61 protein-coding genes (2 of these 61 running past the window's edge) are annotated in these 54,125 nt (G+C 60.3%); 30 read left to right on the forward strand and 31 right to left on the reverse strand.

Going from position 1 to position 54,125, the window contains the following annotated elements; all coding sequences use genetic code 11:
* The 3 genes from serS to RBB32_RS08815 form a co-directional block, all read right to left on the reverse strand.
* Positions 1-465, reverse strand: the 5' end (the start) of a protein-coding gene (gene serS / locus RBB32_RS08805; RefSeq protein WP_306152329.1) for a serine--tRNA ligase. Its footprint begins 828 nt before the window's first position; the window shows 465 of its 1,293 coding nt (coding positions 1-465); its start codon is at positions 463-465; its stop codon lies off the left edge, out of view.
* Positions 466-583: 118 nt separating this feature from the next.
* The gene (locus tag RBB32_RS08810; RefSeq protein ID WP_306152330.1) at positions 584-1,360 is read right to left on the reverse strand and encodes a pentapeptide repeat-containing protein; all 777 of its coding nucleotides are present in this window, start codon (positions 1,358-1,360) and stop codon (positions 584-586) included.
* 1 nt (position 1,361) lies between these two features.
* Entirely contained in the window at positions 1,362-2,063 is a 702-nt protein-coding gene (locus RBB32_RS08815) for a hypothetical protein (protein WP_306152331.1), read from the reverse strand.
* A 211-nt stretch (positions 2,064-2,274) separates the two neighbouring features.
* On the opposite strand from RBB32_RS08815, the gene yajC reads away from it, so the two are divergent.
* From yajC to RBB32_RS08860, 9 genes are all read left to right on the forward strand, one after another.
* On the forward strand, positions 2,275-2,556 hold the full coding sequence (gene yajC, locus RBB32_RS08820) for a preprotein translocase subunit YajC (RefSeq protein WP_306152332.1): 282 nt from the start codon (positions 2,275-2,277) through the stop codon (positions 2,554-2,556).
* A 41-nt stretch (positions 2,557-2,597) separates the two neighbouring features.
* On the forward strand, positions 2,598-5,231 hold the full coding sequence (gene secD / locus RBB32_RS08825) for a protein translocase subunit SecD (RefSeq protein ID WP_306152333.1): 2,634 nt from the start codon (positions 2,598-2,600) through the stop codon (positions 5,229-5,231).
* Positions 5,224-5,976 carry a sulfite exporter TauE/SafE family protein gene (locus RBB32_RS08830; RefSeq protein ID WP_306152334.1) on the forward strand — a complete coding sequence of 251 codons (753 nt, stop codon included), beginning with the start codon at positions 5,224-5,226 and terminating at the stop codon, positions 5,974-5,976. The genes secD and RBB32_RS08830 overlap by 8 nt, the downstream gene beginning before the upstream one ends.
* Before the next feature lie 13 nt (positions 5,977-5,989).
* Complete coding sequence (locus tag RBB32_RS08835) at positions 5,990-6,343, forward strand: Mth938-like domain-containing protein (protein WP_306152335.1); 354 nt, start codon at positions 5,990-5,992, stop codon at positions 6,341-6,343.
* A 66-nt stretch (positions 6,344-6,409) separates the two neighbouring features.
* Entirely contained in the window at positions 6,410-7,027 is a 618-nt protein-coding gene (gene ccmA, locus RBB32_RS08840; protein WP_306152336.1) for a heme ABC exporter ATP-binding protein CcmA, read from the forward strand.
* Positions 7,024-7,680: a heme exporter protein CcmB gene (gene ccmB / locus RBB32_RS08845; protein WP_306152337.1), complete on the forward strand. Its 657-nt coding sequence runs from the start codon at positions 7,024-7,026 to the stop codon at positions 7,678-7,680. Before ccmA ends, ccmB begins: the two co-directional genes overlap by 4 nt.
* Before the next feature lie 15 nt (positions 7,681-7,695).
* A complete protein-coding gene (locus tag RBB32_RS08850) occupies positions 7,696-8,433 on the forward strand; it encodes a heme ABC transporter permease (protein ID WP_306152338.1) in 738 nt (245 codons plus the stop codon).
* A gap of 5 nt (positions 8,434-8,438) precedes the next feature.
* On the forward strand, positions 8,439-8,597 hold the full coding sequence (ccmD, locus tag RBB32_RS08855; RefSeq protein ID WP_306152339.1) for a heme exporter protein CcmD: 159 nt from the start codon (positions 8,439-8,441) through the stop codon (positions 8,595-8,597).
* Positions 8,590-9,132, forward strand: coding sequence for a DsbE family thiol:disulfide interchange protein (locus tag RBB32_RS08860; protein WP_306152340.1), 543 nt, complete (start codon positions 8,590-8,592; stop codon positions 9,130-9,132). Before ccmD ends, RBB32_RS08860 begins: the two co-directional genes overlap by 8 nt.
* 1 nt (position 9,133) lies before the next feature.
* Here RBB32_RS08860 and RBB32_RS08865 read toward each other — a convergent pair whose 3' ends face one another.
* The 4 genes from RBB32_RS08865 to acnA all read right to left on the reverse strand — a co-directional run bounded on the left by RBB32_RS08865 (position 9,134) and on the right by acnA (position 14,682).
* The gene (locus RBB32_RS08865) at positions 9,134-9,268 is read right to left on the reverse strand and encodes a hypothetical protein (RefSeq protein WP_306152341.1); all 135 of its coding nucleotides are present in this window, start codon (positions 9,266-9,268) and stop codon (positions 9,134-9,136) included.
* A 112-nt stretch (positions 9,269-9,380) separates the two neighbouring features.
* On the reverse strand, positions 9,381-10,799 hold the full coding sequence (locus tag RBB32_RS08870; RefSeq protein ID WP_306152342.1) for an FAD-binding oxidoreductase: 1,419 nt from the start codon (positions 10,797-10,799) through the stop codon (positions 9,381-9,383).
* Positions 10,800-11,038: 239 nt separating this feature from the next.
* Entirely contained in the window at positions 11,039-11,668 is a 630-nt protein-coding gene (locus tag RBB32_RS08875) for a LysE family translocator (RefSeq protein WP_306152343.1), read from the reverse strand.
* A gap of 260 nt (positions 11,669-11,928) precedes the next feature.
* The gene (gene acnA / locus RBB32_RS08880) at positions 11,929-14,682 is read right to left on the reverse strand and encodes an aconitate hydratase AcnA (RefSeq protein WP_306152344.1); all 2,754 of its coding nucleotides are present in this window, start codon (positions 14,680-14,682) and stop codon (positions 11,929-11,931) included.
* A 242-nt stretch (positions 14,683-14,924) separates the two neighbouring features.
* On the opposite strand from acnA, the gene RBB32_RS08885 reads away from it, so the two are divergent.
* Positions 14,925-15,623 (forward strand): thioredoxin family protein, encoded by a 699-nt coding sequence (locus tag RBB32_RS08885; RefSeq protein WP_306152345.1) that lies wholly within the window; start codon positions 14,925-14,927, stop codon positions 15,621-15,623.
* A gap of 280 nt (positions 15,624-15,903) precedes the next feature.
* Here the strand turns inward: RBB32_RS08885 and RBB32_RS08890 are convergent, their stop codons facing one another.
* The 4 genes from RBB32_RS08890 to RBB32_RS08905 all read right to left on the reverse strand — a co-directional run bounded on the left by RBB32_RS08890 (position 15,904) and on the right by RBB32_RS08905 (position 18,726).
* Positions 15,904-16,572 carry a MarC family protein gene (locus RBB32_RS08890; protein ID WP_306152346.1) on the reverse strand — a complete coding sequence of 223 codons (669 nt, stop codon included), beginning with the start codon at positions 16,570-16,572 and terminating at the stop codon, positions 15,904-15,906.
* Between the two features lie 177 nt (positions 16,573-16,749).
* Positions 16,750-17,154: a hypothetical protein gene (locus tag RBB32_RS08895; protein ID WP_306152347.1), complete on the reverse strand. Its 405-nt coding sequence runs from the start codon at positions 17,152-17,154 to the stop codon at positions 16,750-16,752.
* Between the two features lie 4 nt (positions 17,155-17,158).
* On the reverse strand, positions 17,159-17,527 hold the full coding sequence (locus RBB32_RS08900; protein WP_306152348.1) for a bleomycin resistance protein: 369 nt from the start codon (positions 17,525-17,527) through the stop codon (positions 17,159-17,161).
* A complete protein-coding gene (locus tag RBB32_RS08905; protein WP_306152349.1) occupies positions 17,524-18,726 on the reverse strand; it encodes a pyridoxal phosphate-dependent aminotransferase in 1,203 nt (400 codons plus the stop codon). Before RBB32_RS08905 ends, RBB32_RS08900 begins: the two co-directional genes overlap by 4 nt.
* A gap of 93 nt (positions 18,727-18,819) precedes the next feature.
* On the opposite strand from RBB32_RS08905, the gene RBB32_RS08910 reads away from it, so the two are divergent.
* The 3 genes from RBB32_RS08910 (at position 18,820) to RBB32_RS08920 (ending at position 20,137) form a co-directional block, all read left to right on the forward strand.
* On the forward strand, positions 18,820-19,224 hold the full coding sequence (locus RBB32_RS08910; protein WP_306152350.1) for a helix-turn-helix transcriptional regulator: 405 nt from the start codon (positions 18,820-18,822) through the stop codon (positions 19,222-19,224).
* A 34-nt stretch (positions 19,225-19,258) separates the two neighbouring features.
* Entirely contained in the window at positions 19,259-19,489 is a 231-nt protein-coding gene (locus RBB32_RS08915) for a succinate dehydrogenase assembly factor 2 (RefSeq protein WP_306152398.1), read from the forward strand.
* 147 nt (positions 19,490-19,636) lie between these two features.
* Positions 19,637-20,137 (forward strand): MarR family winged helix-turn-helix transcriptional regulator, encoded by a 501-nt coding sequence (locus tag RBB32_RS08920; RefSeq protein WP_306152351.1) that lies wholly within the window; start codon positions 19,637-19,639, stop codon positions 20,135-20,137.
* Positions 20,138-20,290: 153 nt separating this feature from the next.
* Here RBB32_RS08920 and RBB32_RS08925 read toward each other — a convergent pair whose 3' ends face one another.
* From RBB32_RS08925 to RBB32_RS08940, 4 genes are all read right to left on the reverse strand, one after another.
* A complete protein-coding gene (locus RBB32_RS08925) occupies positions 20,291-20,971 on the reverse strand; it encodes a DUF1194 domain-containing protein (protein ID WP_306152352.1) in 681 nt (226 codons plus the stop codon).
* A 14-nt stretch (positions 20,972-20,985) separates the two neighbouring features.
* Positions 20,986-21,414 carry a VOC family protein gene (locus RBB32_RS08930; protein WP_306152353.1) on the reverse strand — a complete coding sequence of 143 codons (429 nt, stop codon included), beginning with the start codon at positions 21,412-21,414 and terminating at the stop codon, positions 20,986-20,988.
* An 80-nt stretch (positions 21,415-21,494) separates the two neighbouring features.
* Entirely contained in the window at positions 21,495-22,799 is a 1,305-nt protein-coding gene (locus RBB32_RS08935) for a lipopolysaccharide assembly protein LapB (protein WP_306152354.1), read from the reverse strand.
* A 161-nt stretch (positions 22,800-22,960) separates the two neighbouring features.
* The gene (locus tag RBB32_RS08940) at positions 22,961-24,127 is read right to left on the reverse strand and encodes a hypothetical protein (protein ID WP_306152355.1); all 1,167 of its coding nucleotides are present in this window, start codon (positions 24,125-24,127) and stop codon (positions 22,961-22,963) included.
* Between the two features lie 210 nt (positions 24,128-24,337).
* Here RBB32_RS08940 and thyX point away from each other — a divergent pair, with 210 nt between their 5' ends.
* The 3 genes from thyX to RBB32_RS08955 all read left to right on the forward strand — a co-directional run bounded on the left by thyX (position 24,338) and on the right by RBB32_RS08955 (position 27,281).
* Positions 24,338-25,243: an FAD-dependent thymidylate synthase gene (thyX, locus tag RBB32_RS08945; protein WP_306152356.1), complete on the forward strand. Its 906-nt coding sequence runs from the start codon at positions 24,338-24,340 to the stop codon at positions 25,241-25,243.
* Positions 25,244-25,248: 5 nt separating this feature from the next.
* Complete coding sequence (locus tag RBB32_RS08950) at positions 25,249-26,424, forward strand: DUF4062 domain-containing protein (protein WP_306152357.1); 1,176 nt, start codon at positions 25,249-25,251, stop codon at positions 26,422-26,424.
* A gap of 584 nt (positions 26,425-27,008) precedes the next feature.
* Positions 27,009-27,281 carry a hypothetical protein gene (locus RBB32_RS08955; RefSeq protein WP_306152358.1) on the forward strand — a complete coding sequence of 91 codons (273 nt, stop codon included), beginning with the start codon at positions 27,009-27,011 and terminating at the stop codon, positions 27,279-27,281.
* A 26-nt stretch (positions 27,282-27,307) separates the two neighbouring features.
* On the opposite strand, the gene RBB32_RS08960 is transcribed toward RBB32_RS08955, so the two are convergent.
* Complete coding sequence (locus RBB32_RS08960; protein WP_306152359.1) at positions 27,308-27,514, reverse strand: cold-shock protein; 207 nt, start codon at positions 27,512-27,514, stop codon at positions 27,308-27,310.
* 173 nt (positions 27,515-27,687) lie between these two features.
* Between RBB32_RS08960 and RBB32_RS08965 the strand changes: the two genes are divergently transcribed.
* Together RBB32_RS08965 and RBB32_RS08970 are read left to right on the forward strand one after the other, a co-directional pair.
* A complete protein-coding gene (locus RBB32_RS08965) occupies positions 27,688-28,002 on the forward strand; it encodes an arsenate reductase family protein (RefSeq protein ID WP_306152360.1) in 315 nt (104 codons plus the stop codon).
* 44 nt (positions 28,003-28,046) lie between these two features.
* Positions 28,047-28,415 (forward strand): hypothetical protein, encoded by a 369-nt coding sequence (locus tag RBB32_RS08970; protein ID WP_306152361.1) that lies wholly within the window; start codon positions 28,047-28,049, stop codon positions 28,413-28,415.
* Here RBB32_RS08970 and RBB32_RS08975 read toward each other — a convergent pair.
* The 6 genes from RBB32_RS08975 to RBB32_RS09000 form a co-directional block, all read right to left on the reverse strand.
* Positions 28,348-28,941: a DoxX family protein gene (locus RBB32_RS08975; protein WP_306152362.1), complete on the reverse strand. Its 594-nt coding sequence runs from the start codon at positions 28,939-28,941 to the stop codon at positions 28,348-28,350. The two genes, RBB32_RS08970 and RBB32_RS08975, sit on opposite strands and share 68 nt — an antisense overlap.
* A 3-nt stretch (positions 28,942-28,944) precedes the next feature.
* Positions 28,945-29,700 carry a DNA-binding domain-containing protein gene (locus tag RBB32_RS08980; RefSeq protein WP_306152363.1) on the reverse strand — a complete coding sequence of 252 codons (756 nt, stop codon included), beginning with the start codon at positions 29,698-29,700 and terminating at the stop codon, positions 28,945-28,947.
* Entirely contained in the window at positions 29,697-30,554 is an 858-nt protein-coding gene (locus RBB32_RS08985; protein WP_306152364.1) for a DUF692 domain-containing protein, read from the reverse strand. Before RBB32_RS08985 ends, RBB32_RS08980 begins: the two co-directional genes overlap by 4 nt.
* A gap of 60 nt (positions 30,555-30,614) precedes the next feature.
* Complete coding sequence (locus RBB32_RS08990; protein ID WP_306152365.1) at positions 30,615-30,902, reverse strand: DUF2282 domain-containing protein; 288 nt, start codon at positions 30,900-30,902, stop codon at positions 30,615-30,617.
* A gap of 241 nt (positions 30,903-31,143) precedes the next feature.
* A complete protein-coding gene (thrS, locus tag RBB32_RS08995) occupies positions 31,144-33,123 on the reverse strand; it encodes a threonine--tRNA ligase (RefSeq protein WP_306152366.1) in 1,980 nt (659 codons plus the stop codon).
* Positions 33,124-33,332: 209 nt separating this feature from the next.
* Positions 33,333-34,244 carry a dihydrodipicolinate synthase family protein gene (locus RBB32_RS09000; protein WP_306152367.1) on the reverse strand — a complete coding sequence of 304 codons (912 nt, stop codon included), beginning with the start codon at positions 34,242-34,244 and terminating at the stop codon, positions 33,333-33,335.
* Between the two features lie 306 nt (positions 34,245-34,550).
* Between RBB32_RS09000 and RBB32_RS09005 the strand changes: the two genes are divergently transcribed.
* From RBB32_RS09005 to RBB32_RS09025, 5 genes are all read left to right on the forward strand, one after another.
* Positions 34,551-34,775, forward strand: a complete 225-nt coding sequence (locus tag RBB32_RS09005; protein WP_306152368.1) for a hypothetical protein — start codon at positions 34,551-34,553, stop codon at positions 34,773-34,775.
* Between the two features lie 211 nt (positions 34,776-34,986).
* The gene (locus RBB32_RS09010; protein ID WP_306152369.1) at positions 34,987-35,163 is read left to right on the forward strand and encodes a hypothetical protein; all 177 of its coding nucleotides are present in this window, start codon (positions 34,987-34,989) and stop codon (positions 35,161-35,163) included.
* A 75-nt stretch (positions 35,164-35,238) separates the two neighbouring features.
* Positions 35,239-35,997: an alpha/beta fold hydrolase gene (locus RBB32_RS09015; RefSeq protein ID WP_306152370.1), complete on the forward strand. Its 759-nt coding sequence runs from the start codon at positions 35,239-35,241 to the stop codon at positions 35,995-35,997.
* Positions 35,998-36,137: 140 nt separating this feature from the next.
* A complete protein-coding gene (locus RBB32_RS09020) occupies positions 36,138-36,863 on the forward strand; it encodes an alpha/beta fold hydrolase (protein WP_306152371.1) in 726 nt (241 codons plus the stop codon).
* Between the two features lie 453 nt (positions 36,864-37,316).
* Entirely contained in the window at positions 37,317-37,535 is a 219-nt protein-coding gene (locus RBB32_RS09025) for a hypothetical protein (protein ID WP_306152372.1), read from the forward strand.
* 115 nt (positions 37,536-37,650) lie between these two features.
* On the opposite strand, the gene phaZ is transcribed toward RBB32_RS09025, so the two are convergent.
* Complete coding sequence (gene phaZ, locus RBB32_RS09030) at positions 37,651-38,958, reverse strand: polyhydroxyalkanoate depolymerase (protein ID WP_306152373.1); 1,308 nt, start codon at positions 38,956-38,958, stop codon at positions 37,651-37,653.
* Positions 38,959-39,062: 104 nt separating this feature from the next.
* On the opposite strand from phaZ, the gene RBB32_RS09035 reads away from it, so the two are divergent.
* The 4 genes from RBB32_RS09035 to RBB32_RS09050 all read left to right on the forward strand — a co-directional run bounded on the left by RBB32_RS09035 (position 39,063) and on the right by RBB32_RS09050 (position 43,126).
* Positions 39,063-40,868, forward strand: a complete 1,806-nt coding sequence (locus RBB32_RS09035; protein WP_306152374.1) for an alpha/beta hydrolase — start codon at positions 39,063-39,065, stop codon at positions 40,866-40,868.
* A gap of 142 nt (positions 40,869-41,010) precedes the next feature.
* A complete protein-coding gene (locus RBB32_RS09040; RefSeq protein ID WP_306152375.1) occupies positions 41,011-41,457 on the forward strand; it encodes a phasin family protein in 447 nt (148 codons plus the stop codon).
* A gap of 140 nt (positions 41,458-41,597) precedes the next feature.
* Positions 41,598-42,155, forward strand: coding sequence for a polyhydroxyalkanoate synthesis repressor PhaR (gene phaR, locus RBB32_RS09045; RefSeq protein WP_306152376.1), 558 nt, complete (start codon positions 41,598-41,600; stop codon positions 42,153-42,155).
* A gap of 5 nt (positions 42,156-42,160) precedes the next feature.
* The gene (locus RBB32_RS09050; protein ID WP_306152377.1) at positions 42,161-43,126 is read left to right on the forward strand and encodes a LysR family transcriptional regulator; all 966 of its coding nucleotides are present in this window, start codon (positions 42,161-42,163) and stop codon (positions 43,124-43,126) included.
* Between the two features lie 84 nt (positions 43,127-43,210).
* Here RBB32_RS09050 and RBB32_RS09055 read toward each other — a convergent pair whose 3' ends face one another.
* From RBB32_RS09055 to pgk, 7 genes are all read right to left on the reverse strand, one after another.
* The gene (locus RBB32_RS09055) at positions 43,211-44,422 is read right to left on the reverse strand and encodes a DegT/DnrJ/EryC1/StrS aminotransferase family protein (RefSeq protein WP_306152378.1); all 1,212 of its coding nucleotides are present in this window, start codon (positions 44,420-44,422) and stop codon (positions 43,211-43,213) included.
* Between the two features lie 102 nt (positions 44,423-44,524).
* A complete protein-coding gene (locus tag RBB32_RS09060; protein WP_306152379.1) occupies positions 44,525-45,826 on the reverse strand; it encodes an FAD-binding oxidoreductase in 1,302 nt (433 codons plus the stop codon).
* 105 nt (positions 45,827-45,931) lie between these two features.
* Entirely contained in the window at positions 45,932-47,290 is a 1,359-nt protein-coding gene (locus RBB32_RS09065; RefSeq protein ID WP_306152380.1) for a glutamine synthetase family protein, read from the reverse strand.
* A gap of 2 nt (positions 47,291-47,292) precedes the next feature.
* Positions 47,293-47,970, reverse strand: a complete 678-nt coding sequence (locus RBB32_RS09070; RefSeq protein WP_306152381.1) for a type 1 glutamine amidotransferase — start codon at positions 47,968-47,970, stop codon at positions 47,293-47,295.
* A gap of 63 nt (positions 47,971-48,033) precedes the next feature.
* The gene (locus RBB32_RS09075; protein WP_306152382.1) at positions 48,034-49,350 is read right to left on the reverse strand and encodes a glutamine synthetase family protein; all 1,317 of its coding nucleotides are present in this window, start codon (positions 49,348-49,350) and stop codon (positions 48,034-48,036) included.
* Positions 49,351-49,602: 252 nt separating this feature from the next.
* The gene (locus tag RBB32_RS09080) at positions 49,603-50,496 is read right to left on the reverse strand and encodes a fructose bisphosphate aldolase (protein WP_306152383.1); all 894 of its coding nucleotides are present in this window, start codon (positions 50,494-50,496) and stop codon (positions 49,603-49,605) included.
* Between the two features lie 318 nt (positions 50,497-50,814).
* Complete coding sequence (gene pgk, locus RBB32_RS09085; protein WP_306152384.1) at positions 50,815-51,999, reverse strand: phosphoglycerate kinase; 1,185 nt, start codon at positions 51,997-51,999, stop codon at positions 50,815-50,817.
* A gap of 132 nt (positions 52,000-52,131) precedes the next feature.
* On the opposite strand from pgk, the gene RBB32_RS09090 reads away from it, so the two are divergent.
* From RBB32_RS09090 to RBB32_RS09100, 3 genes are read left to right on the forward strand one after another with little or no spacing between them, the layout of a single operon-like run.
* A complete protein-coding gene (locus RBB32_RS09090; RefSeq protein WP_306152385.1) occupies positions 52,132-52,638 on the forward strand; it encodes a peptidylprolyl isomerase in 507 nt (168 codons plus the stop codon).
* Complete coding sequence (locus tag RBB32_RS09095; RefSeq protein ID WP_306152386.1) at positions 52,631-53,179, forward strand: peptidylprolyl isomerase; 549 nt, start codon at positions 52,631-52,633, stop codon at positions 53,177-53,179. The genes RBB32_RS09090 and RBB32_RS09095 overlap by 8 nt, the downstream gene beginning before the upstream one ends.
* 4 nt (positions 53,180-53,183) lie before the next feature.
* A complete protein-coding gene (locus RBB32_RS09100; protein WP_306152387.1) occupies positions 53,184-53,984 on the forward strand; it encodes a DUF4336 domain-containing protein in 801 nt (266 codons plus the stop codon).
* A 6-nt stretch (positions 53,985-53,990) separates the two neighbouring features.
* On the opposite strand, the gene RBB32_RS09105 is transcribed toward RBB32_RS09100, so the two are convergent.
* Positions 53,991-54,125 carry the end of a DUF1294 domain-containing protein gene (locus tag RBB32_RS09105; protein WP_306152388.1) on the reverse strand. 141 nt of this gene lie beyond the right edge of the window, so 135 of the gene's 276 nt are visible here — the last part of the coding sequence; its start codon lies off the right edge, out of view; it ends in the stop codon at positions 53,991-53,993.

Raw genomic sequence — 54,125 nt, forward strand, 5'->3', positions numbered from 1 at the left:
CAGTTCGAAATCCATCCCCGGCACCACGCCGGACAGTTCAAAATGCTCCTTGGGGGCGAAATCGAACACCTTGGGCGTGCCCCAGCGGTGAATTTCCAGGTTGTCGTCCTCATCCTCGCCATCGGGGATATCGTCCATCGGCAGGTTGGGCAGGCCCATCAGCATATCGGTCAGCTTCCGGTCCAATTCCTTGGCCTCGGCCTGCATCGTCGCGACCTCGGCCTTTTTCTCCCCGACCAGCGCACGCAGCCGCTCAAATTCCGCCTCGTCGCCCTTGGCCTTGGCGGCACCCACCGCCTTGGAGGCCTTGTTTTGCTCGGCCTGCGCGGTTTCGGCGGCCAGAATTTTGGCCCGCCGCGCCTCATCCAGCTCAAGAATGGGGCGTGATGCCCCCTCGACCCCACGGCGCGCCATGGCGGCGTCAAACTGGGCGGGGTTTTCACGGATCGCGCGGATATCGTGCATGGGTCTTGTCCTCGAACCTCTGAGTCGTCGCCCGCCTTATGCCCCAATTTTCGGGGGAGGTGTAGGGTGTGTGGTGGGACGATAGGGCAGAGGGGTTAGGGTTTGGTGAATGGGGGTTTTAGGCGTCGGGTTTGGGCGGATCGGGGGGCGTGTAATGGTCGGGATCGGCCTGCCACTTGCGCCATTCGGTTTGGAACTGGTCGTCGTCGAGTATGCTTTTGGGCCAATGCGCAGGCCAGCTTTCATCATTCGGCCCTTGGCCGCTGGGCAAAGTTACCGAAGCATCGCCGAACATGTCTTGAACATGATTAAGCAACTGTTCGATCTCTGTGCAATCAAAATACCTTAACGCAGCACCACGTAGATCAGCCCATTTAAGTCTTGTGAGATTGTCCAACTCCGGATGAGTCAGATTCGCGCCCCGTAAGTTCGCCGCCACTAAATCGGTTCGTTGTAATTCGGCACCGCTCAAATCTGCTTCTTGCAAATTAGCTTGCCTTAGATTGGCATCTTGGAGCTTAGCAAACTCTAGGTTCGCTTTTTTCAAGTCTGCTCTCCTAAGGTCTGCCGCATTTAATTCTGCTAACCTTAGGTCGGCTTCATTGAGCGCCGCCGTGAAAAGCCGCGCGCCAACCATTTTTGCGCCCCGTAGCTTCGCCCCCCGTAGCTTCGCCCCCGCGAGGTTCGCCCCCTGTAGCGCAGCAAACTGAAGGTTGGCATGCTCGTAGTTGAGGCCTGATAAGTCAAAGCCTTGCAGGTTTGCCAGTCTCAAATCGATGCTGTCTTTGTGTCCACGTTTTGTGGTTTGTATACGACCTAGGCTTTGGACTGCGCTTTCCAAGTCGGGGCGAACCGGTTTTAACTCATCGGCCCAAACCCTGATTTTATTAGTCATTTTAAGACCCTTTTTCTGGCATCTCCTCTGGCGGGTAATCACGGCTTAACTCTCTGACATAAAGGGCCAAAGTCCGCATGATGCGTTCGGCTTCCGCCTCTCTCTCTTCGGCTAGTCCTTCCAGCCGGTCGATAGCTGCGGCCCGAACGAGAATATCGTCCTCCCATTCGGTCAAAACCTGTAGGTCTGGCTCTTCGCCAATGATCGTGGTCACTTGTCGCCGGGCAGCAAGGTCGGTTGTGGCGCTGTTTATCTTTTCATTGAATAAAGTCTCTTCAGCAGTATCCGTCTGCCGACGTGTCAGGATCAGTCGGTTGATCGTAATAGGCAGCGCAATCACCGCCCCTAGGACAGTCGTCAGCGCCGCCAATTGCGCCAAGGCAAAGCGCCATGTCCAAACCTCTTCTTTGCCCTCAGGCGGCTTGTGGAAGATGATGTCCCACAAAAGCATGTAAAGACCGACGAACAGGGTGACGGCGACGATCCCCCATGTCAGGGCCAAGATCAGGAACAGCACCGGATGCAATCGCCCCATGCCAAGGCCTTCGGCAAACTCTTGGATGCGTTTATCGGGGGTGGTGGGGCTGTCTATCTCAAGGCTCACCAACCACTGCACCACAAAGAACAGCGCCGTGAGGCCCAGAAAGATCCAGAGCATCGGATGGGTCACCACCCAAAGGTACGTTTCCGTCGCCTCACTCATCGCCAAATCCCTCGTCACACCGTGGCCCGATTCCGCAACCTAACCACGAAAACCGCCCCGCGCCCACCCTCGCAACCGCACCGACGCAATGCCGACGTTTTACCGACGTCAAACCGACGCGGTTTTCGCACCTTGCAAATGCCCCCTTCGCCCCATAGGTTTCGCCGCAACTCGGCGGCCCTGCCGCGCCCCCATCTTAAGGACACGACCCATGGAAGCCATTGGCCAGTTTATCCCCCTCATCCTGATTTTCGCGATCATGTATTTCCTGCTGATCCGCCCGCAACAAAAGAAGCTCAAGGAGCATAAAGCGATGGTCGAGGCGCTGCGCCGGGGCGATCAGGTGATCACCCAAGGTGGGCTCATCGGCAAGGTCTCCAAGGTCAAGGACGAGGACGAGATCGAGGTTGACCTGGCCGAGGGTGTGCGCGTTCGCGTGGTCAAATCCACCATCGCCCAAGTGCTGTCGAAGACCGAGCCGGCGGAGGGGTAAAAGCCCTTCAACCTCTGACATCCTATTGAAAAGGCAGGATAATGCTGCAAATCGACCTGTGGAAACGTGTGGTGATCTGGGGCCTCGTGGCCCTTGGTTTGCTGCTGGCCCTGCCCAATGCCTTCTACCCCCGGGTAGAAAGTTACAACGACGCCACGGCGGCGATCGAGGCCGGGGTTGAAGACCCGCAGGTTGTCGAGGAGGCGGGCCGCTGGCCCGATTTCCTGCCCTCCGGTCTGGTCAACCTGGGGCTGGATTTGCGCGGCGGCGCGCATCTGCTGGCCGAGGTGCAGGTTGAGGATGTCTATGCCTCGCGGATCGAATCCATGTGGCCCGAGGTGCGTGACCTGCTGCGCGAAGAACGTGACCGCATCGGCCCGATCCGCTTGCAACCCACTGAAAACGCGGAACTTCGTGTGCGTCTGGTGGACGGCCCCGATGAGGTCTCCCATGCCGCGTCGCTGGTCCGTGGTCTTGCCCGCCCGGTGACCAGCATCACCGGGGCGGGGGCTTCGGATATCGATGTCACCACCCAAGGCGCCGATATCATCGTGCGCCTGTCCGAGGCCGAACAACGCGCCACCGACGAACGCACCGTCCGCCAAGCCCTTGAAATCATTCGCCGCCGGATCGACGAGGTCGGCACGCGCGAGCCGACGATTCAACGCCAGGGGGCCGACCGCATCCTGATCCAGGTGCCCGGTATAGGCAGTGCGGCAGAGCTTAAGGAAATCATCGGCACCACCGCGCAACTGACCTTCCAACCGGTGGTCAGCCGCACCCAGAACCAAGATGAACACCCCGGCGCGGGCAATGAGATTTTGCCCTCTTTGGATCAAGAAGGGCTTTATTATATCCTTGAAAAGGCCCCCGTGGTCACGGGCGAGGAACTGACCGATGCACAGCCCGATTTCGATCAGAACGGGCGCCCCGCCGTATCGTTCCGCTTCAACCCGGGCGGCGCGCGCAAGTTCGGCGATTACACGGCGGAAAACATCGGCAATCCCTTTGCGATCGTGCTGGACGGCGAGGTGGTTAGCGCCCCGGTGATCCAAAGCCATATTCCCGGCGGCTCGGGCATCATCACCGGCAATTTCACGGTCGAGGAAAGCACCAACCTTGCCGTGCTGCTGCGGGCCGGGGCCTTGCCTGCGGGGCTTGAATTCCTCGAGGAACGCACCATCGGCCCGGAACTGGGCGCCGACAGCATCGAGGCCGGGCAAATCGCCTGTATCGTGGCCTTCGTTCTGGTGCTGGCCTTCATGTTCGCCAGCTACGGCACCTTCGGGATCTTTGCCAATATCGCGCTGATCATCAACGTCGGGCTGATCTTTGGCCTGCTCAGCATGATCGGTGCCACGCTGACCCTGCCGGGCATCGCCGGGATCGTTTTGACCATCGGGATGGCGGTGGATGCCAACGTGCTGGTGTTCGAGCGGATCCGCGAAGAGTTGAAATCCGCCAAAGGTCCGGCGCGGGCGATTGAACTGGGCTATGAAAAGGCGCTCAGCGCCATTGTCGATGCCAATATCACCACGCTGATCACCGCTGTGATCCTGCTTGTCATGGGCTCGGGCCCGGTGCAGGGCTTTGCCTGGACGCTGATGATCGGGATTTTCACCTCCGTCTTCACGGCGCTTTTCGTTACCCGCCTGATGATCGTGATGTGGTTTGAACGCAAGCGCCCGAAAACCTTGATGGCGGGCCGCGCCCTGCGGCTTGTCCCGAAAAACACAAGCTGGGATTTCTTCCGCCGCTGGAAGGTCTCGCTTGGTGTCTCGGCCGTTCTGATCGTCATCGCGGCAGGCTCCTTCATGCTGCAGGGGCTGAACTTCGGGATCGACTTCCGGGGCGGCACCACGGTGCGCACCGAAAGCGCGCAACCGATTGATATCGGTGAATACCGCGATGCGATCCAGCCCCTGGAACTGGGCGACATTTCCATCACCGAGGTGTTCGACCCCACCTTCGGCCCCGAGCAGAATGTCTCGATGATCCGTATCCAGGCGCAAGACGGCCAGGAAAGCGTCAGCGCCGAGGTGGTGGCCAGCGTCGAGGAGGCGTTGCAACAGGCCGTGCCGGATATCGAGTTCACGAGCGTCGAATCCGTCGGCCCCAAGGTCTCGGGAGAGCTGATCGACGCCGCCATCATCGCGGTCTCTCTCGCCATCGGCGCCGTGCTTGTCTACATCTGGCTCAGGTTCGAATGGCAATTCGCGGTGGGGGCCGTGGCCGCGCTTGTGCATGACGTGGTGCTGACCATCGGCATCTTCTCGGAACTGCAAATTCAGTTCGACCTTGCCATCATCGCCGCCCTTCTCACCATCGTGGGCTATTCGCTCAACGATACCGTGGTGGTCTTCGACCGGGTGCGCGAGAACCTGCGCAAGTACAAGAAAAAGCCGCTGTCCGAGGTGCTGAACATGTCGATCAACGAAACCCTCAGCCGGACGGTGATGACCTCGGTCACCACGCTTCTGGCGCTTCTGGCGCTTTATGTTCTGGGTGGTGACGTGATCCGCGGCTTTGTCTTCGCGATGATCTGGGGCGTGGTCGTGGGCACCTATTCCTCGGTCTTCGTGGCCAGTACCATCCTGCTTTGGCTGGGGGTCAAGCGCGATTGGTCCAAGCCCGATGCCAATGTCGGCAACCAGTTTGCCAATGTAGATGCCTGAGGGATTGATCACGGCCGGGGCTACCCCCGGCCTGTTTTTCCTGATGCTGGCAATTGCCATTGCGGGCATCGTGCGGGGGTTTACCGGGTTCGGCACGGCGCTGATCTTCGTGCCGGTGGCGGGGATATTCCTGCCGCCCGCCACCGTTATCGGCGTGATGGTCATCACCGGGGTATTCAGCACCGGCGCGCTTATTCCCCGCGCATGGGGGCAGGCCAGCCGCGCCGAGGTGGGGCTTTTGGCCTTGGCCGCACTGATCACCGTACCCTTGGGCATATGGCTTCTGGAACGCCTCGACGGGATGACCATCCGCTGGATCGTGGCCATCGTGGCGGCGCTGACCCTTGCCGCGCTGGTTTCGGGCTGGCGGTTTTCGGGGCGCGTCTCGCGCCCCGGCCTTGCGGGCATCGGCGGGGCCGCGGGGGTCGTCGGCGGGCTGACGGGCCTGACCGGACCGGTGGTGATCCTGTTTTACCTTGCCGGTCAATCGGCGGCACAAACCGTGCGGGCCAATACCATCCTGTTCCTGGGCGCCCTCGACGTGGTCATTGCCATCAACCTTTTCCTGCGCGGGGCCATCGCGTGGGAAACGGTTTACCTCGCCCTGATCCTTGCCGTACCCTATTTCACCACCACGATGATCGGCCAATCGTTGTTTGACCCGCACCAAGAGCGCCTGTACCGATGGGCCGCCTACGGCGTCATCGGCCTTGCGGTGGTGACCGGCCTGCCGATCTGGGACTGAAAGAGGGGCTGCCATGCAAATCAATGAAATCACCTTTGACAATGCCATGCCCATCGACGGCTACGGCCCGGGGTTCTTCCGCGTCGGCGGCGGGGTGATCGAAGGCGCGGCCCTTGTCACCGTGCACGGCGCGCGGGGCTGGGGCGGCTATGACGACACCGCGCCGCTTCTGGACCTGGCCGAGGAGTTGGACGTGATCTTTATCGGCACCGGGGCCGAAACCGCCCATGTCCCGCCCGCCTTTCGCGAGGCCCTGGAAGAGGCCGGACTTGGGGTTGAGGCGATGAACTCCCCCGCCGCCTGCCGCACCTACAACGTGCTCTTGTCCGAAGGCCGCCGGGTGGCGGCGGCGGTGCTGCCGGTCTGAGATTATTCGTCTCAGCTTGATCCAGGTCACTTTCCGCCGCGCCACCTTTGGGGTAGGGACATCTGCATGGGATTGAATGTATCCAACCTCACCATCGCGCGCGGCGGGATCAAGGTGCTTGAAGGCCTCAACCTGTCGCTTGAGGCGGGTCAGGCGCTTGTCCTGCGCGGGCCCAATGGCGTGGGCAAGACAACCCTTCTGCGCACCATCGCGGGGCTCCAGCCCCCAATTGAAGGCACGATCAAGGCCGACCCCGAAACCATGGTCTACGCGGGCCATGCCGATGGTCTGAAACCCACCCTGACGGTTGAAGAAAACCTGACCTTCTGGGCCAGTGTCTTTGCCACCTCGGATATTGACGCGGCAATCGACGCCTTCCACCTCGATGCCCTGCGCACCCGTCCTGCAGGGGCACTTTCTGCCGGGCAAAAGCGCCGCCTTGGCCTAGCGCGGCTGCTGGTCACCGGGCGGCCTATCTGGATACTCGACGAACCCACCGTGTCGCTGGATGTGGATGCGGTCAGAATGTTCGCCGACACCGTCCGCCACCATCTGGGGCAGGGCGGTTCGGCCCTGATCGCCACCCATATCGACCTTGGCCTGCCCGATGCCGGCATCCTTGATGTCGGCCCCTACCGCGCCCGCGCCATGAACCCCGACGACTTTGACGAGGCCTTCCTGTGATCGCGCTGCTGACCCGTGACCTGAAGCTCGCAATGCGCGCCGGGGGCGGCTTTGGCCTCGGCCTTGCGTTTTTCCTGATCGTGGTCACGCTGGTGCCCTTCGGTGTCGGCCCTCAATCCGACCTTTTGTCGAAGATCGCGCCGGGCATCCTCTGGCTCGGTGCGCTGCTGGCCTGCCTTCTGTCTCTGGATCGTGTCTTTGCCCTCGATTGGGAAGACGGAAGCCTTGATCTGCTGGCCACCTCGCCCTTGCCGATGGAGGGGATCGTCACGATAAAGGCGCTGGCCCATTGGCTGACCACCGGCCTGCCGCTGGTGCTGGCCGCGCCGCTTTTCGGCCTGCTGCTTAGCCTGCCCACGCCGGGTTACGCCCCGCTTGTCCTGTCGCTCCTGCTGGGCACCCCGGCGCTTAGCGTGATCGGCACCTTCGGGGCGGCGCTTACCGTTGGCCTGAAACGCGGCGGGCTGCTGCTGTCGCTTCTTGTCTTGCCGCTCTATGTCCCCACATTGATCTTCGGGGCCGAGATGGCCCGCCGGGGCGTCGAGGGGCTGGACACCACAACGCCGCTTCTGATGCTGGCGGGCATCACCTGCGGCACCATCGCACTTTTGCCTTTCGCCTCCGCTGCGGTATTGAAGGTCAACCTGCGCTAGCCAACGGGAATGCCGATGAACCTGAATGCACTCTGGCAATACGCCAACCCCAAGAAGTTCATACAGACCACGGAAAAGGTGCTGCCGCTCTTTTCCGTGCTGGCGGTGGTCTGTCTGGTGGTGGGGCTGATCTGGGGCTTTTTCTTCACGCCCGAAGATTACCGTCAAGGCTCGACCGTCAAGATCATCTACCTGCATGTGCCCGCGGCCTTGATGGCGATCAACGTCTGGCTGATGATGCTGGTCACCTCGCTCATTTGGATCGTGCGCCGCCACCACGTCAGCGCGCTGGCCGCCCGTGCCGCCGCCCCCATCGGCGCGGTGATGACAGTGATCGCACTGGCCACCGGCGCGATCTGGGGGCAGCCCATGTGGGGCACGTGGTGGGCCTGGGATCCGCGCCTGACCTCCTTTTTGATCCTCTTCCTGTTCTACTTGGGCTACATCGCCCTTTGGGAGGCGATCGAGAACGACGATACCGCCGCCGACCTTACCTCGATCCTCTGCCTCGTGGGGTCGGTCTTTGCGCTGCTATCGCGCTACGCGGTGAATTTCTGGAACCAGGGGTTGCACCAAGGCGCCTCGCTCAGCCTCGATAAAGAGGAAAACGTGGCCGATGTCTTCTGGTACCCGCTGCTGGTCTGCATCGCGGGCTTCGTGCTGTTTTTCATCGCGCTGGTGCTTTTGCGTACCCGTACCGAAATCCGCGCGCGCCGAATGCGCGCGCTTCTGGCCCGTGAACGGATGGGGTGAACGAAATGATGCCTGATCTTGGAAAATACGCCGAGGCCGTGCTGTCCTCCTACGCGGTGTCTCTCGCACTTTTGATCGTGCTGGTCTGGCTTAGCCTGCGCCGCTCGGCCAAGGTGGCCAAGCAGCTTGAGGATATCGAACAGAAGGCCCGAAAGAATGGCTAAAATTTCCCCGCTCATGATCGCGCCCCCGGCCATATTCGCCGGGCTGGCCGCGCTTTTCTTCTTCGGAATGCAGCGCGAAAACCCCGATGAACTGCCCTCGACAATGACGGGCAAACCAGCCCCCGTGGTGCAGGTCACACCACTGGGCGACAAGACCCCCTTCACCGATGCCGATCTGCGTTCGGGCGGCGTGAAGCTTCTGAACTATTGGGCCAGTTGGTGCGCGCCTTGCCGGGTGGAACACCCTGTTCTTGAGGATCTGGCCAGTCAGGGCATCACCATCTACGGCGTGAACTACAAGGACAAGCCGGGCAATGCCCTGGGGTTCCTCAATGAACTGGGCGATCCCTACGCCGCGATCGGTGCCGATGAAAACGGGCGCATGGCGCTCGATTGGGGCGTCTATGGCGTGCCGGAAACCTATGTGATCGACGGCAAGGGCAACATCGTGCTGCGTTTCGCCGGCCCGATCACCGAGCGCGTTCTGGAAAGTCAGATCATGCCGGCGATCGAAAAGGCCAAGGGCACACGGTAAATCACTGCTGACAATGCTGGTCCGCCTGCGCCGAGGGCAGGGGGCAGCTCTGGTCCTGCCCGCTGTCGCCCATGGCCCCCACCACGGCCAGAATACTTAAGACAGCAGCTTGTAATATGATCATAGTCGCGCGCATGGGCCTGCCCCTTTTTTTGTGTTGTGACACTTATCTGGGCAGGGCGCGCCGGAATTTTTAGGGGGAAGGTCGGACGATATGGATCACGGATGCGCGATGGGCGGAAATCCGGTCACCCGTCGCGCAAGACCGCCCCGGGGTTCATGATGCCCATGGGATCAAGCGCCGCCTTGATCGCCCGCATCGCCGACAAATGCGCGCCATCCCCATAGCGTTCCAGATCCTCCACCTTCAGCCTGCCAATGCCATGCTCGGCACTGACCGAGCCTTCCATGGCATGCACAAGGTCATGTACCACGCGTTTCACCTCATCCCGCAGGTGCAGATACTCCGCGCGGCGTTCCCCCGGCGCGGGGAAGACATTGTAATGCAGGTTGCCATCGCCCAGATGCCCGAAACAATTGATCCTGAAGTCCCCCAGCTTCGCGATATGCTGGGGCGCGGTGGTGATGAACTCCGGGATGGCCCCCATCGGCAGGGATATATCGTGCGAACTGATCGATCCGACCAGGCGGTTCGCCTCGGGGATCTGTTCGCGCACCTCCCAGAATTCGTGCCGCTGTGCCTCGCTCTGGGCGATCACCCCGTCGCTCACCAGACCGGCCTCCAGCGCCTCGCCGAACAGGGTTTCCAGGGTCTCCGCCGGGTCCAGCCCACGCGCCAGCCCGACGTCGATCAGCACGAACCACTCGGGCAACTCCGCGAAGGGCTGGCGGATATCGGGCAGGGTCTCGGCCAGAAACTCCAGACCCGCGCGATGAATGAGTTCAAAGGCGCTCACGCCCTCGCCCATGTGATCCCGCGCCAAGGACAACAGCGATAGCGCCGCCTCCGGGCTTTCGACGACCATCAGGGCGGTGCCTTCCCCCGCCGGGCGCGGGGCCAGCCGCAGGGTGGCCGCCGTGATCACCCCAAGCGTCCCTTCGCCGCCGATCAAAAGGTCTTTCAGGTCATAGCCCGCGTTATCCTTTCGCAGCCGTTTCAGCCCGTGATAGATCTGCCCATCCGGCAAAACCGCCTCGATCCCAAGGCACAGCTCGCGCGCATTGCCATAGCGCAGGACATTCACACCGCCCGCATTGGTCGCGAGCAACCCACCGATGCGCGCGCTGCCCTTGGCGGCAATCGACAGCGGGTAAAGCCTGTCTGCCCCAAGCGCGGCCTCATGCACATCGGTCAGGATCGCGCCCGCCTCGACGACCATGGCGTTTTCTTCTGGATAAAGGCCCCGAATGGCGCGCATCCGCTCAAGGCTCAGGACAATAGGGGCAGGGCCATCGCTGACGATCTGCCCGCCGACAAGCCCCGTGCCCCCGCCATAGGGGATAACCGGCATGGCGGCGGTATGGGCCAGGCGGATGACCTCTGCCACCTCCTCGGTGTTGCCCGGGGCAACCACGACCCCGGCGTGCCCCGCCCACCTTCCGCGCGGCTCCTCAAGATAGTTAGGGGTGACCTCGCGGATTGCGCCCTCGGACAGGGCGGCGCGCAGGGTGTCGACAAAGGCGGGGGTGACAGGATTCAGGCTCATACCCGATACCTATCATGTTGGACGCGATGGTCTAGCGCCAAGCCCGTTCGAACGGGCTTCCATGCGCGAGGCATCCGCCCGCGCATCCAAACGCCGTCGAAGGCGCGTGCCCCAAGGCCTTTCGAAAGGCCTTGGCCCGCCCATGACCCGGCGGCGCCCCTCGAAAGGGCAAATGTCCGGTTCGAGGCCAGAGTTCGGATGCCGCGCAAAGTATGAACGCCGAGTATGCGGCCCTGCGGTTACCGTTGAGGCTGAAAATCTTTACTCGCCAGTAGCATTGCCGCGCCGATCATAAGCGCCCCGCAGACTTTGTTCACAAGACCGAAGGAAAACCGCTTTAGTGCTGTGGCCGCGCGCACCCCAAGCCATCCCCAGGCCAGTAGGATCACTCCATCGACCGCTAAATAAGTTACCCCCAAGATCAAAAGCTGCGGAAGCACCGGGGTCGTAGGGTCGATAAACTGAGGAAAGAGCGCACCAAAAAAAACGACGGCAAATGGGTTCGCCATTGAGGTCACAAAGCCTTGACGGAACAGTCGGAACGATTGACCGGACGTGTTGGCCGTAACGTCACCCGATTGGTCTTTCGAGAGGAATAGCTGAAGGCCAGTCCAAACCAGGTAGGCCACTCCGAGCCATTTGATCCAAATGAATGCACTTGCAGAGGTCGCAATGATTGCAGCAAGACCGAAAGCCGCACCTGCCATTTGCAAGCTGTTTGCGGTCAAGTCTCCGGCAATGGTGTATGCGCTGCGCTTTACCCCATGCCTTACGCTATTCGATATGATAAGAAGTTGGCTGGTATCAGGCGGTGTCGCGAAAAACACGGCGACCGCAGCCAAATAGATCACATAGGTTTCCAAGGGCATCGCGGGGTTCCTTCGGCTTTACTATATCAAGCTAGGGCTTCGAAAGCAGTCTGGTCAACCTCTCATTGCTACCTTTCACGCCCCATTCCCGGTTTCCGGAAAAGTCCCGCATGACGCGCATTTAGAACGCTGAGCCCGCCTCCCGGTTTGCTACAAGGGAATTGGTCCCTCAAGACCCGAGGCCCATTGCGCGATGCGTCAACACATAAGCAAAAGGGCGGCCCCGAAAGGCCGCCCCTCTATCCTGTCTGGTCCGAAGATCAGGCTGCCGATTTGGCCAAGTTGCGCAGCACGTAGTGCAGCACGCCACCGTTCTCGACGTATTCCTTTTCCACCGCCGTATCGATGCGCGACTTCAGGGTGATCTCCTTGGTCGTGCCATCGGCATAGGTGATGGTACAGGGGATCTCGGCCTGCGGTTTCATATCGCCTTCCAGCCCGGTGATGTCGAAACTCTCATCGCCGGTCAGGTTCAGGGTTGTGCGGGTGTCGCCGCCGGTGAACTCGAAGGGGATAACCCCCATACCCACCAGGTTCGAGCGGTGAATACGCTCGAAGTTCTCTGCGATCACGGCCTTGACGCCCAGAAGGCTGGTGCCCTTCGCGGCCCAGTCCCGGCTGGAGCCCGCGCCATATTGCTCACCGCCCACCACGATCAGGGGCGTGCCCTGCTCCTGATAGGCCATCGCGGCGTCAAAGATCGAGGTCTCATTGCCATCGGGGCCCTTGGTATAGCCGCCTTCGACACCGTCCAGCATCTCGTTACGGATGCGGATGTTGGCGAAGGTGCCGCGCATCATCACCTCGTGGTTCCCCCGGCGGGAGCCATAGGAGTTGAATTCGCGCACCGGCACCTGGCGCTCGGTCAGGTACTGACCGGCGGGGGTGGAAGGTTTGAAGCTGCCTGCCGGGCTGATGTGGTCGGTGGTGACCATGTCGCCCAGAAGGGCCAGCATCTTGGCGCCCTTGATGTCGGAAATCGTGCCCGGTTCTTTCGCCATGCCCTGGAAATACGGCGGGTTCTGAACATAGGTCGATTGCGGCGGCCAGTCATAGGTTTCCCCTTCCGAGGTCTCCACTTCCTGCCACTTCTCGTCGCCCTTGAAGACATCGGCATATTTCGACTGGAAGGCCTCGCGCGTCACGGTCTTCTCGACCAGGTCGGCGATTTCCTTCTGGCTCGGCCAGATGTCTTTCAGGTAGACCGGGTTGCCGTCCTTGTCCTCGCCCAGCGGCTCGCTGGAAAGGTCAAGGTTCATGTCCCCGGCCAGCGCATAGGCCACCACCAGCGGCGGCGAGGCGAGGTAGTTGGCGCGCACGTCCGGGCTGATCCGGCCTTCGAAGTTGCGGTTGCCCGACAGCACGCTGGTCGCGATCAGGTCGTTGTCGTTGATGGCCTTCGAGATTTCATCTTGCAGCGGGCCGGAGTTGCCGATGCAGGTGGTGCAGCCATAGCCGACAAGGTTGAAGCCGATCGCATCCAGATCGTCCTGCAGGCCCGCGGCTTCAAGGTAATGCGACACCACCTGGCTGCCAGGCGCAAGCGAGGTTTTCACCCAAGGCTTGCTATCAAGGCCAAGCTCGCGTGCCTTGCGCGCCACAAGGCCCGCACCGATCATCACGTAGGGGTTCGAGGTGTTGGTGCACGACGTGATCGAGGCGATCACGACCGACCCGTCGCGCAGCTCGTAATCCTCGCCCTCGACCTTCGCGCTCTTGCGCGGGTCGATCAGGGCATCGGGCGCGGGGCCTTCCGCGGCCATATCGGTGGCGGCACTGGTTTCATCCTCGCCGCGATATTCCGACACCACGTCGAAGAACGCCGGCGCGGCCTTGTCCAGTGTCACGTAGTCCTGCGGGCGTTTCGGCCCGGAAATGGCCGGAACGATCGTGCCCATATCAAGGCTCAGGCTGTCGGTGTACACCGGCGCATAGCTCGCATCGCGCCAGAAACCGTTCTCCTTGGCATAGTGCTCGACCAGCGCAACGCTGTCTTCGTCGCGGCCCGTGTTGCGCAGGTAGCGCAGGGTTTCGTCGTCGATCGGGAAGAAACCGCAGGTCGCGCCGTATTCGGGGGCCATGTTGGCAATCGTCGCCCGGTCGGCCAGCGGCAGCTTGTCCAGGCCGTTGCCGTAGAATTCCACGAACTTGCCGACAACGCCCTTTTCGCGCAGCATCTCCACGACCTTCAGAACAAGGTCGGTGCCGGTGGTGCCTTCGATCATCTCGCCGGTCAGTTCGAAACCGACCACTTCGGGGATCAGCATCGAAATCGGCTGGCCCAGCATCGCGGCCTCGGCCTCGATGCCGCCCACGCCCCAACCCAGAACCGCCAGGCCGTTGACCATGGTGGTGTGGCTGTCGGTGCCGACAAGCGTATCGGGATAGGCCACTTCGACACCGTCTTGGTCCACGTCGCTCCAGACGGCCTTGGCCAGGTACTCAAGGTTCACCTGGTGGCAGATACCCGTGCCCGGCGGCACGACGCGGAAGTTGTCGAAGGCGCCCTGACCCCACTTGAGGAACTGGTAACGCTCCATGTTGCGCTCATACTCGCGGTCCACGTTCATCTGGAAGGCGCGCGGGTTGCCGAATTCGTCGATCATGACCGAGTGGTCGATCACAAGGTCAACAGGGTTCAGCGGGTTGATCTGCTCGGCCTTGCCGCCAAGCGCCACGATCCCGTCGCGCATCGCCGCTAGGTCCACGACGGCGGGAACGCCGGTGAAATCCTGCATTAAGACCCGCGCGGGGCGATAGGCGATCTCGCGGGGGTTCTTGCCGCCTTGCTTGGCCCAGTCGGAAAAGGCCTTGATGTCGTCGACCGAAACGGTCTTGCCATCCTCGAACCGAAGCATGTTTTCCAGAACCACGCGCAGCGCGGCGGGCAGCTTGGAAAAATCGCCAAGGCCCGCCTCTTCGGCGGCTTTGATCGAATAATAGGCAAATGTCTTGCCGTTGACGCTCAATTCCTTGCGCGTCTTTGTGGTGTCATGTCCGACGGTGATAGGCATTGTTGGCCTTCCTTTCACGTTCAAGGCAGGAATAGGAATTCGCTGACTTGCTTCTGACCGATTTAAAATGTTCGATCAAGAGGAGTCCGCCGAAATTGTATACTATTGCACACAATTTGCCGCGGAATCGCGCCAGAATCAAGCGGTCACCGGGCGCTGACGAAACCTTGATTGGCTGTTTCAGCCATGAGTACATAGAACAGGAAGGGTATTCAGGATTGTCACGACCACAGGACACCACCATGCGAAACTTCCGCCATTGGACCGCCGCCTTGCTGATGCTGGCCAGCCCTGCAGTGGCCGAAGACCCGGGGCCCGTCGTCGTAGAGCTTTACACCTCGCAGGGCTGTTCCTCCTGTCCGCCCGCCGATGCCTACTTTCTTGAACTGGCCAGGCAAGAAGGGATCGTGGCCTTGGCCATGCACGTGGATTATTGGGATTATATCGGCTGGAAAGACAGTTTCGCGGACCCCGATTATACCGCCCGGCAAAAATCCTATGCCGCGGCTCAAGGCAAGCAAATGGTCTATACCCCGCAGATGATCGTCGATGGCACCTATGATGTCGCGGGCACCAAGCCCGATGCCGTCGCCACCGCCATCGCCAAGCACCGGGCCGAACCCAACCCGGTGGCGCTCAAGCTGCGCCGCGAGGGCGGCAGCCTGCATATCACGGCCACCCCGCGCGGGGCCGTGCCGGGGCGCATGGATGTCACCCTGCTGCGCTATCAACCCAAGGCCACCGTGGCGATCAAATCCGGCGAAAACGCGGGCCGCACGCTCAGCTACGCCAATATCGTCACCTCGATGGAAGCCCTGGGCACATGGACGGGCGAAACCCCCCTGCGCCTGACACAACCGATCAAGGGCGACAGCCCCGTCACCGTCTTGATCCAGCAATCCGGCCACGGCCCAATCACGGCGGCCGCCAAGCTGGAATGAGGGTCGCAAGCCAAGGCAAGCGCGCCAGCTTGTCGGCTAAGTCTATGGCGGCTTTGCGGGGCCGAAAGTGCCTTTCAAGGCGGTGATTTGAAGACGCTCCGCCTCTCTCTCTCGCCCCCGCTGGTATCGGCATTCGGTCGCTATGCCAAAAGGCCCATTGCGGTCTTTAAAGCGTTCCGCCTTTCACCTGAGGCATCAGCGAAAGGCGGAACGCGTGCAACGATTGAGCGGAGCACTGCGTTTCGCGAAAATCTGTGTTTCAGGTTTTTCGCGAAACGCTTTAGCCCAAAGGACTCGGGTTTTCCGCCGGCGCGACCTCGAATACCCCAAGCATATTAAACCCACCGAGAATGGCATCGACCGCAATCGTGGCGAGAATAATTCCCATGACCCGCGATATGACCGAGGCACCTGTATCCCCGATGAAACGATGCACGAAGCTGGCAGCGAGCAACAGCAACAGTGTCAGCATAAGCACCAGCACCAAAAGCACCGCGGTGGTCGCCTGCTCTGCCACCGTGTTCGAACTGTTTTCAGTCAATATAACTATGGCCAGCATCGCGCCGGGCGACGCAATCGAGGGCATGGCCAAGGGAAAAACAGCGCCGGACAGATGATTGCGTTCCGCCTCGGCGATTTCGCTCTGTGCCTTGGACTCACCGAAAATCATCGAGAGCGCGAACAGGAAAAGAATGATGCCGCCAGCAATCTGAAAAGACCCAAGACGAAGGCCAAGCGTTTCGATCATGACCTGTCCGCCGACAAGAAACGCCAGCAAAACCAGAGTTGCGATCAAGACAGCACGAAGCGCAAATCTTCGGTGCAGTGCCCTTGGCACATTCGACACGGCAAAAAGATAGACCGGGATCGTACCCACCGGGTCGATGACGACGATTAGCGTGATGAACTCGCGTATGATCGGCACCCAGTCTATAGAAAGCAATGTCATCAAAGTCCCTTTGTCCATTTTCAGCCCTGCGTATATTGCGCGCGCCTACGCCAAGCCAAGAAAAGTTAAGGCGATTGCTTGCCTGGAACCGGCGCTCGCCCAAGTCATAGCTAAGGTTGGCCTGAACCCGCAGCGGTCAGTTTAGGCCGGGCTTCAAATTGGTCGCGCGTCCGAAACTCACTCGCCCTTCATCAGGCGGTCCGCCTTCTTGCGCACCAGAACGGTGCGCAAATCATGCATCGCCAGCAACAGCGCATCGGTCACGTCTTCCAACTGTTCGTCGGTGGCCCGCGATTGTGCCCACTGGGTGGTGGTGTTGAGGTAATCCACCGCCCGGAAAATATCGTCCATGTCCCGATGCGCGAGGATTTCGGCACGCTCGGCCATCCATTCCTCGATGGCCGCGATATCCGCCTCGCTCAGCACGCGGTCGCCATGGGGCTTGATCTCGGCCTTGCGGATATTGACCACGGCAATCTGGTCCATATCAATCCGCCGTTGCCGGTTTTCGGTGTCCACACGGAACACGAAGGCCCCGTTTTCGCGGACTCTGAAATAATACTTGGGAAGATCGCCCGCCATCGCGTTACTCGCTTTCTATCACACGCCAGAGCGACCCATCCGGATCGATCAGCGCGAACATTCGGGGTGCTTCGGGCAGCTCGAACGGGGCCGTCAACCGGGGGATCGCGTCGCGCGCTCCCGACAGACCCGTGGCCGCCTGCCAATCGGCATGCAAGCTGTCGATATCCGGCACGCGCAGACAGGCCGAAAACCAACTCTCGCTCGGCTGCAACTCGGGATGGGGAAAGAATTCGACGCTCCCCCCGCCCCGGTTCATGATCATCCAGCCGTCGTTGCGAAAATCGGTGTGAAATCCGAGTTTGGCATAAAACGCCTCGGTCACGTCGAAGTCCCGGCTGGGCAGATTCGCGGTTATCTTGCCTGTGCTCATGTCATCCCATCGCAGAACGTCTGTATCCGCGCGCAGGCCTCTTCCAGCATTTCGTCCGATGTGGCATAGCTTACCCGGAACGCGGGCGACAGGCCAAAGGCCGCGCCAAAGACCACGGCCACCCCTTCCTCTTCCAGAAGGGCGGTGGCGAAATCCTCATCGCTGTCGATCTTGGCGCCACCGGCGCTGGTCTTGCCCATCAAACCGGCAATCGAAGGATAGACGTAAAACGCCCCCTCCGGCACCGGGCAGGTGATCCCCTCGATGGCGTTCAAACGCTCCAACACCAGGTCCCGGCGGCGTTTGAACACCGCGTTGTTCCCGGCGATGAAATCATGGCTCCCGGTCAGCGCCTCAAGCGCCGCCCACTGGCTGATCGTGCAGGGGTTCGAGGTGCTTTGGCTCTGGATTTTCCGCATCCCGCCGATCAATACCTCCGGCCCGGCGGCAAAGCCGATCCGCCAGCCGGTCATCGCATAGGCCTTGCTGACGCCGTTGCAGGTCAGCGTGCGGTCATAAAGCCCCGGTTCCACCTGCGCGGGCGTGCAGAATTCGAACCCGTCATAGGCCAGATGCTCATACATATCATCGCTCATCACCCAGACATGGGGATGGCGCATCAAAACATCGGTCAGCGCCTTCAGCTCGTCCCAGGAATAGCCCGCCCCGGTGGGGTTCGAAGGTGAATTGAAGATGAACCACCGGGTCTTCTCGGTGATCGCCGCCTCCAGCGCCTCGGGCGTCAGCTTGAAACTGGTCTCGACCCCGGCTTCGGCAATCACCGGGGTGCCACCGGCCAGCAACACCATATCGGGGTAGCTTACCCAGTAGGGGGCCGGGATCACCACCTCGTCGCCGGGGTTCAGCGTCGCCATCAGCGCGTTATACAGGATCTGCTTGCCGCCCGTGCCAACACTGACCTGCGCCGGGGTGTAGTCCAGCCCGTTGTCGCGCTTGAACTTGGCGCAAACCGCCTCCTTCAACTCGGGGATGCCATCGGGCGCGGTATAGCGCGTCTTGCCTTCCTCGATGGCCCGGATGCCCGCCGCGCGGATATGCTCGGGCGTGTCGAAATCCGGCTCCCCCGCGCTCAGCCCGATCACATCCTTGCCCGCCCGGCGTAATTCCGCCGCCTTGGCGGTCATGGCGATCGTCGGGGACGGTTTGACGCGCGATAGTGTCGCGGAAAGAGGGTTCATGACAGGCTCCGGTTTGTATCACTTCTTCGAATGTCTTAGAGTCCGCGACAAGACGTATCAAGCACCCTGCACGATCACGCGAAAGGAATCCCGATGAACGAGCAAACCAACGACGGCTGGTTCGACCCCGAGGCCACCACCTTCGGCGACCGTGTCGCCGGTGCCCGCGAACAGGCAGGCATGACACAAACGGAACTGGCCAAACGCCTTGGCGTGAAACTCAAGACCCTCAAGGGCTGGGAAAACGACCTTAGCGAACCGCGCGCCAACAAGCTGTCGATGATGGCTGGCCTGCTCAATGTTTCGCTCCTGTGGCTTCTGTCGGGCGAGGGCGAAGGCCCCGACGCACCGGGCGAAGAGGGCGAACTGTCGCGCGATGTCACCGAATTGCTGACCGAGATTCGCGATATCCGCACCCACATGGCGCAATACGTGGATCGCCTGGGGCGCTTGGAAAAGAACCTGCGCGCCAAACTCAAGGACGAGGCCGGTGCCTGAGGAAACCCGCGACATCCGGCTCAAGCGGCTGTACATGCGTTCCATCCGGCGTGGCATCAAGGAAATGGATATCATCCTTGGTCGCTACGCCGACACGCGCCTGACCGATTTGGACGAGGCCAGCCTCGACAGCTACGACGCGCTTTTGTCGGAAAACGATCAGGATCTCTATCAATGGGTGACAGGGCAGGCCGCCCCCCCCAGCGGTCTGGCCCCCCTGATCGAAGATATCGCACGGCTGTCCAACGCCAGCGGCGCCGAGTAAAGCACTCCGCCTTTCGCGAAAAGCTGTCAGCCAGGTTTTTCGCGAAACGCTTTAATTCGGATTTTACAGGCTCCCCGCAGGGTTTAACCGATTATTCGGCAATTTATTCCAATGTCCCTCCCCAAGCAGTATCGCACGGAGACGGACATGAGTTTGCACACCCCCTTCGAGGCCCCCGCGAACAAGCAGGGTTTCATGACAGGCTACCTTGACGCGCTGGCGCTGGTCGAACGGCTGCACCGGCTTTTGCTGGACGTGATCAAGGATGAATTCGAACGCGTGGGCATTCTTGAAATCAACGCGGTTCAGGCGCTCTTGCTGTTCAACATCGGCGACAACGAGGTGACGGCGGGCGAACTCAAGACCCGCGGCTACTACCAGGGCAGCAACGTCAGCTACAATCTCAAGAAACTGGTGGAAATGGGCTATATGCACCACCAGCGCTGCGAGGTGGATCGCCGCTCGGTCCGGGTCCGGCTGACGGAAAGGGGCCGCGGTATCCGCGATATCGTCGCACAGCTTTTTGAGCGTCACGCCCAGGGGATGCAGGACAAGGGGGTGCTGGGACTTGACGGCATCGACCAGATCACCGGCTCCCTGCGCCGCGTCGAACGCTATTGGACGGACCAGATCCGGTATATCTACTGATCCGGGCCTCTATGCTCTTGGCAGGCCATGGATGCCTCCGGCGGGGGTATTTGGCCCAAGAAAAACCATGGCGCGCGGCTTTTCTGAGGGGCGAATACCCCGAGGGCGTGCGCCCGTAGGGCGGCGGGGGCCGCGCCCATATCCCCCGTGACCCTATCCGCGCGGGGCAGGGGACATCGTGCCGCCCAACATGATATCATTGATCTCGCGGTACAGTTTCCGGGTCATGGCGCTTTGAAAATCCTCGAACCCATCGGCGGTTTCGACAAAGGCATTGCGCCCCCGGATCACCTCGCTGCGGTAAAATCCCAGAACCTCGGCATCATGGCCAAGGATCACCAAACCGTTGACCGTCACATCGCCCAGGGGAAAATGGCGGTAGGCAAGGCGCGGGCCAAAGCCATCGTTGTTCACCCCGTCGCCCGACACGTCGATCACCCGCCGGTTACAAAGCGGCGCGCGGGCCAGCATCCGCGCCGCATATCCAATGCCATAGCCCATGGCGGTGGGAAACGCGTTTTCGCTGCGCACCGACCCGGTCAGCGCCTGCACCGCCTTGTCGATATCGGCCTCCGATCGCAGCAGGCGCCAGTCCATCAGGACTTTCTGCTTGTACCGCCCGCTCCATTCATAGGCCGAAAGCGCCACCGCGCCCGCACCGCCGCTCAGGATCGCATGCCGCACCTCGGGCGCATCCAGCGCGGCGGCCAGCCCGACACGCTGCAAATCATATTCCACCTCGTCCACCGAGGAGGAGACATCCAAGGCCAGCACCAGTGCCAATCGGCACCCTTCGGCCCCGGCGGGCAGCGCCGCCAGGGTCCAAAGCCACAACGCCGTGGCAAGCCTTACCAATGGCCCGTGTTTTCCATGCTCGCCCAGGGTTCGGCTGGCTCCAGGGCCTCTCCCTCCTGCAACAATTCGACCGAGATGTTGTCGGGGCTGCGCACAAAGGCCATGCGCCCGTCACGCGGCGGGCGGTTGATGGTCACGCCATTGTCCTGCAAGTGCTGGCACATCTCGTAGATATTGCCGACCGAATAGGCCAGGTGCCCGAAGTGGCGGCTGTCATCGGGCAGGGCATCGTCCCCATCCCAGTTATAGGTCAGTTCGACGGGGCATTCCTCCTGGCCGTCGGGCGCCATGAAAAGCAGGGTGAAACGCCCGGCTTCCACATCCATGCGCCGCACCTCTTTCAGGCCCAGCAATTCGTAGAACTGTTTTGATTTTTCCAGGTCCTTCACCCGGACCATGGTGTGCAAATACCTGACACGCATCGCGGTTCACTCCTGTTGATGTCTCCACGGCAGAAGATAGCAATTGCACGGCGCGAGTCGAGGGCGTGCGCCCGCCCCCCTCAGAAAGTTGACCGCACCCCGAGCGACAGGCCGAACTCGCGGCTATCGAACAGCGACACGTTCGATTGCGTTCGTGCATAGTTGATCCCGAGGGAGGGGGCGAATTCCAGGAATTCAAGCTCCGAGAACGTGAATTCGGCACCGGCCACGAGTTTGCGATCGCTGCGCGCCGATGCCCCGTAGCGGGGCCTGTCGTACTCACGCCCGACAAAGGTCAGGGAAAAGCGGCTCTCGGTGCCCCAGACTTCGAAGGTCGGTGCGAAGCTTACAGCCGCAAGAAGGGACTCATGCGCAATGGCCGAAGATACCGATGTCACATCCTCCACGGCCATCGAGAGAGTCAGATCGCCCTTGTCCGCAACCGGCATGCGCCAATAGCCCGACAGGCCAAGGGTTTCCGACGACCGCGCGCTGTTGTCATGCCGCCTTTGATCTTCGTAAGAGACCTCAAGGCCCGTTAAGCGGCCGGCCCCGATTGCCCAGTCGCGCCCCAGATCAAGGCGCGCGTATTCCGACAGCGGGTCATGCCCGTACCAATTGTGGCCAATCGTCAGCTCCACCGTGGTTCGCGCACTGCCGGTCGTGTTGGGAAAGGTGAGGCCCCCGAAAACCTCCACCTCGGTGAAGGCGTAATCGCTGGCCTTGGCGGTGGGTACGTTGCGCTTTGCCTCGCTCGAGAGGGAATAGCGCCGGTCATCCACCGAGAATCCCACGTGTACACGCGGCGCACCGTCCGGGGTCGCCCGTGTCAGCTGATGGCGCAGGGTAAAGGCGCTGCTGTACTCCACCCCCGACAGCGGGACAGCGGCCGGGTTCACGAAGGTGATGCCGCCGACTGTCAGGGTGTTCGACGTCGGGCCACCATTGATGTTCGATGAGGGCTTGATCGAAAACGCCAGCCGCGTGGTCGTCGGATTCGCGGCGCGCACCCGCTTGAACTGTGCCGCCGCGGCCCGCTCCAGGCGCGGCTTGTCCGAGGCTTGCCCGGCGCGCCGCAACCACCACTGCGCCGCGCCATAGCGTTCCTGCGCACTCAGGGCCTGCGACAAGGTATAGGCGGCGGCAAAATGCTCGTCGTCGCTTTGCGCCGCCCGCCATGCGCGCTGCGCGGCCAGCTGGCTCTTTTCGAAACGGCCAAGTTCTGCTTCGGCCCGTGCCAATATCATCAACGCGGTGAAATCGCGCGGATCGGCCCGCAACAGGCCAAGGGCGACCGCATGCGCGGCCAGGGGCCGCTCCTGCCGCAATAGCGCTGTTCCCATCTCCCGCGCCTCGGGCCGTGACAGGCGTTGTTCCTGGCTCATGCCGCCGGTTGCGCCAAGAACGACAAGCCCGAGCGCCAGCACACAACATTGCAGCAGCCTGCCACCCCCGCCGCAAAGCCGGCGCCCTCCGGTCGTTTGCCGGGTGGGCCCTGGATTTAACCGTTCCGACATATACACACCCCAGACCCGGTTTCGCGGGATTACGGCGTCTCCACGACGTCGTTGACCGTGACACCGATCTCGCGGGCGCGGTTGTCGCTGGTGATGACAACCGAGTCGATCTCGCTTTCGATCTCGGCCCCGTCAGGGATACCGCTCCGATCGGCCGCAAGTTGCGGCACCGGGCGGCCCTGGTCGACAAGGTTTTCGATGCTTTCGCGGTTGTCGCTGTTCAGCCCGCTGATCGACCCGCTGGTGGTCCGCTCTTCCTCGACCGTCAGGCCGGTATCGCCAACCGGAACTTCGACAGTCTCGGTATGGGTCCAGGTGATCTCTTCAAAGAACACTTCCTGTTGCTCTCCGGGGCCTTCGATCACGATATTGGCTGCCATCTCCCCGCCATCCGGCCCGCCGATGAAGCCTTCGAAAAACCCGGAATCGACTTCGCTGTCGCCACTGGGGTCCAGGGTGACGGCCTCGCCTCCGGTGAAGGTGCCGGTCTGGTTGTTGAACGACACCCGTTTCAAAACGATATCCGGCAAATCGGCCAGCGGTGTCCCATCCACGGTTCTTCTGCTCCGGTTCGAAACGGTTCCGACGATCGAGCCTTGAATGTTCCCATCCGGGTCAAGGTCCAGCACGTCAAGAAGCAGCCTCGAATCGCCCTGGACAAGTTCGATACCAGTCCGGTCGTCCTTCTTGCGCAGCCCGGCATAGGTGCCAAGGTAAACGTATTCGCCGTCATCCTCATTGTTGATCGGAGGCAACGCGAAGCTGTCTCGCTTGACGTTCGCCCCGCCGTACCCAAGGTCTGACCAATCCCCGAGGGCCGCGGCGCCCTGCATGTTCTCGGAGCTGACGAAAACGGCGTAATGGTCGATCTGGCCGGTCGTCGCTGTGCGCCGGCTGCGATACACGTTGCCCTGGCCGATCGTGCCCACGCGATCATAACGGCCCTCGGGGCCATCGAAGGGCAGGTTGTTGATCACCAGTTCGTCGTTCTCGGCGTCGTACTCGACATCGTTCAGTGTAAGGCTCTGCTCAAGGTTGAAAGCGAAAAGCGAATTTTCGGTCGTGGGCTCTTCGGCGTCGACATCCTCGGTTTCGCCATCGTTTTCCGCCGTCGTATCAGGTTCAAACGGATTACTGCCCCCGCCGCAAGCGGCAAGAAACAGCGGCAATAGAAAAATAGCCAACGCACGTGTCATGATGAGACTGCCCTCGATAATGCCCGATTTTTTCTTTGTTTTTTGCGAAAGTCCTTTGATTTCAAGGCAAAGTCAAATGTTCTTCGGGTGACCGTTCAAGGAAACCCATCACTGTGGCATGTCCGCCAACACCCCATATTGCCGTTTTCGTGTCCGGCTCCGCGATATATAGTGTCAGGCGACTCGCCTTGGCCAACGAAAGGATCCCCCATGCCGCTCAGCCCCGACCAGCAGGCCGAAATTGAACAGCAACGCGGCGCGCCGCAATCCACCCTGCGCGCCACCGCGCCCGGCATGGAAAAGCACCTCTATACCGCCTACCCGGTGCTTGATCACGGCTTTGTCCGGGTGGTCGATTACATGGGCGACGATGCCGCCATCTGTCAGGCCGCCCGCGTGTCTTACGGCAAGGGGACCAAATCGGTCAGCAACGACGCGGGGTTGATCCGCTATCTCATGCGCCACTGGCACTCCACCCCGTTTGAAATGTGCGAGATCAAGCTGCACGTCAAACTGCCCGTTTTCGTCGCGCGCCAGTGGATCCGCCACCGCACCGCCAACGTCAACGAATACTCGGCCCGCTATTCGATCCTGGATCGGGAGTTTTATATTCCCGCCCCCGATCACCTCGCCGCGCAGTCCACCACCAACAACCAGGGCCGGGGTGAGGCGCTTCAGGGCGAGGAGGCCGAGCGCGTCTTGCGCCTCCTGCAAGAGGATTCCATGCGCGCCTATGACCATTACGAAGAGATGATCAGCCAAGAGGGCCAACAGGGCCTTGCCCGCGAATTGGCGCGCATGAACCTGCCCGCCAATGTCTATACCCAATGGTACTGGAAGGTCGACCTGCACAACCTGCTGCACTTCCTGCGCCTGCGCGCTGATCACCACGCCCAATACGAAATCCGCGTCTATGCCGAGGAGCTTTGCAAGATCGTCGCCGATTGGGTCCCCGCCGCCTATGGCGCCTTCGAGGATTACCGCATGGGCGGCGCAACCCTCTCGGCCAAGGGCCTCGACTGCCTGCGCCGGATGCTGAAAGGCGAGGAGGTGACCCAGGAAACCTCGGGCATGAGCAAGGGCGAGTGGAGGGAGTTTCAGGAGCTGTTGGGGTAATCGGAATGACAACTGTCGAGTTGGTCCAAGTATTTGTCTCATCGCCAGGCGATATGCGTGAAGAGAGAAATCTAGTTACCGAAATATGTTCTCAGATAAATCGAGATATTGGTTTCTCCCATGGATTCCGCCTTGAACCCTTGCTTTGGGAGGAAGATGTTAATTCAGACGTTAGTGATCGCTCGCAGCAGGTCATCAACAAGCAAATATCGAGCTACGACATATATTTAGGAATTATGGGTAGCTATTTTGGGAGAAGCACAGGAGCCTATGCTTCGGGTACAGAAGAAGAGTTTCGAATAGCAATTGGGATGCATGACGCCGGATCCGTAAAGAGCGTCCAGTTTTACTTCTCAGACACCTTAGTGGCCCCAAGTGAGATTGATGTTGGTGAGCTCGAAAAAGTCCGGAACTTCAAAAATATTGTTGGATCCTCGGGTGTCTTTTATAAGTCATACAAAGACTTAACACAGTTCAGTATTGCCTGCCGACGTGGCCTCACAAGAGCTTGCCATTCAATTATCGAGGAGCGAAAAGCCAAGGGAGAGGAGAAACCAACATCCAGAATAAGTAGACAGCGGCCTTATGAAAACCTTAGGCATCTTAAAGGCGCATTTGACGCGGACCCTTTTGTATCCAGTCATGTATTAACTGTTGAAGCTGTAAAAGACTTTGAGGAATTTACAAAATTCCTTACTGATGTAGGGAAAAGAGTATCTGAACTGACGAGGTCATTCGAAAAAGCCACGAAAGAAATTGAAAGATACAATTCAGGCAAGTCCCAAAATCACAACCGCGTGTTGAAAATAATTGATAAAGCTCTGTCGACGATGGAGGACTTTATCCATTTCTTTTCACATTCCATTCCCCCCATGGATTCACTGTTTACATCTGCGATGAGCTCTTTTCAGCGCGTTAGTTTAATTATTCATTCAACCAGTGACATGGAGAAAGATGGCATTTCGGCTTCGATACATGCTGCGAAAAGGACTATTGAAGATTTCAACTCCCTCAAAGTGGCATCCCTCGATGCCTCGGCTCAAATTCTTGATGCCTTCAGCGAAGGCGACCGTCTAATCGGCTCTGCACGAACATTTCGAGCGATAACCTTGGATTTTGCGGATCTATTGGATCGCGCTATTGAATCGATCAATCAGCTTGAAGATGAAAAATTAGCATAAGTTCCCAATTTATTTATTGCGTGCCGCTCTAAGCTTGCAGAGCCGCGCCAATGGCGACGCGCGCGGGGGCGTTTGATCCCGTATGGGTGGACGTCCTTTATCTCTGCCAAATCCGAAGAACCTCAAGCGGCGTTCTACACTGGCCCAAAAGCCGCCGCGTGGGGGCGCGTCGGCTTTGGCGCGGCGGCGCTGGGCGCCTTGTTCCCGCGCCCTCGCATCAATCAAAGGTCGGGGCAGCGCATCGGATATGACAGTTCCAAACCACATGCCCCCACTCTCCCCGCAACGGGTTAACACCACCTGACCCCACCGTGCGATCCCCACGGGGTGGCGCTGGTCTGTACATTCTGTACATGTCCCATCCGTACGCCCCCGATTTCTGTACAAAACCCCGGGGGTTTCTGTACAACTTGTACAGAAATTTACGCCCGGCACTGTCCGGGTAGCGTGGTCAATAAGACTCACGTGTTCAGATTGTTTCCGGAGCACCCCATCCGGGCCCAAAGGGTTTGACAGGGGCGGGGGATCGGCTACGATTATGCGTGGTAACTGGATTATTTTTCAGCGTTTTCAAGAGGTTCCACATGCGCTTTCCCCTCTCCGCCGCTCTTCTCGCCGCTGTCGTCGCGGCCCCGGCTGCCGCCGAAGGCCCGAAAACCTATGCCTTTGGCGCTGGCGCAAATTATTGCCCCAACGGCCTTCAGCCGATCACCATGAACGGCGTCATCTGCTGCGGCCAGCCCAATCAAAGCCAATCATATCAACAGGTTATGCGCCATCCGGTCGCCAAGCCGCGCCATGTCAGGCGCGCCCGCACGGTCGATACCTGCGCCGAGGGCGTCAAGGGCTGCTACTGAATATCGGGCGGTAAATTTCGCTGTGTTTACAGGGGCTTAAGGTCGCCAGCCATCTGGCGGCCGTCTTTGCCGTCCACCAGTTCATAGTTGACCTTCTGATTATCCGCCAGCCCGGTCAGACCCGACTGTTCGACTTGGCTGATATGCACGAATACGTCGCTACCGCCTTGATCTGGCTCGATAAATCCGTATCCCTTCGTGGTGTTGAACCACTTCACGGTGCCGCTGGGCATGCCGTTTCTCCTTTTAGATCTTCATCTTCCCCGGATCCTGCCGGGCCACGCGCCAGACCCCGTAAAGCCTTGGCACCCAAGGATGATTACACGGGCAATGTAAAAAGCAAGCGAAACCCCCGTGACTGTTCCCGCCTTGCCCGTTATTGAGGCGGAAATACTGGGGAAATGCGATGATCCTATACGGTTTGAAAACCTGTGACACTTGCCGCAAGGCACTGAAATCATTGCCGGATGCGCAGTTTGTCGATGTCCGGGCCGAGGGGGTGCCGGATGACGTGCTGAAATCCGCTTACGAGTCTTTGGGCGATGCGCTGCTCAACACCCGCTCTACCACCTGGCGCGGTTTGGACGAGGCCACGCGCGCCCGCCCACCCCTTGATTTGCTGGTCGAACACCCGACCCTGATGAAGCGCCCCCTGATCGTGGAAGGTGGGCATTTTCACTTGGGATGGGATAAGGGCGTTCAGGCGCAACTCCTTGGATAATCAGGAAAAACGCTTATCTGCCTTGAAGCGAAGAGGAGAGTACGATGCGTAGCGCGGCTTTGGTTCTTGGGGTGATCGGCGGCTTGCTGGCCATGTTGGTGGGCTTTTTCAGCTACGGCTATACCGAGTTCATCGACCAATACGGCGAGATCGAAGGCCTTGCCGAACAAGTCGACCGCGTCGGCCTCATCCGTGCCGTCAGTTTCCTGTCACCGCTGCTCGCCATTGCCGGTGGCGCCATGGCCAAGATCCGCGCGCTTTGGGGTGGTGTGCTGCTGCTGATTTCGGCCGCGGCGATGTTTTATGCCTTTGATTTCAATGCCTTCACCATGTTCCCGATTGGTTTCACGGTGCTGGGTGGCCTGCTTGCGATTGCGGCGGGGAAACCCGATGAGCCGAAGGCGCATTTCTAAGAAATACCCGATCCAGCGAAAGCGGCCCGCCTCCTTTGATCACCAGCACAAGCAACAGAAACAGCCAAAGGGCACGCTGATCCATAATCGCCGCGTCCGGGGTTTTGTCGAACCAGGCCCCCACGGTCGAGGCTTCACCAATCGCACCGTGCCCATAAAGGTCGGTCAGGGTCTGCACGATTAAGAAGCCGATCATCCCGAAGGCGGAAAGCCGGGTCAGTAATCCTATAACAATCAGAAATGGCAGGATAAATTCGGCCCAAGTCCCTGCCAGAACCACGAGGGTATGAAACAGGTCAAGTTGGCTGCTGTCATATCCCACGATTTCCATGACGCGGGGGAATATCTGGGCGTATGCTCCGACCGAGGGTGAGAAAATCCCACCTTCCAGCTTGGTCAGGCCCGAAACCCAGAAATACATCAAGAAAACCGCCGCAAACAGAAAACGCGCCACCGTGGGCAGGATCCAATCGGCCCGGTCAAGCCCCCGCGACAGGTTTTGGTAATAGGAAATGACTGTGCTCATAGCTTAGACCTCGGAATGAATTGCTGTGATGGCCTGTGTGTCCAAAAGAAGGGTCAGTACAGCGGCAAGATCGAACTCAGACGAGGTTTCTGCCGCGTCTTCAAAGGCTTCGCCTATGGAGTTGCCTAGCAGAAGCGAGGCAAAGAACACGCCGCTTTCCTTGGAAAGGGGGTGGCACTGAGGGTCGAAATCGGGCCGCGTGATGAACACATCCTGCGCCACATTGGCTGGCTTGGGGGCGCCGTCTTCAAGATTGTAGGCCCAGATGGCGTGAACAGGCCAATGAGAGCAGATAAGACGGGCGGATGGCGCAAATGTCATCCGTGTTGCCGTCAATTCCTCTTCCGAAAGGTTTGCCAAGTTGCCCGGATCAATCGGGGTTGCATCTGCAGCGTGATAGGATTCACGCAATGCCTGCTCAAGCCGCGCGACATCGGGCAGGTAGCCGATATGATTCAGCGGCTGAAAGGATTCAAGAAATACTGGAAATTCAGTACCATAAACCATGATCAAGGGGCTTTTCGGCGGATGCTGACGCAGGAAGACCCCCGCGACCTTCTTGAAGTTCTCAGGGCCGATCAGCTTCACGATCGCCGGGAAACTGACCTCAAGCGCTTCGGTCAGGCCGACCGCGACATTGTTGCGGTAAACCGAAAATCGCGCGCCTGCGGGGCGGCCTTGCCCGTCTCTCAACCCCGCGGGGGCATCGCGTGCATTGTCCCATAGCGCATCGTGGAATTGGCGTTGATCGACGCTCATGCCGGCACCCGTTCAAGCGCCCCGGCGGCGCGCGCGGCCTCGGCGGCTAGTGCCGGCCACTCCGGGATATCGGCATCCCATTCGATCAACAGGGGGCGCGGGCCGCTACGTTCAAGAACATGATCCAACAAGGCCCAAACCGGATCGGCCACCTCGCGCCCGTGGCTGTCGATCAACAAGGGCGCGCCGTGGTCGTCTTCATCCTCGTCATGTCCGCCAAGATGAATTTCACCAACTTTTTCAATGGGAAAGGCATCAATATAGGCGCGCGGATCAAGCCCAAGGTTGGTGGCCGAGACAAAGACATTATTCACATCAAGCAGCAGGCCACAGCCCGTTCGGTGCGCGATTTCCGAGAGAAACTCGGTCTCGGCATAGGTGCTTTCGTCGAACGCCAGATAGCTGGACGGGTTTTCCAGAAGCATCTGTCGGCCCAAAGCCTCTTGCACCTCATCAATGTGGTCACAGACGCGCTGAAGGGTGGAGGATGTATAGGGCAGGGGCAGCAGATCGTTCAAGAAATGACTGTCGTGGGTGGACCACGCCAGATGCTCGGAAAAACTCGCCGGTTGAAGCCAATTGCACAGGTGCGTGAGGCGGGAAAGATGATCAGGGTCAAGCCGCTCTTCGCCGCCAATGCTCAAGCCCACGCCATGAACGGATATCGGGAACCGGTCAGCCAGATGGCGCAACTGGGCCAGTGGTCGTCCACCGTCGCCCATGTAGTTTTCGGCATGAATTTCCAGCCACTCAACGGGGCGGGAAGCATCCAGGATCTCTTTGAAATGCTGGGGTTTATAGCCAACGCCGGGGGCCGGAGGCAGGGTTGGGAAACGGGAGCTGGTATCAAGCATGGTGCACCTATGGACAAAATCGTGTGGGTGCGCCCATCACCGGGCGCACCCAAGATCGGCTTAGGACGGCAGGTCACGGTCCAGCGGTTCAAGGCTGCCCATGCGGTCACCGGGCAGGTCGATTTCGGCGCAGGTGCCTGCATCGACCAGTGTCCATGCGTTGCCTTGGTAGTCCACGGTCGAGCTTCCGGCGCAGGTGGTGCCGGCACCGGCCTTGCAGTCGTTCTCGCCGGCCAGCGAAACACCATAGCATTTCTCTTTTTCCATGGCGACGGCAGGGGTGCTATGGGCGGCGAGCGCGGCGGTCATTGCGCCAGCGATGGCGGCGGTTTTCATGGTCTTGGACATATCGGTATCTCCCTCGAAGGTTTTACATCTGATCACTGGTGCAGAATGCGGTTCAGTGATGCCTTGAGGGTATGTGCGGTGCTGATCACAAAGCTATTCACGAGCGCGTTAAACACGGCCGCGTTAAATTGTGTGAGAGCGCAGAAAACTGAAAGCCATTGAAAACAAACAATATTGCTATTGAAAAAACTTCGGGCCGCGCATTTGGTTACACGGCCCGAAGCAATAATTTGGATAAATGTTACAGAAGGTCGGGGGGCGTTGCCTCGGTGGAAAGCGCCTTGATCGTGCTATCCAAGCTCTCGACGCTGGTCTTTTTTTCGCCCAAGCGGCGAACGGAAACCGTCTCTTCCTCGACTTCCTTCATGCCACAAGCAAGGATGACCGGCACCTTGCCAACCGAATGTTCGCGGACCTTGTAGTTGATCTTTTCATTGCGCAAATCGGCCTCGGCGCGAACGCCTGCGGCTGTCAGCTGGTCAACGACCTGTTGCACATAATCGTTGGCTTCCGACACGATCGAGGCGACGACCACCTGACGCGGCGCTAACCAGAAGGGCAGCTTGCCTTCCCAGTTCTCGATCAGGATGCCGATGAACCGCTCGAAAGACCCAAGACAGGCACGGTGCAGCATGTATGGACGGTGCTTTTCGCCATCCGCCGCGATGTAGGTGGCGCCAAGACGTTCCGGCAGGTTCGGGTCCACCTGGAAGGTGCCGCATTGCCAGACACGGCCGATGGCGTCGGTCAGGTAGAAATCGAGCTTGGGCCCGTAAAACGCACCGTCGCCCGGCTCCAGCGTATAATCGCGGCCCACGGCCTTGATCGCCTTTTCAAGCGCGCCTTCGACATAGTCCCAGCTTTCATCGGTGCCGACACGTTTCTCGGGCCGCGTTGCGAAGCGGATTTCAAACTCGGGGAAGCCAAGCTCGCGGTAGACATCGGCGAGGAAGTCGATGAAGCGCGCGCATTCCTCCTGAATTTGTTCTTCGGTGCAGAAGATATGCGCGTCGTCCTGGGTAAACCCGCGCACCCGCATGATACCGTGCAGCGCGCCCGAGGGTTCGAACCGCGCGCAGGAGCCGAATTCGGCAAGGCGCAGGGGCAGGTCGCGATAGCTCTTGAGGCCTTGATTGAACACCTGCACGTGGCAGGGACAGTTCATTGGCTTGAGCGCATTGATCCGCGTTTGTTCCTTGTTCTTGGCGGAAGCATCATCGTTTTCGCCATCGCGGCTTTCGTCGACTTCGACCACAAACATATGGTGTTGGTATTTGTCCCAGTGGCCAGAGGCCTCCCAGAGTTTGCGGTCGACGACCTGCGGGGTGTTGATCTCGTTATAGCCACCGGCGCGCTGTTTGCGGCGCATGTAGTCTTGCAGCGCGGTATAGATCGTCCAGCCGTTGGGGTGCCAGAAGACCTGCCCGGGGGCCTCTTCCTGCATGTGGAAAAGGCTCATCTCGCGGCCCAGTTTGCGGTGGTCGCGCTTCTCGGCCTCTTCAAGGAAGTTCAGGTAATTCTTGAGTTTTTCCTTGCCGGTGAAGGCCACGCCGTAGATGCGTTGCAGCATCTTGCGGTCTGAATCCCCGCGCCAATAGGCCCCCGCCACGGACATCAGTTTAAAGGCATCTGCGGGCACCTGGCCGGTGTGTTGCAGGTGGGGGCCGCGGCAGAGGTCTTGCCAGTGGCCGTGCCAGTACATACGAAGCGGTTCATCCCCGGGAATGGACTCGATCAGCTCGACTTTGAAGGGCTCATCATTGTCGCGATAGTGCTGGACCGCGCGGTCGCGGTCCCAGATCTCGGTTTTCACCTCATCGCGCAAGTTGATGATTTCCTTCATCTTTTTCTCAATCGCCCCAAGGTCTTCGGGGGTGAAGGGTTCATCGCGGTCAAAGTCGTAGTACCACCCGTTCTCGATTACTGGGCCGATGGTGACCTTGACGCCCGGGTAAAGCTCTTGCACGGCGCGGGCCATGATGTGGGCGAGGTCGTGGCGGATCAGTTCATTCGCCGGCCCTTCATCCTTCATGGTGTTGATATTAATCGAAGAATCCGCGTCGATCGGCCATTGGAGATCCCAATGCTGGCCGTTGACAGTGGCCGAAATGGCCTTTTTGGCGAGGGATTTGGAAATATCGGCCGCCACGTCGCCAGCAGTGATGCCTGCCTCGTAGCTGCGCGCGTTACCATCCGGAAAAGTAAGGGAAATCTGGGCCATTGGCCTGAAGCTCCTCGTCGGTTTGGCGCCCACGGAACGCCCGGTTGCGGGTTATTTGGTTCGCGTGTCTTTTGGCCTTTGAACGATCTCGAGTCAAGCACGCGGATTTTCGTACGAGTCGTACGCAAACCCCCCGAGTTTCGTACGAAAATCGGCCGGGCCAAGAGGGCCTTCGTACGACTCGTACGAAACGGGCGGCTTTGGGCGCGTCAGCCGCCGTGCAAATCGAATGACAGGATGCTGTCGATCGCCGCCTTGATCCGGGGCGTGGTATCGGGCCGCGGGCATTGAAGCGGCAGCGGCGGGGTGGCGTTGGTCAGCCTCATGATCTGTGCCGCAGCATAAACCACCCTGAGGCTGCCGAAGGTTTGAAACAATTCCCACATCGGCGCGAAAGCGTCGTTCACCCGATCCGCCTGGTCGTGGTCGCCGGATTGCGCGGCTTTGGTGAGGGCGAGGCACTGCGCGGGAAAAAGACCAGCGGCCACGCTGTACCACGCATCGGCCCCGGCCTTGAGGGCCTGAGCACATCCCCAATCGCCGCTGTAGCCCACATCGAACCCGCTTGGCAGGTGCGACCGCAAGGACGAAAGATCACTTTCGAGGCTCTGCCCGGCAGCGGGGAGCGGCATCTTTGCCCCCGTGATGCGAGGATGCAGGGCCAGACGCGCCAGCAGGCCAGCGGAAAAGGTAAAGTGTGTGGTTCCGGGGTTGTTGTAGATGCACAGCGGCAAGTCGGTCGTGTCAGCGACAGCGACGAAGTGATCGTAGGCTTCACCTTCGGTCAGCGGGGTATAGGATACCGGCGCCAAAAGCAGCGCATCGGCCCCGGCTTTGGCCGCGTCTTCGGCGAGATGCTGTGCGGTGTCGGTGCGCAGGGCGCCGACCCCGACGATCAAGGGCATGGTAGCGGGGAGGCAATCGCGCGCGATTTCGATCGCGGTGCGGCGCGCCGACCGGGAGAGATAAGCGTAGGTCCCCGTGCTGCCGAGCAGGCCAATTGAGCTTACCTGCGCTTCGACAAGCGGTTTGAGCACCTTGGAAAGGTCAGGGCCGATTGGCTTGCCCGCCGAATCGCAGGGCGTAATCGGGAAGGCGGAGAGGCCTTGAAACGGTGACATGGTGGCTTCCTTTGTGATCCGGTGCTGGTAACAGCGCAGAATTGGGCGTGTTGCACAAGTGCCGGTTGGCGGTGCCTGTTTGGTGAGGCTTTATAGTGAGTTTTTCGAACAAGTTTCTGACCGGAAACGGCAATTTCCCCCGGTGTCCGGTGGTGTTTTGACACCGTATGCCGTGGTGTTCCGTCGGCCCGGTAACACATTGACGCAGTTATGGTTTTCATATGGCTCTGTCGGAAATGATGCGTATATTGCCGCATATCACCTATCGGAAACTTCTGTTGACTGCCGCCGCGGAGGGAAAGTGCAATGCCCCAATATAATGAGACGTTCGAACTGTCTGTTGAAGACGTGGACCTGATTGAGACCGCCTTGCGCCAGACCAAAAGCGAATTGGCGGGCCAAATGGTTGAAGAGGGGGATGTCGATGAAAGGGCTGATCAGTCACTGCGGCAAATTCACGACCTGTTGGGCCGTTTGCATAATCAGAAAGTCTTTTACCGCCCCAAGGCACAGCCCTACATCGGTGGTTAACCGATGAACCTGCCGCGAAAGGAAGAGCTTGCAACATCTGTTCGAGCGCCTGACAGGGCAAAAGAGCGATCCTGTCGAGTCACGAAACGGCCTGCGCCCATGTCTAGGAATGCCTATATAACAATATGAAACAAAAAGAGATTTTTCTTTTGTGACAGTTTTGTTAACCATTGAGGCAGATTGGCAACCAAGAGGCATGAGAGCCCCCGAAATGGCACAGTCCGACCAAGGGACCACCTTGACCGAGCAATATCTGCAACTGACCCGTGACACGCCGCGCAAGATGTGCGCCACCGACGCGGAAACCTCCAACGACATGACGCAAACCGCACGTGAGGCGGAATGGTCGCTTCGGCGGATCGAGGGGCGGGTCGGGTCGATCACCTGACGGCTCCCCTTTGTCGCTTGCATCTGGCCCCCGGTTCAGGCGAGTTTTGCGCCGAACGACAAAACGGGGGCTGGTATGACGACACCGGATTTCTACACATCGCCGCAGGGGCGGCGTTTGGCCTATCATCGCGTCGACGGGGCGGGCCCGGGACTTGTTTTCCTTGGTGGTTTCAAATCCGACATGGAGGGCACCAAGGCGGTTCACCTTGAAAACTGGGCGCGTGTTCAGGGCCGGGCCTTCCTGCGGTTCGATTATTCCGGGCACGGGCAATCCTCGGAGGCCTTTACCGATGGCTGCATCGGCGATTGGGCCGCCGATGCCATGGCGGTGATCGACGCCTTGACCGACGGCCCGCAGATATTGGTGGGCTCCAGCATGGGGGGCTGGATTTCCCTGCTGTGCGCGCGGGCCGTGCCTGCGCGTGTGGCAGGCCTGATCACCATTGCCGCCGCCCCTGACTTCACCGAAGATTCCATGTGGGCGGGATTTGACGCCGCGCAGCGGGCGGAAATGGAGGCCCAGGGGCAAGTGGCGCTGCCCAGTGACTATGGTGAGCCCTATATCATCACCAAGCGGTTGATCGAAGAGGGCCGCGAGAACCTTGTTCTGCGCGATCCTTTGAATTTGCCCTTTCCGGTTCGATTTTTGCAAGGCACCGCCGATACAGATGTGGATATGTCGGTGGCTTTGCGGCTTTTGGACCATGCCAAGGGGCCGGATATGCGCCTGACCCTGGTGGATGGGGCGGATCACCGGTTCTCGGACGCGGATTGTTTGGCGCTTATCGAAACATCGGTTGAGGATGTGATCGCGCGGGTCGGGCGCGGGTAAGGCCATGGTCGATTATGCGGCAGCGCTTGGTTGAGAAAACACGGTTGGTAACGCCACGCTTGACCCTGTGAGCGTCTGTGGCAATGTGGAAAAGAGGCAAAAAGGGCGGTCAGACCCCGTGAAACAAAGGATGTACCCCGATGCGTGAGCCGCTGGTGTTCTTGCCGGGCATGATGTGTGATGCGCGGGTTTTCGCGCCGCAATTGGCTGTTTTGAGCCGTGAGACCATGGTCAGTGTCGCGCCCTTGACGACCGGAGAGCGCATTGAGGAGATCGCCTCGGGGTTGTTGGATCTTCTGCCAAGACGATTTGCCGTGGCGGGCCTTTCGATGGGCGGTATCGTGGCGATGGAGCTTTTGCGCCGGGCGCCGGAGCGGGTGACGCGCATTGCCCTGATGGATACCAATTCCTTGGCGGAAACGCCGCAATCGGCGGCGGAATACGAGCCATTGATCATCAAAATACGCTCTGGGCGGTTGGATGAAGGGGTTGAGGGGTTGATGCGCCCCGAGTACCTGGCGCCGGGACCGGGGCGCGCGGCCCTGATGGCGGAGGTGCACGCCATGGCGGCGGACCTTGGCCAGGAAGCTATCATTCGGCAGATACGCGCCTTGCAGCGGCGGCGCGACTATCAAGCGGCCTTGCGGCGGTGCAAGGTGCCCGCCCTTGTCCTTTGCGGCGAACAGGATGGTTTGACCCCTGTTAAGCGGCATAGTTTCATGGCCGATCTTATCCCCTATGCGCAATTGCAAGTGATCGAAGGGGCAGGGCATCTGCCGACCTTGGAAGCGCCTGACCTGACGACCAGGGCTTTGCAGGCGTGGCTGCGCGAGCCTTATGTCCTGCAAACCCGGGCCGATGCCTGACAAGGGGCGCGCCGCGAAAGCGCGCTTTCGCCGTTTACGGCGGCGGGTTCAGGTCTGGACCAAGCGGCATATACCGCCCGGGGCACGGTTGATCCTGGGCTTGCTGCTTATGGTGTTCGGGGTCTTCGGGTTTCTTCCGATCCTGGGCTTTTGGATGTTTCCACTGGGCTTGGCTGTCGCCGCATTGGACGTTGTCCCGATCTTGCGATGGATCAAGTCGCGAGATCGCAAATAATGTGATGTATTTAAGGTTGTATCCATAGAGGAAACGGATTTACGAATTGGGGTCGGTTGTCGCTGTATCAATTGGATATTCTTGAAATTGTCTGATTTTTGTCAGCAGACAGCGATTCAGAAGCGTTATGTCGACCGAACCTAGGACCTAGGATAGTGTGAGAGTACAAGAAGATGTCTGATCGTAAGCCTGGCTTGAAAACGGATTTAAGCGCTCATTTGGCCGACCCGCGCATGCGGGCCGTGTTTCTAAGTGATGCACTTGCCACTGGAATCGGGGATGAAGTGGCGCATGCGCTTCATCTTCTGTGTCAGAAAGGGTGCGTGGCGCACGGGTTTGTTGGCAAGGGGGCGGATGAATTGACCCTTGTTGAGATCATGGAGATTTTGCAGGCCGCCGGAGTGCAACTGGTGGCCATTCGACGCCCCGACGCCTGACGGTCGGATGCCATTTGCGGGCACCCTGACGCGTGTCGACCAATAGAAAAAGGGCGCGAGAACCGCGCCCTTTTTGCATCCATCAAGGGATGATCGGACCTGTCGTGCGCCCTTGTTACTTGGCTGCCGCGTTCTTGTTGGCGGCCTTCTGCTTGGCCTTGCGCGGCTTTGTGCGATTACGTTCTGCCGGGGCTTCGGAATTGGCGTCGATGAAATCAAGCACGATCGGGCGGATGTTGTTGCGCCAGCTGCGGCCCGCGAAAATGCCATAGTGCCCGGCCTCGGGTTCAAGGTGGCTGGCTTTCATGTTGTCGGGCAGGCCTGTGAGCAGGTCGAGGGCGGCGACGCATTGACCCGGGGCCGAGATATCATCCTTGGCGCCTTCCACGGTTTTCACGGCGACATTGGTGATGGCGCCGATATCCACCTTGTGGCCATCGACGACAAAATCGTTCTTCGCGATCTCGCCCTTCTTGAAGATGCGTTCGACGGTCGAAAGGTAAAACTCGGCCGTCATATCCATCACGGCAAGGTATTCATCATAGAACTTGTTGTGCGGGTCGTGATCGCTGGCCTCACCGCGCGAGACGCGGGAAATCTGATCCATGAAGGCCTGACCGTGGCGTTCGGCGTTCATCGACATGAACGAGCTGAGCTGAAGCAGGCCCGGATAGACATTGCGGCCGACGCCTTCGTATTTGAAGCCGACGCGCTGGATCATGGTTTCTTCCAACTGTCCCATGGTGACGCGGTGGCCGAAGTCGGTGACATCGGTGGGGGTTGCATCGGGATCGATCGGGCCGCCGATAAGGGTCAGGCTGCGCGGTTGGGCCTTGGGATCGAGTTCGGCCAGGTAGGCGGTGGCGGCCAAGGTCAGGGGGGCAGGTTGGCAAACGGCGATAACGTGCAGGTCGCTGCCCAGTTCGCGCATGAAATCCATCAGGTAGAGGGTGTAATCCTCGACATCGAACTTGCCGGCGGAAACCGGGATATCGCGCGCATTGTGCCAGTCGGTGATGTAAACTTCGCAGTCGGGCAGCAGGGAGCGGACGGTGGAACGCAAAAGCGTGGCGTAATGGCCCGACATGGGTGCCACCAGCAGGACACGGCGATCCATATCTTCACGGCCCTGCACGTCGAAATGAATCAGGTCGCCGAACGGGCGTTCGATAACGGTTTCGACATTGACCAGGTGATCGCGGCCATCCTCGCCGGTGATCGATTCAATGCCCCAGTCGGGTTTGACGACCATGCGCTGGAAGGTGCGTTCGGTGACTTCGCCCCAAGCGGCCATCCATTGCAACGCGGGGTTTGGCGTGAGTGCGAAAATTGGATAGGATGCCATGGAGAGGGCGGATGCGCCCAACCATTGATTGGTATTGCGGAGGGTCTCCATCAGGTCGTAACTCATCATATGGCGCATCGTCGTCTCCTGTTCACCGGAGGTTCCGGTTCGTTTCGTCGCACTGCTCCTCCGCTCAAGCGACGGTATGCTGCATAGCAGAAAGTTAAAAGGAATTCTTTAATATGGCAACGCAAGAGGATGCCGCAGGCGAGAATCTCGAGAAAATGAACGAGAATCTGGCACGCGTCGAAGAGCTTACGCAGCGCTTGGTGCAGGCATTTTCGGCGCGTAATCCGGCGAATCCTTCATTGAATGGCCCCGATCAGGAGCTTTTTGCCAAGGCGGCCAGTTCCCTTTGGGCCGATATGCTGGAAAACCCCGGCAGGATTTATGAAAAGCAGTTGGAATACTGGGGGAAATCGGTGCGCCACTTCATGGAGGCGCAACAGGCATTGATCCAAGGCCACCATCCCGAGGCCGATCAAGACGAGGAAGACCCCCTGAAAGGCGACAAGCGGTTCGCCAACCCCCTGTGGGAAAGCAACCCGTATTTTCATTATGTCAAACAGCAATATGCCCTGAACAAGCAGGCGATCGAGAACGCCGTCGCCGAGGCTGACGACCTGTCACCGACCGACAAGCGGCGGCTTGAGTATTTCTCGCGGCAGATCGTGGACATGATGAGCCCGACGAATTTTCTGGGCACCAACCCGGATGCCTTGGAAAAGGCGGTGGCGACCGAGGGGGAAAGCCTTGTGAAAGGCTTGGAGAACCTTGTGGCCGACCTGGAGGCCAACAAGGGCGAGATGGTGGTGCGGCTGGCCGATGAAAGCGCCTTTGAACTGGGTGAGAACATCGGCACGACGCCCGGAGAAGTGGTTTACCGCAACCGGATGATGGAGTTGATCCAGTACACCCCCACCACCGAACAGGTGCATGAAACGCCGCTGGTGATTTTTCCGCCCTGGATCAACAAGTTTTATATTCTCGACCTCAAAGAACAAAACAGCATGATCAAGTGGATCACCGATCAGGGCTATACCTTGTTCATGGTCAGTTGGGTGAACCCGGACGCCTCTTATGCCGACGTGAGCATGGACGACTATGTGGAAGAGGGGTTTCTGACCGCGATCCGCGAGGTCAAGGCAATTTGCGGGGTCAAGCAGGTCAATACCGTTGGATACTGTATCGCGGGGACAACCCTGCACCTGACGCTGGCCTTGATGGCCAAGCGCGGTGACAAGAGCGTGAAATCGGCCACCTTCTTTACCGCGCTGACGGATTTCGCGGAGCAGGGTGAGTTTGTACCTTTCCTGCAGGACGATTTCGTGGATGGGATCGAGCAGGAGGTGAACGAGCAAGGCGTTCTGCGGTCCTTTATCATGTCGCGCACGATGTCGTTTTTGCGGTCCAACGACCTGATTTATACGCCCGCCATTCGCAGTTACATGATGGGGGAAACCCCGCCCGCCTTTGATTTGCTGTATTGGAACGGGGATGGCGCGAACCTGCCGGGCAAGATGACGGTGCAATATCTGCGCGGGCTTTGTCAGAGGAACGCCTTTGTCACGGATGGTTTCGATATCTGCGGTGAAAAGGTGCATATCAAGGATGTCACCGTGCCGCTGATGTCGGTGACCTGTGAAACCGATCACATCGCGGCCTGGAAGGATTGTTACCGTGGGTTCCAGCAGACGGGATCGAAGAACCGGACCTTCATCCTGTCGCAGTCCGGTCATATCGCCGGGATCGTGAACCCGCCGAACAAAAAGAAATATGGCCATTATACCAATAACGACCTGACGCTGGATGCCGAAAGCTGGAGGGAGGCGGCGACCTTCCATGAGGGGTCTTGGTGGCCACGGTGGGAGACTTGGCTGAAGAAACGCTCGGGGAAGTTGATTCCCGCGCGAAAGCCGGGGGATTCCGAGCACCCGCCTTTGGCGCCGGCACCGGGAACTTACGTGCGTAAAAAGGCAACTATCTGATAAAACGCGCGTTTTCGGGCTTTATGACGCTTTTGCTGCAGTGCAGAAAAAAGACTTGAAATTCTGCACTGCAGCATGCATATTCCTTGCAGACGCAGAAACGCAGGAATTCTCCTGCAGCGAAAAGCAAGGAGCCTGACCCATGGCTAAAGCACAAGACATCAACACCGTGATGAAAGACATCATGGGCGCATTCCCCGTCGACACCAAAGCGATGGAAGACGCATTCAAGAACCAGGCCGCTCTGAACGAAAAGCTGTCGGGTGTTGCCCTGGACGCCGCTGAAAAGTCGGCTGAACTGTCGAGCAAATGGACCAAAGAGACCCTGGCCAAAATGTCGGACATGACCAAAGCCAAGGCAGAGCCTGCCGACTACGCCAAAGCCATGACTGATTTCGCATCGGCCAATGCCGAAGTGGCTGCCGAAAACATGGCCGCTTTCGCCGAGATCGCCAAGAAAGTTCAAATGGACACCGTTGAACTGATGATGGCGGCTGGCAAAGATCTGCAGGAAGACGCGGCCAAAGCTGTCAAGAAAGCCACTGACGACGTGCAGTCGGCGGCCAAGAAAGCGTCTGCTGCCAAGTAAGCGCAGATTAAACGTATCCATCTCCTCCCTATTCAGGATGCGTTTACGCGAGAGCGAGCCCTTTAAAGGCTCGCTCTTTCTTTTTGTTCTGCGGTAGCATAGGCTGCGCTGCAGCGCTGCATATCTGGGAGGATCGTGCCTTGGCCGAGACTGACAAGCCACTACTGATCAAACGCTACGCCAGTCGGCGCCTCTATAATACCGAGACGTCCGATTACGTGACACTTGATGATATTGCCGAATTCATTCGCGATGGACGTGAAGTGCAGATCATTGACCTGAAATCCGGGGACGACCTGACGCGGCAGTACCTGTTGCAGATCATTGCCGAACATGAAAGCCGGGGCGAAAGTGTTCTGCCGATCAATGTTCTGAACGATCTGGTCAGAAGCTACACGTCGCAGGCGACAAGCGTTGTGCCCGAGTTTCTGGCGGCGAGTTTCGAGATGCTCCAGAAGGGGCAAAGCCAGATGATGGAGAACATGACCAAGGCCAATCCGCTGGCGACGATGCCGGGGATGGATGCCATGCGTGCCCAGCAAGAGGCCTTCATGAAGGCCATGACGGGCGGCATGGGCGGCATGAGCACCGTACCGGGCGCTTCAAGCGGCGATGAGCAAGCCGAGGGTGAGGATCTGGACGAGATCAAGAAGCAACTGGCCGAATTGCAGCAAAAGCTGTCGAAGATGGACAAGTAAGCCCGATGGTCGATAGCCCCGGTCGCATTACCCTTTGGGGGATCGAGGTGTTCATGGCCACCGCCGACGAGCGGTCGATCTCGGCCGCGGCCAAGCGGCTGGGGGCCAGCCCCTCGGCGGTGAGCCAGCAGTTGACCAACCTGGAAGGGGCCGTTGGGGCGACCCTGCTGCAGCGGAACGCCCGGCCCGTGCGCCTGACCCCAGCAGGCGAGATCATGAAGCGCCATGCACAGGTGATCCTGAACGAGGCCACGCAGGCACGGGCCGAACTGGCCATGTCGGACCTGTCGCATCTGACCCGGTTTCGCCTTGGCATGATCGAGGATCTGGAAGCGGATGTGACGCCGCGCCTGTTGACCCATATGGCGGAAGAACTGAGGGGGTGTCAGTTCCTGCTTGAGACCGGGGCAAGCCATTACCTGTATGATCTTCTGGATGCGCGCGGCCTGGATGTGATCGTCGCCGCCGAACTGGGGGCCGAGGACGCTTGGGTTGAGGTGCACCCCTTGTTGCGCGAAGGATTTGTCGTGGCTGCGCCGAAGGGCGCGGTGGACCCCGGCGGGGATGTCTTGCGGCAGCTCAAGCGAATAACAATGGTGCAATACACGCAGCGCCATTACATGGGGCGGCTGGTGAATGCGCATCTGGCCAAGCAGAATCTGAACCTGCGTCATCGGTTCGAGATCGACAGTTACCACGCCATCCTGGCGCTTGTCGGGCAGGGGGCGGGTTGGACCATCCTGCCGCCCTTGGCCCTGATGCGGGCGCGGCGTTTTGCCGACCAGATCGACGTGTTGGAACTGCCCTTCGAGCCGCTGACGCGGACGATCAGCCTGACGGCGCGCAAGGAAATCCTGGGCGAGATGCCCGCGCAGGTGGCCGCCACGCTGAAGCCGATTTTCCAAGAGCAATTGGTGACGCCGGCAATCGCGCGCCACCCCTTCATGGCGGATTACCTGACCATCCTTTAAATGGTTCGGCCTTCCATCTGAGCCATCAGCGAAAGCCGGAACGCGTGCAAGGATTGGGCTTCGGGCTGCATTTCGCGAAACGCTTTAGGTGCCATAGGCGCGCAGGCCACCAGCCGCTTCTTGCGCGGCATCCAGCAGTGCGAGCGCGATGAAATCCAGCTCATCCCGTGTCAGGCGTGCGGGCAGGCGGCAATCGCAGGCGTGCATCAGCATGGCGCGGGTGCGCGGAAGCTCTTGCGCCGGGCCGGGGATGAATTGCCAGTTCCAGAAGGCACGGGCGTTATCGGTGCTTTGGCCGAAGACCTGCACCTTGACGCCACGGGCGGCGGCGGCTTCGGCAAAAATGCGGGCCTCGGCCTCGGAGAGATCGACAAGGTTGAACTGGATGGAGTCCGGGGCGCGCTCTTCCTTGGCCAGTTTGGGGGGCACTTGCAGGAAGGGGGATGTGTTCAGGCGATCGGCCACGTAATCGTGGTTGGCGCGCCCGTCGCGGACACGGCGGGGCACCTCGGCCAGTTGCGGGCGGATGATCGCCGCGCTGAGGTTGCCGAGGCGCAGGTTGTAGAGCGGCAGCTTGTTTTGCCAGCGGGCGAAGGCGGCCTCAAGCGCGGGGTCGTTGCCCGCCATATGTTTGGCCCAGTTATGCTCATAGGCGCCGGACATGATGACGGCACGGGCCACAAGATCGGCGTCGTCGGTGACGAGGATGCCGCCTTCGCCTGCATTGACCAGCTTGTAGGACTGGAAGCTGAAACAGCCGACACGCCCAAGTGTGCCGATGTTCCGGCCATCCCAAAGCGTGCCGAGGGAGTGGGCCGCGTCCTCGACCACGGGGATGCCGCGCGCGTCACAAAGCGCCATGATCGCGTCCATGTCGGAGGTATGGCCGCGCATGTGGCTGACGATCACGGCGGCGATGTTGTCGTCCAGCCGGGCGGTGAAATCGGCGATGTCGATACGGTAATCCTTGCCCACTTCGCAAAGGACGGGCTGACAATCGGCATGCAGGACAGAGGATGGCACGGCGGCGAAAGTGAAGCCGGGGATCAGCACGCGCGCGCCGCGCGGCAGGTCGAGCGCCTTGAGAGACAGGAATAGCGCCGCGGAGCATGAGGACACCGCGAGGGCGTATTTGCTGCCCATGAGCGCCGCGAATTCACGTTCCAGAAGCGAAACCGGTGCGTCCTGAGGCGCGGTGTATCGGAACAGGTCGCCGGATTGCAGCAGGCGGTCAATCTCGGCGCGGGCGGCTTCGGGGATCGGTTCGGCGTCGTGGACGTTGGGCGCTTGTGTCATGATCTTCGGGATTCCTGAAATTCACTTTCGGGAAATTTAAAACATGAAGAACGTCATCCCAAGTGAAAAATTTGCGACAGGGGGGCACGCGCGGTTTTTGGATCACAGGCCCAAGCGGTCGCGGGTGGCGTACCATGTCATGGCAAGCGCCAGCAGCGGGCTGCGCAGGGCGTGGCCGCCGGGGAAGCGTGGGGCGGGAACGCGCGACAAGGTGTCAAACCCGCTGGCCTCACCGGCGATAGCATCGGCCATGAGTTTGCCCGCGTGGGTGGCGGTGCCCACGCCATGGCCGGAATAGCCCGAGGCCGAAAGCATGTTGGGGGCGAGCCGCGCGAGGTAGGGCATACGCTTCATGGTGATCGCCAAGGTGCCGCCCCAAGTATAGTCGAACCGCACGTCCTTGAGGTGCGGGAAGACATGCGCCATGGGTTTGCGCACCGTGGCGTCGATATCGGGGAAGCGGTAGCCATAGCTTTCGCCGCCGCCGAAAAGCAGGCGGTTGTCATGGCTGAGCCGGAAATAATTGACCACGAACTTGGTATCGGCGACGGCCACGTCCCGGGTCAGGACGCGGGCCGCGTCATCGCCCAAGGGCTCGGTCGCGGCGATGAAATTGTTGATCGGCATGACGCGGGCGGAAACCTGTCGGTCGAGCCCGCCGAGATAGCCATTGCAGGCAAGGATCACGTGATCGGCTTTCACCTTGCCCTGATCGCATTGCAGGGTGGCGGGGCTGCCCTTGGTGATGTCGCTGACCCATGAGTTTTCGAAAATCCGAACCCCGGCGGTTTGGGCCGCGCGGGCAAGGCCAAGGGCGTAGTCGAGCGGGTGCAGATGTGCCGCCGTCATATCCAGTGTCCCGCCCTTGTAGCGCGGCGAAGGGCAAAGCACCTGCGCCGCGTCGCGGTCCAGCTTTTCAAGTGCGGCATAGCCATAGTGATCGGCAAGGTGATCGGCATAGGCGTGTTCCTCGGCCACTTCCTTGGCGGAAAAGCACATATGCGCCACGCCGGGTTTCAGGCGGCAGTCGATCTTGTGCCTGGCGATCAGGGATTTGGTTAGCGTCTTGGCCTCTTCGGCCAGATCCCAAAGCTTGGCGGCATCATCGCGGCCAACGAGTTTTTCCAACCCCTCTTGATCCATCCGCTGACCAGAGCCCAATTGCCCGCCATTGCGGCCCGAGGCCCCGAAGCCCAGGCGATGCGCCTCAAGCAGGACCACGTCAAACCCGCGTTCGGCCAGATGCAGCGCCGCCGAAAGCCCGGTATAGCCCGCGCCCACGATACAGACATCGGCGCGGGCCTCGCCGCGCAGCTTGTCAAACGGCGGAAGGGTATTGGCCGTGGCGGCGTACCAGCTTTGTGGATATTCGCCCCGGCGGTCGTTTGAAAAAAGCAGGTTCATGGGCTGACCCTTGGCCGTGAAGAGGGGGCGCTGCCCCCATCGCGCGATGCGCGATTCCCCCGGGATATTTGCAAAAAGAAGAAAGGCTCGGGGCTTTGCATGCGATCAGACGTTCAGCAGGAGGTGCTCGCGCTCCCACGGGCTGATGACTTGCAGGAATTCTTCGTATTCGGCGCGCTTGACGATGGAGTAGACGCGGGCGAAGTCGGGGCCAAGGATGGCGTGCAGATCGAGCGCTTCGTCGAACTGGTCAAGCGCCGAGCCGAGCACGCGGGGAATGTCCGACTCGCCTTCGTATGCGTCGCCTTTGAATTCCGCGTCGGGTTTGATGGATTCTTGCAAGCCCAGAAGGCCACAGGCGAGGCTGGCGGCGATGCCGAGGTAGGGGTTGCAATCCATACCCGCCATCCGGTTTTCGACGCGGCGGGCCTCGGGCGAAGATAACGGTACGCGGATGCCCGTGGTGCGATTGTCGCGCGCCCAGGCCAGGTTGATGGGGGCGGCGTGATCTTTCACGTAGCGGCGGTAGGAATTGACGTAGGGCGCGAAGATCGCGATGGCATCGGGCAGGTGTTTTTGCAGCCCGCCGATGAAGTGACAGAAGGCATCGGTTTCCCCGCCCTGCGGCCCGGAAAAGATGTTCTTTCCGGTTTCCATATCCAGAAGCGAGTGATGGATATGCATGGAACTGCCGGGTTCATCCTCGATCGGTTTGGCCATGAAAGTGGCAAAACAGTTGTGTTTCAGAGCCGCCTCGCGGATCAGGCGTTTGAAAAAGAACACCTCGTCGGCCAGCTTGACCGGATCGCCATGGCGCAGGTTGATTTCAAGCTGTCCGGCACCGCCTTCCTGGGTGATGCCGTCAATCTCGAACCCCTGCGCTTCGGCAAAATCGTAGATATCATCGATCACCGGGCCGAATTCATCCACGGCGGTCATGGAATAGGCCTGCCGCGCGGCGGCGGGGCGGCCCGAGCGGCCCATCATCGGCTGGATTTCCTGCGCCGGGTCAAGGTTGCGGGCAACGAGGAAGAATTCCATTTCCGGGGCAACCACGGGTTTGAGACCCCGTTGATGATAGAGATCGACCACGCGTTTGAGGACATTGCGCGGCGCAAAGGGAATGGGCGCGCCGTCGCGATCAAAAGCGTCGTGAATGACTTGCAGGGTCCAATCCCCCGTCCAGGGGGCGGCGGTGGTCGTGGACATATCCGGGCGCAGGATCATGTCACGTTCGATGAAACCTTCTTCGCCTGCCGCTTCGCCCCAGTCGCCGGTGATGGTTTGGTAAAAGATCGAATCCGGCAAGTGGAAATGTTGTTGCCGGGCGAATTTCGAGGCCGGTACGGCCTTGCCCCGGGCAATGCCCGGCAGGTCGGCGATGATGCATTCCACCTCGTCCAGGCGGCGGCCTTCAAGATAGGCCTGCGCGGCGTCAGGGAGGGTTTTGGTCCAATCGGCCATGATCAGCGCTCCTGTTTGAAAAAATCGGCAATGCGCCGGGCGATGGTATCATTGGCCGTGGGCGCGGCAAGCCGCGATTGTGCCTCGGTCAATTGACCCTCGGGAACCACGCCGGGGCCGCGATGCGTGATCAGTTGTTCGACCATGCGGGCGGTGAACTCGGGGTGCGGCTGGATGGAATAGGCGCGGTTGCCATAAAGCAGCGCGGCATTGGCGCAGAAATCATTGGACCCGATCACGGTAGCATCGGGGGGCAGTTTCACGACCTGGTCCTGATGCCATGCATTGAGGTCGAGGGTTTGGCCGTCCATGTCGTAGGTTGTGCGCCCCACGGCCCATCCGCCCTTGAATTTCTCGACCTTGCCACCAAGCGCTTGGGCGATGATCTGATGGCCGAAACAGACCCCGACAAGCGGGCGGCCATCGGCATAAACGGCGCGGATGAACTCCTCCAACGGGGCGATCCAGGGGTGATTTTCATAGGCCCCGTGCTTGGACCCGGTGATCAGCCAGCCATCGGCATCTGCCGGGGCGTCGGGATAGTCTTCATCCACAACGTTCCAAGTCTGGAAGGTAAAGCCGTGGCCATCAAGCAGGCGGGCGAACATGGCATCGTAATCGCCCAACTCGTCCAGAACGATATCGGGGACGTGGCCGGTTTGCAGTATGCCGATTTTCATAGGGGGTCTCGCGATTTGATCAAATTTAGCGTGATTGCCGTATGGGCCGGGGATGGTTTCGGGTCAGACGGTGTCGAGGTAGACGCGCCATTGGCTGTCATCGGGGTGATTGGCCAGCAGGCGCAGTTCCTGTCGCTTGGTCATCACGAGGTTGCGGATCAGGCCCGCGGGAAGGATGCGCGGCATGATCGTGCTTGCCTCAAACCGGTCGATGGCCGTGGCCCAATCGGCGGCCAATTGCGGCAGGTCATGCGCATAGGCGTTGCCGGTGATCGGGGCCGGTGGCGTCATGTCGTCCTCAACCCCGACGAGGGCGGCGCCGAGGATTGCGGCGAAGATCAGATAGGGGTTGATATCGCCGCCCGCGACACGGTGCTCGATGCGCCGGGCCGCGGGCGGCCCGCCCGGAATGCGCAGGGCGGCGGTACGGTTGTCATAGGCCCAACCGGCGCCGGTTGGGGCATGGGCGCCGGGGACAAGCCGGGCATAACTGCTTGCGTGGGGGGCAAAGATAAGGGTGCTGTCCGGCATCGCGGCAAGGCACCCCGCGACAGCGGTACGGAGCATATCCGCGCCGTCCTCGGTGCCATTGTCAAAAATGTTGCGCCCGTCTTGGTCCAGTACCGAAAAATGCAGGTGCATGCCGTTGCCCGCGTCTTCGGCGAAGGGTTTGGCCATGAAGGTGGCGGCAAATCCATGCTGCCGCGCCAGCCCTTTGATCAGCGCCTTGAAAAGCCAGGTGTCATCGGCGGCGCGCAGGGCGTCCTGGTGGTGTAGCGTCACCTCGAACTGCCCGATGCCGGATTCGCAGGTGGCGGTCTGGGCGGGGATGCCCATGGCGGTGCAGCCCTCGTAGAGCGCGTTGAGAAACCCGTCAAAGGCGTCAAGCTGGGTGATCGAAAGGATCTCGGGGGTCTCCAGCGGGCGGCCCGTGCGGGGGTCCTTGACGGGGGCCAAGGCATTGCCGCTGTCGTCGACAAGGGTGAACTCCAGCTCGGTTGCGGCGATCACCCTCCAACCGCGGTCCGCGTATGTTTTCAGGACAGCTTCAAGCGCATGGCGCGGGTCACCGTCAAACGGTGCGCCATCGTCATGATGCATGACCATGGGCAGCAAGGGAGGGGCGCCATCAAGCCATGGCATGGGCACCGCGCCGCGATCCGTGGGGCGCAGGATGCCATCGGCGTCGCCGGTTTCAAAAACCAAGGGAGAGCCTTCGATGTCGGCCCCGAAAATATCCACGTTCAGCACCGAGAGCGGCATACGCACCGCGCCCCGATCCAGCTTGTCCGCATAGCTGCTTGGCACGCGTTTGCCGCGCATCTGGCCATTGAGGTCGCAGGCCGCGACACGAAGTGTTGTGTGGTCTGACAGGTCCATCGGAGCGATCCTTGCGCCGTTTCGAGGCTAAGGCTAATCGCTCAGGTCTAGTAATGCCACCACAATTTGATCAAAAGTTTCGCTGTAAAACCACGTCGGTTCCACATCGTTGGTTTTTTCTTGGCCTAAATACCCTGGGGGGAGGTGCCCGTAGGGCGCCGGGGGCAAAGCCCCCCATGTCCAAAAACATCGGCTTATCGGGCCTCACGGCCCTCCGTGCGGGGAGGGCCCGACGGGGACCGATGAGCGTGCTTAGCCCGCGACAGAGGCTTGATAGATGCTGTCGATCGACGCGGCGATGGTGCTGTTGAACTCATCGTCCGATTGCTGTGCCGAGAGCCCTTCGGTGAGGGCGCGGCTGAAGCTGGCGATCATGCCGGTGTTTTGCGACAGGCGGCTGTTGGCCTCGTCCCGCGAATACCCCCCCGACAGCGCCACGACGCGCATCACGCGGGGGTGGTCGACCAGCGGCTTATAGAGGTTGGCGGTTTCCGGCAGGGTCAGCTTGAGCATGACCTGTTTGTCTTCCGGCAGCGCGTCCAGTTGCGCGGCAATCTCGGCCAGCAGCATGTCTTCGGCCGCGGCCTTGTCGGCAATCGAGATGGTCACCTCGGGTTCGATGATCGGCACGAGGCCATGACCGAGGATCTGTTTGCCCACTTCGAACTGCTGCGCGACGACGGCCTTGATGCCTTCGGCATTGGCGGCATTGATGACCGAGCGCATCTTGGTGCCGAAAACGCCAGCCTTGACCGCACGTTCCAGCAGCGCGTCAAGCTCGGGCATGGGTTTCATCATCTGCACGCCATTGTCTTCTTCGGCGAGGCCCTTGTCGACCTTGAGGAAAGGCACGACGCCGCGGTCTTCCCACATGAACTGGGCGGTGGGCTTGCCGCCCATCTCGCGATCCATGGTCATTTCGAAAAGGATCGCGCCGACAACCTTGTCGCCGGTAAACGCCGGGGCCTGTGCGATGCGGGTGCGCATGCCGTGGACCAGGTCGAACATTTCCGCGTCGGAGTTATAGGCGCTTTCCTCGATCCCGTAGAGGCGCAGGGCCTTCGGCGTCGAGCCGCCCGACTGATCAAGGGCGGCGATAAAGCCATTGCCGTTGCGTACCTGTTCTGCCTGACGTTCGTTCGACATGATTTGACCTCTGGATTCGGAATGAAAATTCGTGCCGAGGCACGGGTTGGCCCGCTTCTAGGCGAGGGGGGGCGAGGTTGCAATTCTGGTGGCGCTAACAGCGGCGAGGGCTGTGGCGATTTAAAGCGTTTCGCGAAAAACCTGAATCACAGATTTTCGCGAAACGCAGTGCTCCGCTCAATCGTTGCACGCGTTCCGCCTTTAGCTGATGCCTCAGGTTAAAGGCGGAACGCTTTAAGTAAGCGCTGCGCTGTCCCGGCCTTGCGCCGGGACCTCGGGTCAGGCCGGGAGGCCCCGGGTCAGGCCTGGGGCGGAGGCTTATCCCTTGAGTGCGGCCACACCGGGCAGGTCTTTGCCTTCCATCCATTCAAGGAAGGCCCCGCCGGCGGTGGAGATATAGGTGAATTCGCCCGCAGCCCCCGATTTGTTGAGCGCGGCGACGGTATCGCCGCCGCCCGCGACGGAGGTGAGTTTGCCCTCTTTGCTGAGTTTGGCCGCGTGGCTGGATGCCGCGTTGGTTGCCGCATCGAAGGGCGCGATTTCGAATGCGCCAAGCGGGCCGTTCCAGATCAGCGTTTTGGCCTTGTCCAAGGCGGCGGTGATGCGGGCCACGGCCTGCGGGCCGGCATCGAGGATCATCGCATCCTCGGGGCAGGCGTGGGCGGGGACGGTTTCGCTTTCGGCCCCGGCGGCGAATTCGCGGGCCACCACCACGTCGGCGGGCAGTAGCAGTTCACAGCCCGCGGCCCCGGCCTTGGCCATGATTGCGCGGGCGGTGTCGGCCATGTCGTGTTCGCAGAGCGATTTGCCGACGTTCAGGCCCTGTGCGGCGAGGAAGGTATTGGCCATCCCCCCACCGATCACCAGTTGGTCGACCTTTTCGACAAGGTTGCCCAAGAGATCCAGCTTGGTTGAAACCTTGGCCCCGCCGACCACGGCCACGACGGGCCGCTCAGGCGTGCCAAGGGCCGCTTCGAGCGCTTCGAGTTCGGCCTGCATCAGGCGACCCGCGCAGGCGGGCAGGTGGTGCGCCAGACCCTCGGTCGAGGCATGGGCGCGGTGCGCGGCGGAAAAAGCATCGTTGCAGAAAACGTCGCCAAGGCCTGCAAGGCGTTCGGCGAGGGCGGGGTCGTTGGTTTCTTCGCCCGGGTGGAAGCGGATGTTCTCCAGAAGCAGAACCTCGGCCCCCTTGGCCTCGGCTGTCAGGTTTTCGGCCCCGTCCAGCGTTTCGATGAATTGCACCGAGCGGCCAAGCGCCCGTTCCAGTGCAGGCACGATGGGGCGCAGCGACATGTCATCGACGACCTTGCCCTTGGGGCGGCCGAAATGGGCGATCAGCATCGGCTTGCCGCCCTTGTCGAGGATATCGTTGACCGTGGGGGCGATACGGATGATCCGGGTGGCGTCGGTGACGAGGCCGTTTTCGATGGGCACGTTGATGTCGACCCGCGTCAGCACGGTTTTGCCTTTGAGGTCCATGTCATCAAGTGTTTTCCAGCTCATGCCCGGGTCTCCGTTTGTCACTTTTACGCGGGTCTCTCTTGGCCTGTCGGGGGCGGGCCGTCAAGGCGGCGCTTGTCCATCTTGGCCCAAGGTCATAGGTATCGGGGAAACATATCACAGGAGGAGGCCCGCATGGCCGAAATCAAGGACCCCGAGAACACCATTCTGCTGGAGCTGAAAGACGGCACCGTGACCATCGAGTTGATGCCCGATATCGCACCCGGCCATTGTGAACGGATGAAGGAACTGGCGCGCAGCGGGCAGTATGACAACGTGGCCTTTCACCGGGTGATCGACGGTTTCATGGCGCAGACCGGCGATGTGGCCAATGCCAACATGGAAAAGGATTACAACCCGCGCATGGCCGGCACCGGTGGCAGTGACCTGCCCAACCTCAAGGCCGAGTTCAGCCGCATCCCGCATGATCGCGGCACCCTTGGCGCCGCGCGCAGCCAGAACCCGGACAGCGCCAACAGCCAGTTTTTCATTAGCTTCAGCGACAACCACTTCCTGAATGGTCAATACACGGTCTATGGCCGGGTGATCGAAGGGATGGAGCATGTCGATGCCATTCAACGGGGCGAGCCGCCCGCGAACCCTGACCGGATGATCAGCGTGAAGGTGGCCGCCGATGCTTAAGATGGCCGCTGTAATGAGTGTCGTGGCCGCGCCTGCGCTGGCCACGGGGCTTGAGATCGAAGTGTCGGGCGAGGCCAATGGCATGGTCAAGATCGACCTGTTGGAGGACGTGGCCCCCGACCATGTGGCGCAGATTACCGAATTGGCGGAAGAGGGGGCCTATGACGGTGTCGTCTTTCACCGGGTGATCGAGGGCTTCATGGCGCAGACCGGCGATGTGGAGTTTGGCCTGATCGAAGGCGGCGACATGAGGCGCGCGGGTATGGGCGGCAGCGACAAGCCGGACCTGAAGGCCGAGTTTTCGGATATTCCCTTTGACCGCGGTGTGATTGGCATGGCCCGCAGTCAGGACCCCGACAGTGCCAACAGCCAGTTCTTCATCATGTTCAAGGAAGGCCATTTCCTGAACGGTCAATACACGGTCGTGGGCCGGGTGACCGAGGGGATGGAGGTTGTCGATGCCATCAAGCGCGGCAAAGGCCAGAATGGTGCGGTGATCGGTCAGCCCGACGTGATGACCAGCGTTACGGTGACGGAATAACGCTTTGGCAGGCCCGACGGGATATGAGCCGCTCAATACCCTCAAGCCGGTGGCCGAGGGGATTTGGCTGATCGACGGGCCTGCCATATCGTTCATGGGCTTGCCGTTTTCGACCCGTGCCACGGTGGTGCGGTTGGAAAACGGCGATCTGTGGGTGCATTCGCCCACCCAATTGACCGATAGCTTGCGCGAAGAATTGGAAGCTGTCGGGCCGGTGGCGCATCTGATTGCGCCGAACTGGATTCACTATGCTCATGTTGCAGAGTGGCAAGCGGCCTTTCCCAAGGCCGTCTTCTGGGCCGCGCCGGGTGTTGCGGAGCGGGCCGCGAAGAAGGGGCTGAACCTGCCGGAATCCCGCGATTTGCAGGCGGAGAGGGCCGAGCGGCCATGGGCCGGACAAATCCGCCAGATGATCGTGCAGGGCAGCAAGCTGCATCGCGAGGCGGTGTTTCTTCACAAGGCCAGCAAGACCCTGATCCTGACCGATCTGATCGAGGCCTTCGAGACGGAGAAATTACCGGTCTGGATGCGGCCCATCGTCTGGATCGCGGGCATTGACGACAGCGACGGGAAAATGCCGCCCGACATGCGGTGGAGCTTCAAGGACAAGGCGGCGCTGGCCGGAGATGTCGAGACCATGATCGGATGGGCGCCGGAGCGGGTGATCCTGGCGCATGGGCGCTGGTACGAGCGTAACGGCGTGGCCGAGTTGGAACGCGCCTTTCGGCGGGTGCTGAAGGATCACCGGTGGGACAGGTTGGTGCAGCACGCCAAGGACAAGCACGCGAAACATTCCGATAAGTAACGGTCTTTATCTGGCCAGCCAGAGCCCTGCGGCGATGATCTGAGCGGCCAGAATCATGAAAAGGTAACGGCGGAAAGGCTGTTTGCGGGTTTTATGTGAAAACCCGTGGATGGCGGCGAAGATGCCCGGTGTTCCGCCAAG

It is taken from the genome of Roseovarius sp. MMSF_3281 (assembly GCF_030733685.1).
GTDB lineage: Bacteria > Pseudomonadota > Alphaproteobacteria > Rhodobacterales > Rhodobacteraceae > Roseovarius.

What these genes read in the sequence shown, in the direction of transcription:
- ccmA (WP_306152336.1), top strand. Translation starts at nt 6,410, where the DNA reads ATGGGATTGAATGTATCCAACCTCACCATCGCGCGCGGCGGGATCAAG.
- RBB32_RS09035 (WP_306152374.1), top strand. Translation starts at nt 39,063, where the DNA reads ATGGCAACGCAAGAGGATGCCGCAGGCGAGAATCTCGAGAAAATGAAC.
- RBB32_RS08990 (WP_306152365.1), bottom strand. Translation starts at nt 30,902, where the DNA reads ATGTCCAAGACCATGAAAACCGCCGCCATCGCTGGCGCAATGACCGCC.
- ccmD (WP_306152339.1), top strand. Translation starts at nt 8,439, where the DNA reads ATGATGCCTGATCTTGGAAAATACGCCGAGGCCGTGCTGTCCTCCTAC.
- RBB32_RS08950 (WP_306152357.1), top strand. Translation starts at nt 25,249, where the DNA reads ATGACAACTGTCGAGTTGGTCCAAGTATTTGTCTCATCGCCAGGCGAT.
- yajC (WP_306152332.1), top strand. Translation starts at nt 2,275, where the DNA reads ATGGAAGCCATTGGCCAGTTTATCCCCCTCATCCTGATTTTCGCGATC.
- RBB32_RS08980 (WP_306152363.1), bottom strand. Translation starts at nt 29,700, where the DNA reads ATGAGCGTCGATCAACGCCAATTCCACGATGCGCTATGGGACAATGCA.
- RBB32_RS08935 (WP_306152354.1), bottom strand. Translation starts at nt 22,799, where the DNA reads ATGAGCCAGGAACAACGCCTGTCACGGCCCGAGGCGCGGGAGATGGGA.
- RBB32_RS08970 (WP_306152361.1), top strand. Translation starts at nt 28,047, where the DNA reads ATGCGTAGCGCGGCTTTGGTTCTTGGGGTGATCGGCGGCTTGCTGGCC.
- RBB32_RS08965 (WP_306152360.1), top strand. Translation starts at nt 27,688, where the DNA reads ATGATCCTATACGGTTTGAAAACCTGTGACACTTGCCGCAAGGCACTG.
- RBB32_RS09095 (WP_306152386.1), top strand. Translation starts at nt 52,631, where the DNA reads ATGCTTAAGATGGCCGCTGTAATGAGTGTCGTGGCCGCGCCTGCGCTG.
- RBB32_RS08920 (WP_306152351.1), top strand. Translation starts at nt 19,637, where the DNA reads ATGAGTTTGCACACCCCCTTCGAGGCCCCCGCGAACAAGCAGGGTTTC.
- RBB32_RS08975 (WP_306152362.1), bottom strand. Translation starts at nt 28,941, where the DNA reads ATGAGCACAGTCATTTCCTATTACCAAAACCTGTCGCGGGGGCTTGAC.
- thrS (WP_306152366.1), bottom strand. Translation starts at nt 33,123, where the DNA reads ATGGCCCAGATTTCCCTTACTTTTCCGGATGGTAACGCGCGCAGCTAC.
- RBB32_RS08960 (WP_306152359.1), bottom strand. Translation starts at nt 27,514, where the DNA reads ATGCCCAGCGGCACCGTGAAGTGGTTCAACACCACGAAGGGATACGGA.
- RBB32_RS09075 (WP_306152382.1), bottom strand. Translation starts at nt 49,350, where the DNA reads ATGGACCTGTCAGACCACACAACACTTCGTGTCGCGGCCTGCGACCTC.
- RBB32_RS09070 (WP_306152381.1), bottom strand. Translation starts at nt 47,970, where the DNA reads ATGAAAATCGGCATACTGCAAACCGGCCACGTCCCCGATATCGTTCTG.
- RBB32_RS08815 (WP_306152331.1), bottom strand. Translation starts at nt 2,063, where the DNA reads ATGAGTGAGGCGACGGAAACGTACCTTTGGGTGGTGACCCATCCGATG.
- RBB32_RS09010 (WP_306152369.1), top strand. Translation starts at nt 34,987, where the DNA reads ATGGCACAGTCCGACCAAGGGACCACCTTGACCGAGCAATATCTGCAA.
- RBB32_RS08890 (WP_306152346.1), bottom strand. Translation starts at nt 16,572, where the DNA reads ATGACATTGCTTTCTATAGACTGGGTGCCGATCATACGCGAGTTCATC.
- RBB32_RS08810 (WP_306152330.1), bottom strand. Translation starts at nt 1,360, where the DNA reads ATGACTAATAAAATCAGGGTTTGGGCCGATGAGTTAAAACCGGTTCGC.
- RBB32_RS09090 (WP_306152385.1), top strand. Translation starts at nt 52,132, where the DNA reads ATGGCCGAAATCAAGGACCCCGAGAACACCATTCTGCTGGAGCTGAAA.
- RBB32_RS08835 (WP_306152335.1), top strand. Translation starts at nt 5,990, where the DNA reads ATGCAAATCAATGAAATCACCTTTGACAATGCCATGCCCATCGACGGC.
- RBB32_RS08940 (WP_306152355.1), bottom strand. Translation starts at nt 24,127, where the DNA reads ATGACACGTGCGTTGGCTATTTTTCTATTGCCGCTGTTTCTTGCCGCT.
- RBB32_RS09005 (WP_306152368.1), top strand. Translation starts at nt 34,551, where the DNA reads ATGCCCCAATATAATGAGACGTTCGAACTGTCTGTTGAAGACGTGGAC.
- thyX (WP_306152356.1), top strand. Translation starts at nt 24,338, where the DNA reads ATGCCGCTCAGCCCCGACCAGCAGGCCGAAATTGAACAGCAACGCGGC.
- RBB32_RS09020 (WP_306152371.1), top strand. Translation starts at nt 36,138, where the DNA reads ATGCGTGAGCCGCTGGTGTTCTTGCCGGGCATGATGTGTGATGCGCGG.
- RBB32_RS09055 (WP_306152378.1), bottom strand. Translation starts at nt 44,422, where the DNA reads ATGACACAAGCGCCCAACGTCCACGACGCCGAACCGATCCCCGAAGCC.
- RBB32_RS09050 (WP_306152377.1), top strand. Translation starts at nt 42,161, where the DNA reads ATGGTCGATAGCCCCGGTCGCATTACCCTTTGGGGGATCGAGGTGTTC.
- acnA (WP_306152344.1), bottom strand. Translation starts at nt 14,682, where the DNA reads ATGCCTATCACCGTCGGACATGACACCACAAAGACGCGCAAGGAATTG.
- RBB32_RS08930 (WP_306152353.1), bottom strand. Translation starts at nt 21,414, where the DNA reads ATGCGTGTCAGGTATTTGCACACCATGGTCCGGGTGAAGGACCTGGAA.
- phaZ (WP_306152373.1), bottom strand. Translation starts at nt 38,958, where the DNA reads ATGCGCCATATGATGAGTTACGACCTGATGGAGACCCTCCGCAATACC.
- RBB32_RS08915 (WP_306152398.1), top strand. Translation starts at nt 19,259, where the DNA reads ATGCGTTCCATCCGGCGTGGCATCAAGGAAATGGATATCATCCTTGGT.
- RBB32_RS08895 (WP_306152347.1), bottom strand. Translation starts at nt 17,154, where the DNA reads ATGGCGGGCGATCTTCCCAAGTATTATTTCAGAGTCCGCGAAAACGGG.
- RBB32_RS09000 (WP_306152367.1), bottom strand. Translation starts at nt 34,244, where the DNA reads ATGTCACCGTTTCAAGGCCTCTCCGCCTTCCCGATTACGCCCTGCGAT.
- RBB32_RS08850 (WP_306152338.1), top strand. Translation starts at nt 7,696, where the DNA reads ATGAACCTGAATGCACTCTGGCAATACGCCAACCCCAAGAAGTTCATA.
- RBB32_RS08955 (WP_306152358.1), top strand. Translation starts at nt 27,009, where the DNA reads ATGCGCTTTCCCCTCTCCGCCGCTCTTCTCGCCGCTGTCGTCGCGGCC.
- RBB32_RS08905 (WP_306152349.1), bottom strand. Translation starts at nt 18,726, where the DNA reads ATGAACCCTCTTTCCGCGACACTATCGCGCGTCAAACCGTCCCCGACG.
- pgk (WP_306152384.1), bottom strand. Translation starts at nt 51,999, where the DNA reads ATGAGCTGGAAAACACTTGATGACATGGACCTCAAAGGCAAAACCGTG.
- RBB32_RS08875 (WP_306152343.1), bottom strand. Translation starts at nt 11,668, where the DNA reads ATGCCCTTGGAAACCTATGTGATCTATTTGGCTGCGGTCGCCGTGTTT.
- RBB32_RS08865 (WP_306152341.1), bottom strand. Translation starts at nt 9,268, where the DNA reads ATGCGCGCGACTATGATCATATTACAAGCTGCTGTCTTAAGTATTCTG.
- RBB32_RS09015 (WP_306152370.1), top strand. Translation starts at nt 35,239, where the DNA reads ATGACGACACCGGATTTCTACACATCGCCGCAGGGGCGGCGTTTGGCC.
- RBB32_RS08885 (WP_306152345.1), top strand. Translation starts at nt 14,925, where the DNA reads ATGCGAAACTTCCGCCATTGGACCGCCGCCTTGCTGATGCTGGCCAGC.
- RBB32_RS09060 (WP_306152379.1), bottom strand. Translation starts at nt 45,826, where the DNA reads ATGAACCTGCTTTTTTCAAACGACCGCCGGGGCGAATATCCACAAAGC.
- RBB32_RS09080 (WP_306152383.1), bottom strand. Translation starts at nt 50,496, where the DNA reads ATGTCGAACGAACGTCAGGCAGAACAGGTACGCAACGGCAATGGCTTT.
- RBB32_RS08910 (WP_306152350.1), top strand. Translation starts at nt 18,820, where the DNA reads ATGAACGAGCAAACCAACGACGGCTGGTTCGACCCCGAGGCCACCACC.
- RBB32_RS09065 (WP_306152380.1), bottom strand. Translation starts at nt 47,290, where the DNA reads ATGGCCGATTGGACCAAAACCCTCCCTGACGCCGCGCAGGCCTATCTT.
- RBB32_RS08985 (WP_306152364.1), bottom strand. Translation starts at nt 30,554, where the DNA reads ATGCTTGATACCAGCTCCCGTTTCCCAACCCTGCCTCCGGCCCCCGGC.
- RBB32_RS08900 (WP_306152348.1), bottom strand. Translation starts at nt 17,527, where the DNA reads ATGAGCACAGGCAAGATAACCGCGAATCTGCCCAGCCGGGACTTCGAC.
- RBB32_RS08830 (WP_306152334.1), top strand. Translation starts at nt 5,224, where the DNA reads ATGCCTGAGGGATTGATCACGGCCGGGGCTACCCCCGGCCTGTTTTTC.
- RBB32_RS09040 (WP_306152375.1), top strand. Translation starts at nt 41,011, where the DNA reads ATGGCTAAAGCACAAGACATCAACACCGTGATGAAAGACATCATGGGC.
- secD (WP_306152333.1), top strand. Translation starts at nt 2,598, where the DNA reads ATGCTGCAAATCGACCTGTGGAAACGTGTGGTGATCTGGGGCCTCGTG.
- RBB32_RS08870 (WP_306152342.1), bottom strand. Translation starts at nt 10,799, where the DNA reads ATGAGCCTGAATCCTGTCACCCCCGCCTTTGTCGACACCCTGCGCGCC.
- RBB32_RS08860 (WP_306152340.1), top strand. Translation starts at nt 8,590, where the DNA reads ATGGCTAAAATTTCCCCGCTCATGATCGCGCCCCCGGCCATATTCGCC.